Raw genomic sequence first — 48015 nt, forward strand, 5'->3', positions numbered from 1 at the left:
GCGGCGCGGCCGTTCGTCGTCACGGCGTTTCTGATCGGCTTCGGCGTGGCGCAGCTGGTGCATGGGCCGCTGGCCGATCGTTATGGGCGGCGGCGGGTGCTGATCGTCGCGCTGGTCATCTATATCATCGCCAATGGCGCGGCGGCGGTGGCGGGCAGCTTCACGCTGCTGCTGGTCGCGCGGGTCTGCGCCGGGGCGGCGATCGCGGCGACCCGGGTGGCGACGGTGGCGCTGGTCCGCGACTGCTATCACGGGCGCGCCATGGCGCAGGTCATGTCGATCGCCTTCATGGTGTTCATGATCGTGCCCATCCTGGCGCCTGCCTTTGGCGAGCTGGTGCTGCTGTTCGGCAATTGGCGGCTGATCTTCTGGACGATCGCGGGGCTCGCCACGCTGGTCCTGGCCTGGTTTTCGCTCCGGATGCCCGAGACGCTTGCGGCGGAGGCGCAACTGCCCATTTCGCTGACGCGGATCGCCAGCGGCTGGCGCGAGACGCTCGGGGACCGGCTGTCGCTCGGTTACACGCTGGCGGCGACGGCGCTGATGGCGGCGCTCTATGGGTATCTGAACTCGGTGCAGCCGATCATGGCGCAGACCTTCGGTCGCGAAAAGCTGCTGGCGCTGATCTTCGCGACGACCTCGGTCACGATGGCGGCGGCGAACCTGCTCAATTCGCGGATCGTCATGCGGCTGGGCACGCGGCTGATCAGCCACAGCTCGGTCACGATCCTGATCGTCGTGTCGGCCATCCATCTGGCCATCGCGCATTTCGGGGGTGAGTCGCTGATCGTCTTTGCGGTGCTTCAGGCGATCACCATGGCGTGTTTCGGTCTGGCGACCTCCAACTTCTCGTCCATGGCGATGGAGAATATGGGGCGGATCGCCGGGACCGCCTCGAGTGTCCAGGGCTTTACCAGCGTCACCATCGGCTCGGTGATCGGCGCAGGGATCGGCCAGGCCTATGACGGGACGACGCAGCCGCTGACTCTGGGCTTCCTGATCGCCGGATGCGCGGCCTTTGCCTTCGTCTTCGCGACCGAGCGCGGGCGGATGTTCCGTCCGGCCTGACGCTTGCCGATCAAGGCCGGGGGAACCGCCCGGCCCGCCCCCGTGTTCCCCCTCCACAGTTCAAGAGGAGGCAGTGATGGGCGGACATCAGGTTCCGAGCCAGGGACCCGGCGACGATGGCTGGGACGAAGAAGGCTATGACGAAAGCCAGCGCGCCGAAATCCTGGAGGTGACGCGCGACGGCCCGAGCGACGGCGTGCTGTTGACCGACATCGAACCCGATCTGGGCGACGACAGCGTCGAGGACGAGCCGATCGGCGAACTCGACATGGATTCCGAAGAGGTTGGGACCACCGATGCCTCGGTCGACATGGATGCCGAGGACATCGACGAAGACGATCTTCAGGAGGATTTCGAGGACGATACGGTGGCCGACGGCGATATCGACGACGCCGACGACACCGCCCTGCGACCATGACCCGGCTTCCCGTCGCGCTGGCGGCGGGCGGCATCGTGCTGGTCGGCTGTTCGACCATGCCCGATCCGCGTGCCGCCTCGACGCTGCCGCCGTTGGTCTCGACGACCTTTCAATGCGAGAATGGCAGTAGCTTCTGGGTGCGCTTCGACAATCGCGACGACAGTGCCCTGATGCGCTTCGGCGATGATCTGGAGATGCGGTTGGAGGGGCAGCGTGTCGCGTCCGGCATCCACTATAGCGGTTTCGGTCACGATCTGCGCGGCAAGGGGGGTGAGGTTGTTTTGACACGCCCTACGGGTGATTCCGTACGCTGCACGGCGCAGCGCTGAGGACAGCGGGCGGAAACCGGGCCGAAAAGTGGCGGAAATCCGCCATTGCCCCATTCCGCCCGCATTTGGTTCATCTTGGTGACAGGAACTGTGTCTCTGGCGCCACAGGTTCCGACAAGGCGATCAAAAATCTCAAATGTCGTGCAACCCATGGGCGTCTAGCCGGTTAAGCGGGCCTGGGCTGAGCGGTTCGATCCGCCGCCCCACATAGAATAAGAGAAGGGTATCTCACATGCGTAAGCTTTCCCTCGTCGCCGCTGCGGCGGCCGCGTTCGTTGCCGTGCCTGCCATGGCTCAGGACATGAACACCACCGACACGGCGGCGGCTCCGGCCCCGGCCGCAGACACCGCGACCGCTCCCGACGGCACCCGCGCCTTCGGTATCGAGCCGTACGTCGCGATCATGGGTGGTTGGGAGCAGTTCGACCGTCAGACCGTCGCCGGCATCCCCACGCAGCCCAAGGGCTACAACCTGGACGGCGCGCTGGTCGAAGGCATTGTCGGCTTCAACGTGCCGCTGGGCCCCGTGTTCGTCGGCGCCGAGGGCGCGGTCGCCAAGGGCGTGTCGGGTGACATCGACTGGCAGTATGGCGCCTATGGCCGCGCGGGCTTCCGCGCCGGTGAGAGCGGCCTGTTCTACGGCAAGGTCGGCTATCGCTGGAACAACTTCCACAACTTCGCTCCGGGCGTCTCGGGCGACCTGAAGCGCGACTATCACGCGACCGTGTACGGCGTCGGCGCCGAAGTCGGCCCGAAGGACATCGGTCTGGGCGGCCTGACCGGCAACTCGGGTCTGCGTCTGCGTATGGAAGTTTCGACCTTCGACAACGCGCACTCCTTCCGTCCGATGGCGGGCGTTGTCGCACACTTCTGATCCCTCTCGGATCCAGTTGGCGTAAAGGAACGGGGTTTGGCAGCGATGCCGGACCCCGTTTTCTTATGGGGCCACGCTTCCCATATCGGGCCTATGGTCGGACGGGTGAAGCGAAAGGCGGGGCTGGTGGCCGCCGCCGAACGGATCGAGCGGGCTGCGCCCTTGTCTTGCGCGCTGTGCGACCGGCCGCTGGGGGTGAAGGTGGAATGGCACCATCCCGTCCCCAAGAGTGAGGGCGGGCGCGAGACGGTGCCGGTCCATCCCATCTGTCACCGGACCATCCACGCGACCTTTTCCAATGCGGAACTGGCGCGGGGGTTTGCGGACTTCGCGGTGTTGCGGGCGCAGCCGGAGATGGCGCGGTTCCTGCGCTGGATTGCGGGGAAGCCGGCTGACTTTCATGCGCCGACGCGGGGTGCGCGGTAATTTAGGTTCGTGCGAAGACGCGATGGCGCGAATAAGGTTGGTTCGCGCAGAGGCGCGGAGGGCGCAGAGAAGAGGAAGCGCAGAAGGCCGATAGCCTCGGCCCCCGTTCAGCCTGAGCGCAGTCGAAGGCCACGGGATAACGTCCGCCGAGCGGCTGGCTTATTTATCCTCAGGGACATGGATAGCCTCCGGCTATGTCGATTTTGGCGTGTGCTTGCCCTTGGCCTTCGACTTCGCTCAGGCTGAACGGAGGTGGGGACTATCGTCCTCCCGCGTTTCTTCTCTCCGCGCCTCTGCGCGAACCAACCTCCTTCGCGCCCTCGCGACTTCGCGTGAACGGAAAAGGGCGGACCGAAGCCCGCCCTTTTCAAAATCACTCCGCCGCGACGCCTGCGGCCGAGAACATGTCGCCGGTCTCGCCCGGCTCCTCGTTGGCCGCCTTGGCGGTCTTGGCCTTTTGCCGCGTGTCGAACGCGTCCCAGACGTCGTTCCACTGGCCGCGCGTCGCCGCCTTGGAATATTCCGTCGCGCGCGTCTCGAAGAAGTTGGCATGCTCGACGCCGTTGAGCAGCGGGGTCAGCCAGGGCAGGGGATGCTCGTCGATCATGTAGATCGGCTTCAGGCCCAGCTGGCTCAGGCGCCAGTCGGCGATGTAGCGGATATACTTCTTGATCTCCTTGGGCTTCATCCCCTCGACCGGGCCCATTTCGAAGGCGAGGTCGATGAAATTGTCCTCCAGGCGGATCGTCGTCTGGCACACATCGGCGATGTCGTCCTTGACCGCCTTGGTCAGGCACTGGCGCTCCTGGCAGAAGGCGTGGAACATGCGGATGATGCCCTCGCAATGCAGGCTCTCGTCGCGCACCGACCAGCTGACGATCTGGCCCATGCCCTTCATCTTGTTGAAGCGCGGGAAGTTCATCAGCATCGCGAAGCTGGCGAACAGCTGCAGCCCCTCGGTGAAGCCGCCGAACATCGCCAGTGTCTTGGCGATATCCTCGTCGGTGTCGACGCCGAAGGTGCTGAGGTAATCGTGCTTGTCCTTCATCTCCTTGTACTGGAGGAAGGCGCTATACTCGGTCTCGGGCATGCCGATCGTGTCGAGCAAGTGGCTGTACGCCGCGATGTGCACCGTCTCCATGTTGGAGAAGGCGGTGAGCATCATCTTCACCTCGGTCGGCTTGAACACGCGGCCGTATTTCTCGTGGTAGCAATCCTGCACTTCCACGTCGGCCTGGGTGAAGAAGCGGAAGATCTGGGTGAGCAGGTTGCGCTCGTGATCGGTCAGCTTCTGCGCCCAGTCGCGGCAATCCTCGCCCAGCGGCACTTCTTCCGGCAGCCAGTGGACCTGCTGCTGGCGCTTCCAATATTCATAGGCCCAGGGATATTCGAAGGGCTTGTAGGTTTTGCGGGCTTCGAGAAGCGACATCTGGGGTACTCCGGCAGGTATTCGTTAGATTCGGAAAAGAGAGATAGCGGCGGACGACGTCATGCGACGCCTCCCGCGCTCGCAAAGGCCAGCGCGAAGCCAGTGAGGAACAGTCCGAGCGCGACCAGCATCATGCCGCCGATCCGCAGCGCATAGGTCGCCGGCTCACTTGGCCGGATGCGCAGCAAGCCCCGCGCCGCCGAGGGGCGGAGGAGGACGATCAGTCCTGCCGTGCCCGATGCGATGCCGAGGCCGGCCTGGATGGCGAGGGTACGGGTCATTGGTCGATCACGCGTCCACGAACGGTCTTCATCCCATCGCGCACCACGACGCGCTCGCGATAGACGACCTTGCGGCCACCCTGCGCGCCGACGCCGAGGAACACCACGCCGATGAAGAAGCCGAAATCATACCAGCCGCCATTGTTCGGCACCGCATAAACCGCGACCTCCGGGAACAGCAGCGACAGGCCCCACGCCACGGGAAAGATGAAGCCGTGCCACAGCCCGAGCAGGAAGCCCGGGGCCTGCGGGGCAACCGCGCTCGACACCTGGTGCGCGCAGGCGGCGAGCAGGGCGAGGGCGGCAAGGGCCAAGGCGGCGCGGATCTTCATGCAGCTATCCCTGCGTATGGCAGACGTCCCTTGGGCCAGCGTGCATCGTTTCGCGACCGCGTGCGTTCGGTGCGCGAACCCCAAGCAGGAGAATACCCATGGCAGATCTGAGCGCAATCAAGGAGCATATGGAAGTCATCGGCGCCGACGGCGTCCATGTCGGCACCGTCGACCATGTCGATGGCGACCGCATCAAGCTCACCAAGAAGGACTCGGGAGCCCAGATCGAAGGCGCCACCGGCAGCCATGAAGGGCACCACCACTACCTCCCGGGCGGCCTGGTCGCGGAAGTCGAGGGCGACAAGGTTCGCCTCTCGGCCAACGCCGATGTCGCGGCCGAGCTGTTCGAAGAAGAAGCCTGAAACCGGGCGGCGGGGGAAGCCTCTGCTTTCCCCGCATCGCCGGCTGCGGATAGCCGCGCGCACGATGCTGCGCGCCCGACGCCGTGATCCCACCATCGTCGACGACAGGGCGCCCGGAGCGCGAAGATCGATACGATGCGGGCGCATAATGGGCTTTCAGCGATACCTTAATCTGTGCAGGCGCCGTGTTTCGGCGCTGCCAATTCCAGGTTGCCAACCCTATCGAAATCGTCCGCGCCGCGCCACCGAAATAGCGGTCCCGGCGCAAGTTTTGGCTGTGGATAATCCGACATCTAGAGGCTGTGGCCAGCCATCTGCCCCCAGATATGGTAGAACGGTTTTGCACGCCGTGCGCCGGGGAAGGTTTGCCTCCCCCGGCGCGGCTTGTCAGGTGAAGGACCAGGAACTCGGCGTATCCGATGCCATCAGCGAGATACGGAACGCGATCACCGCGATCCAGAAGAGCACGAAGAGAAGCGCACCCCATTTCAGGGCCAGCCGCTTGCGTCTTTCCAGCTTCTGCATGTCGTTATCCTCCTTTCACCATCGCCTCGGATCAGGGCATCAGCACGTGATCGACCACGTGCACCACGCCGTTCGACTGCGGCACGTCGGCGATCGTCACCATGGACTGGCCGCCCTTGGTATCGGTGAGCACGACGTTGCTGCCCGACAGGCTGGCCTTCAGCGTCTCGCCCTGCACCGTCTTCAGCATCGCGGTGCCGCCGCCGGCCTTGATCTTGCCGATCAGCTGGGTCGCGGTGACCTTGCCCGGCACGACATGGTAGGTGAGGATGCTGGTCAGCGTCGCCTTGTTCTCGGGCTTCAGCAACGTGTCGACGGTGCCGGCGGGCAGCATGGCGAATGCGGCATTGGTCGGTGCGAACACGGTGAACGGGCCCTTGCCGTTCAGCGTGTCGACCAGACCCGCCGCCTTCACCGCCGCCACCAGCGTGGTGTGATCCGCCGACTGTGCTGCGTTTTCGACGATTGTCTTGCTGGCGACCATCTCGGCGCCGCCGACCATTTTCGATTGGGCGAAAGCCGAGACCGGCGTTGCGGCAACGAAGAGGCCGCCAAGAGCGGCAATCAGCAATTTCGAAACGGGCACGATTAATCTCCTCAACCTGGATCAGGTTTGGAGAAAACCGTGGAACCATCTTGGCGTTGCCACCCCCGTCCCTAAGGGAAGTCGGCGGAATTTTGCTAAGCTATTGATATTCAAGGAGCGTGTTCAACAGTTGGCGGTGAACCTGCCCCTTTGTGCAGGCTCAAATGCAAGACGCCCTCCCGGTCCGGCGGACAGGGAGGGCGTCAGATCGTCAGACGGGTGACCGGCTAACGGCCGCTGTCGAGATCACTGGCAGGCCAGGCACTCGTCATAGTCGGTCGACTCGCCCAGATCGAACTTGGGCTTCTCGATCGTGTTGTCGGCTTCCACCCCACCCGCGAACCCGGCGCGCTGCACCGACTTCGAGCGCAGATAGTAGAGCGACTTGATGCCCAGTTCCCAGGCGCGGAAGTGGAGCATCAGCAGGTCCCACTTTTCCACGTCCGCCGGGATGAACAGGTTGAGCGACTGCGCCTGGTCGATGAACGGCGCGCGGTCGCCCGCCAGCTCCAGGATCCAGCGCTGGTCGATCTCGAAGCTGGTCTTGTACGTGTCCTTCTCTTCCTGGGTCAGGAAGTCGAGGTGCTGGACCGAGCCGCCCTGCTCGAGGATCGAATTCCACACCGCGTCGGAATTCTTCGACTTTTCCTTGAGCAGCTTCTCCAGATATGGATTGCGCACCGAGAAGGAGCCGCTGAGCGTCTTGTGGGTGTAGATATTGGCCGGGATCGGCTCGATGCAGGCGCTGGTGCCGCCGCAGATGATCGAGATCGACGCGGTCGGCGCGATCGCCATCTTGCAGCTGAAGCGCTCCATCACGCCCATGTCGGCGGCGTCCGGGCACGGCCCGCGCTCGACGGCAAGCGCCATCGAGGCTTCGTTCACCTGTGCGCTGACATGCTTGAAGATGCGGAGATTCCAGCTCTTCGCCATCGCGCCCTCGAACGGGATGCCGCGCGCCTGGAGGAAGCTGTGGAAGCCCATCACGCCGAGGCCGACCGAGCGTTCGCGCGCCGCCGAATAGCGGGCACGGGCCATCTCGTCGGGCGCGCGCTCGATATAGTCGGTCAGCACATTGTCGAGGAAGCGCATCACGTCCTCGATGAAGCGCTTGTCCTTGTTCCACTCGTCCCAGGTCTCGAGGTTGAGCGAGGAGAGGCAGCACACCGCGGTGCGATCATTGCCGAGATGGTCGCGGCCGGTGGGCAGCGTGATCTCCGAGCACAGGTTCGAGGTCGAGACCTTGAGGCCCAGATCGCGGTGGTGCTTCGGCATGGTCGAGTTCACGTGATCCGAGAACACGATGTACGGCTCGCCGGTGGCGAGGCGGGTCTCGACCAGCTTCTGGAACAGCGCGCGCGCATCCACCGTGGAGCGCACCGAGCCGTCCTTCGGGCTCTTGAGCTGCCATTCGGAGCCGTCGCGCACCGCTTCCATGAACGCGTCGGGGATCAGCACGCCGTGGTGCAGGTTGAGCGCCTTGCGGTTGAAGTCGCCCGAGGGCTTGCGGATCTCGAGGAACTCCTCGATCTCGGGGTGCGAGATGTCGAGATAGCAGGCGGCCGAGCCGCGGCGCAGCGAGCCCTGCGAGATCGCCAGCGTCAGCGAATCCATCACGCGGACGAAGGGGATGATGCCGCTGGTCTTGCCGTTCAGGCCCACCGGCTCGCCGATACCGCGCACGCTGCCCCAATAGGTGCCGATGCCGCCGCCGCGCGAGGCGAGCCAGACATTCTCGTTCCAGGTCTGGACGATACCGTCCAGGCTGTCCGGCACCGAGTTGAGATAGCAGCTGATCGGCAGGCCGCGGCCCGTGCCGCCGTTCGACAGCACCGGGGTGGCCGGCATGAACCACAGCTTGGAGATATAGTCGTAGAGGCGCTGGGCGTGCGCCTGGTCGTCGGCATAGGCCGAGGCGACGCGGACGAACAGGTCCTGATAGCTTTCGCCGGGGAGCAGATAGCGGTCCTTCAGCGTCTCCTTGCCGAAATCGGTGAGCAGCGCGTCGCGCGCATGATCGACCTCGACCGGATAGGGCTGGGGCGCGATCGCCTTGCTGTCGAGCGCCTTGCTGGCGGGGGCGGCTTCGATGGTGGCGGTCTCGTTCACGCTGGTCTCACTATCTCTGAATTCCATACCTCGGACCCCTGTCTTCTGCGTCACGCAACAACCGAATCGGGGCACCGTAGCGATCGTAGCACCAGCCGGGTTTGCGCGAGAACAAAAAGTGTCCATCGGCCCGGCGCCCGGCACGAGTCGGCCCATGCCGCATCTGGGGATGCGAACGATGGGTTACCAGTGCTTGGGCTTGCCCCTTGGTGCGACCACTACAGATTGTGCCAATCCGAGTCCGGGCACAAGAGCCCAAATGAAGCTGGAATGCAACGGCTCATCGCCGAAATGACTCGACTCATGGCGCCGCCGACGCCGCGGAAAGCGCGCGACGCACGGACCTTCCTTGCCTCCGGAAAAGGCAAGGGAACGAACATGGAACTGCAAATAAATTTTGGGGGATGAATCACCCCCGCCACAACCGCTGGTGGCTGTGGCGGCGCAAGCTGCACCATAGGCGCTATCGCAGCGGCAGATAGAGCTCGGTCACGGCCTCGTTCTCGGGCACGTCGGGGAAGAAGGCGACCCGTCTTGCGAAGAGCGGGAAGTCGCCCGGCTCCTCGCCGCTTTCCGGCAGCCATTCGCGGTAGAGGAACAGCGCGGCGCGTTCGAGATCGTCGGCATGCCCTACCACGCGCAGCATCGCGCAGCGACTTTCCGGGATCATACCGGGTTCGATGCCATGGTCCGGGTCTGCCGCTGGGTGCTTCACCCCAGCGCATAGGTCGAGCCGATAGTCCTCGGGCGGCGTGGTGCGCGGGTCGGTGTGGAAGATGGTGTAGGTGGCGCTGGCCGGCGGGCGGTGGCCGCTGGTCTTCCGCCAGGCAATGAAGCGGCGGATCGTGTCGCCGAGATGGGCGGGGTCGCCGCGGTGGGTCAGGAACGCCATCGGGGTGGCGGGGAAATCGAGCGTCGTCACGTCGGCGCACGTGAATCGGGTCTGCATCGTCTGGCTCCTTGCTTGGGTGAGCGGCGCGAGGGCCGCGTGCCAGGGATGCCAGTCCGGCGCCGCGCGAAACTGCGACGGCGCCTGGCCGAAGCGCTGGCGGAAGACCCGGGCGAACGCCTCGGGCGCTTCATAGCCGGCGTCGAGCGCGATGCCGGTGATCGGCTCGCCCGGCCGATAGGCTAGGCGATAGGACGCCCGCTTCATCCGCACGAGCTGGACGTAGCGATGCACCGACAGGCCGAACAGCGCGCTGAACTGGCGGTGGAAATGATGCTTCGAAAACGCCGCGACGCCCGCCAGCGTCTCCAGGTCGAGATCGTCCTCGGCATGCGCGTCGACATGGTCGAGCACGCGCTGCATCCGGGCATGGTAGCGGGCGAGCGGCGTCTGCATCTTTTCCTCCGTGGCGACGCCTTCCTAGGGGCGAAGGGGCGGGCCGCCCGACCGATCTTGCCCATTGTCCATCGGGGCAGGATTGCGCTTGGTCCGGCACAGGCTAGGCTGCTCGCGAACCAGACAAAAGGGGGATGCGATGCGGGCTTGGGGTGTGGCGATGCTGGCGCTGGCCGCGGCGAGCCCGGCGGTGGCGCAGGTGCAGGTGCAGGTGGAGGAAGTGCCGGCGACGAAGATCGCCGCCGATCTCGCCTCCGGCAAGACCAGTAGCGCCGCGGTGACGACCGCCTATCTCGCGCGTATCGCGGCGATGGACGGGAAGGGCCCGACGCTCCGCTCGGTCATCGCGGTGAGCCCTGATGCACTCGCCCAGGCCCGCGCCAGCGATGCGCGGCGCAAGGCGGGCAAGGCGCTGGGCCCGCTCGACGGGATGCCGGTACTGATCAAGGACAATATCGAGACCAGGGAACTGCCGACCACTGCCGGCAGCCTGGCGCTCAAGGACAACGACACCGGCCGCGACGCCCCGGTGGTGGCGCAGCTGCGCGCGGCGGGCGCGGTGATCCTGGGCAAGACCAATCTCAGCGAATGGGCGAACATCCGCTCGGACCATTCGATGAGCGGCTGGAGCGCGATCGGCGGACTGGTGCGCAACCCCTATGCGCTCGATCGTACCTCGTGCGGCTCGTCCAGCGGATCGGGCGCGGCGGCGGCGGCGAGCTTCGCGGCGGTGGCGGTGGGGACCGAGACCGACGGCTCGGTGGTCTGTCCCTCGGTGATGAACGGGCTGGTTGGCCTCAAGCCGACGCTGGGGCTGGTGAGCCGCACCCATGTCGTGCCGATCAGCCACAGCCAGGATACGCCGGGGCCGATGGGGCGCAACGTGGCGGATGTCGCGCTGCTCTTCTCGGCGATGGTCGGCGAGGATCCCGCCGATCCGGCGACCAAGGGCGCCAACGCCTACCGGAAGGACTATGCGCAGGGCCTCGCGGCCGATGCGCTGAAGGGCATGCGGATCGGCTATTGGCGGCCCGAGATGGCGGACGATCTCGCCGCCCGCTTCGACAAGGCGCTGGACGAACTGCGTGGGGCGGGTGCGACACTGGTCGAGGTGAAGGTCCCCAAGCTCGACGGGCTGGGCGAGGCCGAGGGGCTGGTGCTCTATACCGAGCTCAAGGCGGATCTGGCGGCGTACCTCGCGACCGCCCCGGCGGCAGTGAAGGTGCGGACACTCGCCGACGTGATCGCCTTCAACCAAGCCCATGCGGGCGAGGAAATGACGTTCTTCGGCCAGGAGACCTTCCTGAAGGCGGAGGCGACCAAGGGCCTCGACGATCCCGACTACAAGGCGGCGCGCGCCAAGTCGCAGCGGCTGGCGGGGCCCGAGGGGATCGACGCGATGCTCAAGGCGGCGGGCGCCGAAGTGCTGGTGACGCCGACCTATGGCACGCCCTGGCTGAGCGATCCCGCGCATGGCGACCAGTTCGTCGGCCCCTCGGCGAGCGAACTGCCGGCGGTCTCCGGCTATCCGCACCTCACGGTGCCGATGGGGCTGGTCAACGGGCTGCCCGCCGGGCTGTCGTTCATCGGCACGGCGTACGCGGACGGGCTGCTGCTGCGCGCGGGCTATGCCTATGAGCAGGCGAGCAAGGCGCGGGTGGCGCCGCAGTACCGCGCGACGATCCCGGCGGATCTGGGGCCGCGCGGGCGGTGAGGTCCTAATTTACCCATCCTGCTTCTATACTCCCCTCCCGCTTGCGGGAGGGGCAGGGGGAGGGTGTGACGTGGAGGTTCTTTCTGCGACGGCCTCGCCTGCTAGCCTCACGCACCCTCCCCTAACCCCTCCCGCAAGCGGGAGGGGGACTTGTGGGCGGAGTGCTTACCGCTCACTCAGATAATAGCGCTCGACTTCCTTCAGGTCGCCGTCGAGCTCGTACACGATCGGCTGGCCGGTCGGGATTTCCAGGCTGACGATGTCCTCGTCCGCGATACCCGACAGGTGCTTGACCAGCGCGCGCAGCGAGTTGCCATGCGCCGCGATAAGCACGCGCTTACCGGCCTTCAGCTCCGGCGCGATGCGCTGCTCCCAATAGGGCAGCACGCGGGCGATCGTGTCCTTCAGGCTTTCGGTCTGCGGGATCGGAATGCCGGCATAGCGCGGGTCCTTGGTCAGGTCCCAGGGCGAGCCCGCCTCGGGGAGCGGCGGCGGCACGTCGAAGCTGCGGCGCCAGATCTTCACCTGTTCGTCGCCATGCTTGCCCGCGGTCTCGGCCTTGTCGAGGCCGGTCAGGCCGCCATAATGGCGCTCGTTGAGGCGCCAGTCCTTCTCTTCCGGCAGCCAGAGGCGGTCCATCGCCTCCAGCGCCAGGTGCAGCGTCTTGATCGCGCGGCTCTGGAAGCTGGTGAAGCACTGGTCGAAGTCGAGGCCCTTCTCCTTCATCAGCGTGCCGGCGGCGGTGGCTTCGCGCACGCCCTGCTCGGTCAGGTCGACGTCCCACCAACCGGTGAAGCGGTTCTCCAGGTTCCAGGCCGACTGGCCGTGGCGGATCAGGACGAGGGTGGGCATGGGCGTTCTCCTTGTAACTGCGCGTCGCCGTCCTTAGCGAAAGGGCCGACAGGGACAAGCGCAGGAGACGACACGCATGGCATTGGTTCGACAGACGCTGGTCTATGACGGCCCCGGCGGCCCGTTCGAGGGTGTGGCGGCATGGGACGATGCGGTTTTGGGCAAGCGGCCGGCGGTCTTGGTGCTGCCCAACATCCTCGGCCAGAAGGAAGAGGACAATGTGAAGGCCGATGCGCTGGCGGCGCTCGGCTACACGGCGCTGGTCGCGGACGTGTACGGGCAGGGCAAGCGCACCACGCTGAGCGATCCGGAGATGGGCCGCTACATGGCCGAGCTCAACGCCGATCGCGGCTTGCTGCGCGCGCGAATGGAAGCGTCGCTGGCGGCGCTGACCGGCCTGGAGCAGGCGGATGCCGAGCGCACCGCCGCGATCGGCTTCTGCTTCGGCGGCAAGTGCGTGCTGGACATGGCCCGCGCCGGGCTGCCGATCCTGGGCGGCGTGTCCTTCCACGGTGTCTATGACCGGCCCGACTATGCCACTGCCTCGCCGATCACCGCGAAGCTGCTGGTCTGCCATGGCTGGGAAGACCCGCTCTGCCCGCCCGAGGCAACCGTCGCGCTCGCTCAGGAGCTGACCGCGGCGGGCGCCGACTGGCAGCTTCACGCCTATGGCCATGCGGGCCATGCCTTCACCGATGTCAGCCGCAAGGGCGGCGACAACCCGAAGGTCGCCTTCGAGCCCAAGGCCGATCGCCGCAGCTGGCAGGCGATGACCATTTTCCTCGCCGAGCTGTTCGGATGAGATGAACCGCCTGCGCGACGCCTGGAACGCCATGCTGGGGCGGATCACGCCCCGCACCGTCGACGCCGCCGAGTGCGTCGTCTCGGTGTTGCTGGCGATCCTCGTCGCGCATGCGATCGGGGGCGACAATGTCGCCTGGGCGGCGTTCGCCGGCTATATGGTGATGCGCGGGCGCGCCGGCGAAACGGTGGTGCGCGGGCTGCTTCGGATCGTCGGGACGGTGACCGGCGGCGGCCTTGCCCTGCTGCTGGCGCCGCTGGTGGCGACCAACTGGCTGGGCAGCGCGCTCGCGATGCTGGTGGTCGGCACGCTGGGCCTCTACCGCGCACTCACGGCACGGCGCGCCTATGCCTGGCTGTTCTTTGGCCTCACCTTCGCGATGGTGCTGCTCGACAAGATCGACGCGCCCACGACCGCGCTCGGCCAGTTCGTCGAAACCCGGATCCTCGAAACGATAGCGGGCACGCTCGCCTGCATGGCGGTCAGCATCGTCTCGGCGCTGACCATCCGCCGCCGCTGGCCGGCCGCGCCGACGCCGCCGCCAGTGGTGGCGCTATGGCATCCCGCCGCCTTCTATCACGCCGCGCAGGCTGGCATCGCCCTCGCGTTGCTGATCGGCGTTGCGCACGCGTTCGCGCTGCCGGCGCTGGCGCAAAGCGCGGTGGGTGTGATGGCGGTGATGCTGGTGCCGGTGCACGGTCTCGGCGCGGGCGGGCTGGTGCCGGTGAGCGCGCGGCTGGCGCAGCGCTTCGTCGGCTGCCTCGCCGGCGCGGCGTTTGCTGCGCTGTACCTGTTCGGGGCGGACGGCCATGCACCCGTGCTGGTTGCCGGCACTGCGATCGGCGTGGCGATCGGGCGGATGATCGAGAACGGGCCGCACAGCTATCGCTATGTCGGCACCCAGTTCACTCTGGCAGTGCTGGTGATGCTGGTGCCCGACAGCTATGCCGATGGCGATGTGCTGCCGGGTATCGAGCGGCTGGTCGCGGTGCTGATCGGCATGGCGATTCTGGAGCCGGTGCTGCTCGCCGGCCATTGGCTGACACCGCGTTATGCGCCAGCGGATCGGGGTGAGGCGGGCCTCGACGAGGCCGGCGGCGTTTGAGTTTCGCAACCGCAGCAAAAAGGCAACGTCACGCCAGTTTTATCGAACCGCCGCCGAACTGAAACATCGCGACCCTAGCCGCCCCCCAGCTTGCAACCGCAACACCAGACCTGGGGGGTCGCCAAATGAAGTTCCACCACGCACTCCGGGCGACGGTTTCCGTCGCCGCCTTCCTCACTGCCGCTGCGGCGCTGCCCGCGCAGGCGCAGGAGACCAGCACCGTCGCCGTCGACGATCAGGGCGGCAGCGACACCGATACCGCCAGCACCATCGTCGTCACCGCCAAGACGACGCGCTCGGCGACCGCCATCTCGTCGGAAGAGATCCAGAAGATCCTGCCCGGCGTCTCCCCGCTCAAGGCGATCCAGACGCTGCCAGGCGTGCTCTACATCACCGCCGATCCCTGGGGGAACAACGAGCAGAATGCCCAGATCTTCATCCACGGCTTCAATTTTCAGCAGCTCGGCTACACGATGGACGGGATCCCCCTCGGGGATCAGAGCTACGGCAACTATAACGGCCTGTCGCCGCAGCGCGCGGTGATCTCGGAGAATGTCGGCCGCGTCGTGGTGACCACCGGCGCCGGCGATCTCGGCACCGCGTCCACCAGCAATCTCGGCGGCACGGTCGAGACCTTCTCGGCCGATCCGGCCAAGACGCTGGGCGGCATGATCAACCAGACGGTGGGGAGCTACGGCACTTCGCGCACCTATCTGCGGCTTGATAGCGGCGGCTTCGGGCCCGGCGGCGAGAACAGCGCCTATGTGTCCGGCGTCCGCCAGCGCGCCCGCGCCTGGGACTTCAACGGCATCCAGGGCGGCTGGCAGGCCAACGCCAAGTTCGTCCACGACAATGCCGCCGGCAAGCTGACCGTGTTCTTCGACTATTCGGACAAGAAGGAGCCGAACGAGGACGCGACCAGCTTCTTCCAGCCGTCGCCCGGCGGCACGGCTACCGCGGCGCAGCTCTACACGCCGCGCACCCGGCCGTTCTTCTACTCGGACCTGAAGGGCATGCGCGCCTATATGGACGCGTTCGGCAACACGCCGGCGGCGCAGGGCGGCAACTACCGCAACTATTATTCGGATGCGCAGCGCACCGACTATCTGACCTATGCCCGCTACGACGCCAAGCTGGGCGACCGGGTCACCTGGTCCAACACCGGCTATCACCATCACAATGACGGCGTCGGTGTGGTCGCGGGGCCGCTCGGCCAGTCGATTACGGTGATCCAGGCCTATCTCGACCCCAACTACGCCACCGGCACCAAGTACAAGGCCAACGCCAATGCCTCGGCGGCGCTGGTCGCGGCAACGGGCGGTTCGGGGCTGGTGACCCGCACCACCGAATATCGAATCGATCGCGAGGGCGGCATCTCGAACCTCGACCTCGATTTCGGCGCGCACGAGGTCCAGCTCGGCGCCTGGTTCGAGCATAACAGCGCCACCCAGTGGCGCCGCTGGTACGGCCTGGACGTCAACAATCCGGACTCCAGCAGCCCCTATATCCGCCCTTCCAACCCGCTGTTCACCCAGTATCAGGGCGAGGCGCGTGTAGACGTGCTCCAGCTCCATGTGCAGGACGCCTGGAAGGTCAACGAGCAGCTCCGCGTCGAGGCCGGCGTGAAGACCAGCGCGCAATGGGCGAACGGCTGGTTCCCGGTGCAGCCCAAGGCGGGTTCGCTCTCGGGCCTGACCGGCAACCTGCCGAGCGGCCGGATCAACACCAAGAACTGGTTCCTGCCTTCGGTCGGTGCGACCTACGACCTCAATGGCCATGAGCAGCTCTACTTCAACGTCCAGAAGAACCTGCACCAGTATATGGCCTATCTGGGCGGCGGCTCGCTTTCGCCCTGGTTCACCGGCAGCCAGTCGGCGTTCGACGCCTTCGCCCAGCAGGGCAAGCCGGAGACGAGCTGGACCTATGAAGGCGGCGTGCGCACGCACCGCAGCTTCGACGGGGTGCTGAGCGGGCTCGACGCGCAGGTAAACTATTACCACGTCACCTTCAGCAACCGCCTGCTGGCGATCAGCACCAACCCCGGCGGCATCGCCGGCGGCGCGATCACCGGCGGCACCTCGATCCTGGTGAACGTGGGCAGCGTGCACACCGACGGTGTCGACGCCGCCTTCACGCTGCACTTCGGGCGCGCGCTGTCGCTCTACAACGCCACCTCGTACAACAGCTCGACCTACCAGAGCGACTATAGCTCGACGGCGAACGGCATCGGCGCGGCGGTGCCGGGCTGCATCGGCGGTGGCGTGGTCAAGGGGGGTGTGGTGCCGACCTGCGGCAAGCAGGTGCCGGGCAGCCCGAAGTGGATGAACAAGTCGGTCGCGACGCTGTCGCTCGGCGCGTTCGAGGCGCAGGTAACCGGCGACTATGTCGGCCGCCGCTACGCGACCTATGCCAATGACACCAGCGTGAAGCCCTACTTCCTCACCTCGCTGCGCCTCGCCGCCAAGCTGCCGGCGGAGATGGTGCGGCTGAAGAAGGCGGAGCTGAGCCTCAACGTCACCAACCTGGCGGACGTGGGCGGCTGGTCGACCATCTCGGTGGGTTCGGCGACCAACAGCTATTCGCTGTACCCGATCGCGCCGCGGCAGTGGTTCCTGACCTTCTCGGCCGGGTTCTGATCACGATCTGTTGACGAAAAAAAAAGGCCTCGTCCGATCGGGCGAGGCCTTTTTCTATTTCGGGGCAGGGGCGCCTCAGTGGACGAAGCGCGCCACCACGTCGCGATAGGAGCGCGACACCTTCACCTGCGCGCCCGAATTGAGCACCAGGAAGCATTCGCCATTGGTGTGCGGCTTCACCTGGCGGACCAGGTCGAGATTGACGATCGTCGAGCGGTGCACCCGCTGGAAGCGGCGCGGATCGAGCCGCTTTTCCAGATCCTTCATCGTCTCGCGCAGGATCAGCGTGTTGTCGCCGGTGTAGATGCACATATAGTCGCCGGCGGCGTCGATCCGCTCGATCGTGTCGACGTCGACGCGGAAGATCTGGCCGCGATCCTTAATGTTGATCAGCTTCTCGAAGCGGCTGGAGGCAGGTTCGGTGCCGTCGCCGGTGGCGATGTCGTCCACCGCATCCGGCGCCACTTCGGCCAGCACTTCCTTCAGCTTCTCGACTTCCTCCACGCCGCGCTTCTCGGTGAGGCGCTGGCGGACGCGGTCGAGCGTGTCGGCGAGGCGCGAGGGCTCCACCGGCTTCATCAGGTAATCGACCGCCTGCGCCTCGAAGGCGCGGATCGCATGGTCGGAATAGGCGGTGACGAAGACGAACAGCGGCGGTTCGACCTCCATCAGGCCCTGGATCACCGAGAACCCGTCGAACCCCGGCATCTGGATGTCCAGGAAAACGAGGTCCGGCTTGTGCGTCTTGATCGATCGGATGGCTTCGCGGCCATTGGAGCATTTGTCGATGATTTCGACATCCTCATGCTCCTGCAGCCGGAGCTCGAGCCCCTGAATCGCCAGGGATTCGTCGTCAACGAGGATGGTACGGATGGTCATGCGGCCTCTCGGTTCGGTTCCTCAAGCTGGAACGGTATTTCGATCTCAACGCTGAAACCTTCCCCAGGTTTCGTTCGCGTCTCGAAACGATGGTCAGGCCCGAAGGCCTGCGCCAGACGTTCCCTAATATTGGCGAGCCCCACGCCGGTTGAAAGCGTCGGCCTCGGACGCGCTTCGATCAATCCCGGACCCGTATCGGACACGGCGATCTGCACCCTATCGCCGGTGAGCCGAGCCGAAACGATGATGTCGGCGCCGTCCTCCTGCGTGCTGACGGCATATTTGATCGCATTCTCGACCAGCGGCTGGAGCAGCAGCGACGGCAGCCGGCCCTTGGCGACGCGCGGGTCGAGATCGAAATGCATGCGCAGCCGTTCGTCGAAGCGCATCTTCTCGATCTCGAGATAGAGCTTCAGCGTCTCGATCTCCTGCGCCAGCGTGACGTGCGCGGTCGGCTCGTTGGCCAGCGTGTAGCGCAGGAAGGAGGAGAGGCGCGACAGCATGATGTTCGCGCGCTCGGTCTGCTTGAGCAGCACCAGCGTCGAGATCGAGTTCAGCGTGTTGAACAGGAAATGCGGGTTGAGCTGGTAGCGCAGCATCGCCAGCTGGGCGCTGGAGGCCTGGTTCTCCAGGATCTGCATCTGGTCGATCTGCTGCTCGACGATCAGGTAGAAGTTGATCCCGAAATACAGCGCCGACCAGCCCGCCAGCACGGTGAAGGTGAGGAAGCTGTAGCCGATCACGCGCGCGACGGTGATCCCGGCCTCGGCCGCCGTGAAGGAATAGGTGAAGGCCTCCAGCACCGCGTAAATCAGCGTTGCCGCGCCCAGCGTGGCGAGGGTGAGCAGCACTGCCGGGATGCGCGGCAGCCGCCGGTAGAATCCGTAGAGCGCGGAGAGCAGCAGCGTCAGGCAATAGCCGACGATCGCCTCGATGATCGCCTTGATCAGCCCCTCGACCGAAAATCCGTTCGAAATCGAAGATACCGAGCGCAGCAGCAGATAGCCGCTCCAGCCGGTCGCCTGGAGAATCCAGAAGGCCCGGCCCTTGTCTTCGAAGAAGGGACGCGAAAACAGATCGGGCTTGGAAAGGCCCAAGGTCCGGGTGTTGGTCTGCGGAAGCGAAGTCTTTGCCACGCTGCGCCTGTACCATCGCGACGGCGAGGGGGCAAAGGGCCAACAAAAGCAAACCGCCGCCCCGGTTGCCCGGGACGGCGGCTGCTGGTTCGATGCTGGTCGATCGACTTAGAAGGCGACGACGAGCGAGCCGGTGATCGAACGCGGCGTGCCGATGATCGAGTTACCGATCGAATAGCGGTTCGGCAGGCCGACGAAGCCGTTCGAGCCGCTGAGGCCGCCGACGTAGAACTCGTCGAACAGGTTGCTCACGTTCAGCTGGAAGAAGGTCTTGTTGTTGTTGACCAGCTTGCCGAGGTTGATGCGCGCATCCAGGTCCACGGTGACATAGGACGGGATCTGCGCACCATAGACCTGCTGCTGCGCGTTGCTCGGGCAAATGCCGCCGACGGTCGAGCCGGCGCAGACATAGACCGGCAGGTTCTCGTCGTTGATGAAGCGCGCGCCCGTATACTTGGCCTGCACGCCCAGATCAAACAGACCGATGGTGCCCTGCGCACGGCCGCCGAACATCCACTTGGGCGAACCGCCTTCGCGCTTGCCACGGGTCTGGAAGTAGGTGGTCGTGTAGGTCGTCGTGCCGTTCGCGGTCACGCTGATCTGGCCGGCCTCGGTATCGCGACGGATGCGCGACTTCAGGTACGAACCGAAGACGTACAGCTGCACGGCGCGGATCGGCGTGTACTGCACCGACGCGTCGAGACCGTACTTATCCACGGTGCCGAGGTTGCGGTAGATGCTGGTGTCGCTCTCGATGTCGTAGACCGAGACGGTGCGGTTCTGGAACTGGGTGTACCAGCCTGCGAGCTGCGCCTGCACCTTGCCGGTGTTGTAGCGCAGGCCGAGGTCGAACGAGTCGGTGGTTTCCGGCTTCGGCGTCGCCTGGCTGGTGCCCTTCGGATAATAGAAGGAGTTGTACAGGTTGTCCGTGCTCGGCACCGACAAGCCCTTGGCGTAGCTGGCATAGATGCTGAACGCGTTGGCGAACTTGAACGTCGCGCCGACGTTCGGCAGCGCGCGGTTGTAGTTCAGCGTGCGCGACTGCGGCGGGGCAAAGCCGACGACGCAGGCATTGGCGAGGTTGCTGCACGAGCCGGTTGCCGGACGCGTCACGCCGCCGGCGCTTGCCGTGTTCGGCGCGATATAGGTGTAGGGGTTGGCGGCCCCGTAAGCAGCGACCTGGGTCGGCGAGACGCAGGCGACGTTGCCGTTGGCGGCGACGGTGAAGCAGTTCTGCTGCAGCTCGCGGCGGAAGAACGGCGCGCGGACGCCCAGGTTCACCGTCAGCGCCTGATCGAGGAACTGGCCGCGATATTCGGCCGAGACCTGGTTCAGGATTGCCTTCGAGCGGCGATCACGCTTCTGCAGCGGCACGCCGTTGGCATCGAGCAGCGGGTTGTTCACCGGGAACACGTCGAACGGCTCGCCATTGATGTTGACGAGGCCGACTTCGCCGGTCTGGCGATGCTTGCCGTAATCGAGCGTGTAGTTGAGGCGGACGCGGTTGTTGTCGTTGATCTCGTAGGCGAGACCCGCGACTGCGCCGAAGCGACGGGTCTGGGTCTGGCTCGGCGCGATGCCGAGGATCGTGTCGAGCGTGTCGCCGTCGCCGTTCAGGTCACGGCCGACATAATAGCCGAAGCCCGAGGGCGAGGCGTTGCCGGCGTTGCCGCCCTGGTTGATCACGCCGCTGATGCGATCATTGATCGCGGTCTGCGGCAGGTTCGCGGTGCTCTCGAGCAGGCTGACCGTGCCGCCGCCATTGGCCTTGGTGTACTGGTAGCTGGCGTCGAAGGTGAAGATCAGCTTTTCGGTGAGCGTGAAGCGCGAGCCCCAGCGCACGTTGCCGGTGTTCGACGGGTTGTAGCGACGGTCGAATTCGGTACCGCAGCTGGCGCCGGCCGTCGGGGCCGCGGGTGCCGGGGCAAGGACATCGGCCACGCCCGGACGTGCCGCCGTGTTGATCTGGCACGGATAGTTGATGTTGTAGAAGCGCTCGCGGCGGGTCAGCGGATAGCGGTTCGCGCTGTTCGGGCCGGTGATGCGGGTGCCCGAGGCGACGATCGCACCGTTGGTCAGCGCATAGCTGCTGGCCGTATCGGTACGCAGCGGCACCGAGCCGAAGAAGTTGTTGCGGTTCTCGTTCCACTGGCCGGCGACCGAGACGAAGTCGCCATTGTCGCCCAGGCTCTTGTAGATGCGGGCGTTGTACTGCTGCTTCTTCAGCTTGCCGTAGTTGTTGAACGGCTGGTTTGCTTCGGTGTCCGAAGCCGAGAAGAAGGCGCGGACGCCGGTGTGGGCGATGTCGCCGGTGTCGACCATGCCGAACATGCGGAAGATCGGGCGGTGCATGTTGCCGCCGACGCCGATGTAGTCACCATAGGTGCCCGAGACCATCGCGCCGAACTGCTCGGAGGGAACGCGGGTGCGGATGTTGACGGTGCCGCCGACGGCCGAGGCGGTCGGGCTGTCGACGTCGGTGGTGCCGAGGTTGACGTTGATCGACTCGAGCGTTTCCGGATCCTGCTGCTGGTTCGAGTAGATCGCGTAGTTGCCGGTGTCGTTCAGCGGAATGCCGTCCAGCGTCTGCGAGATGCGCGAGCTGTCGAAGCCGCGGATCGTGAAGGTGCCGCCGGCGGCACCCGTCGCGTCGTTGTTCTGGAAGCTGACGCCCGGCACCATGTTGATGATGTCGTTGACGGTCTGGCCGGGGCGCTGGCGGCTGATCATGTCGCGGCCCACGGTCACGCGCGACTTGGGAACGTCCGGGATGATCACCGACTCGTTGATCGTGCGCGAACCGGTGACGACGATGTCGGCCGGCTCTTCGAAGCTGGTGGAGCCGGAGGACTGCGCAAAAGCGCTCGCCGGAAGAAGCAGCGCGGCAGCGGCCACGCCTGCATAGAGGTTCGTTCGCATCAGAGTTCCCTTTTAGAGCCTGTGGCTGCCAGTCGTGGCGCTTCGCGCGCCATCTGTCTGGCTGCCCCCTGCTTGGATTTGATTGCGGAATTGTGACAGTCAATCCTCGCGTAACGTTCCACTATGGTGCGTTGCAAAATGGCATCACTCGGAAGTGCTTACGATCGCCAGCCAATCGCTCTCGCTGATCACGCGAATCCCCAGATCCGCAGCCTTTTTCAGCTTCGATCCGGCGCCCGACCCGGCGATCACCAGGTCGGTCTTTGCCGATACCGAGCCCGAGACGCGCGCGCCCAGCCGCTCCGCCTGCGCCTTGGCCTCGTCGCGGCTGACCGCTTCCAGCGTGCCGGTGAAGACCAAGGTCTTGCCGGTTACTTCCGAGTCGCGCGATTCCACCACGAAGGGCGGGGGCGAGACCTCGCGGAGCAGATCGGCCCAGACGGCGCGGTTGTGGGGCTCGTGGAAGAAGTCCGCCAGTGCCTGGCCGACTGCGGCGCCGACATTCTCCACGCCAATTCGCTCGGCGATTGCCTTGTCGAGCCGGGTGCGGTGCTTCGCCTCGGTCTCGCCGAGCTGGAGCGGCGTGGCGTCGCGCAGCGCGATCAGTTCGTCGGCGAGCGCTTCCAGCGCGGGCAGGGTGACGTAGCGCTTGAGCAGGTCGCGCGAAGTGATCGCGCCGATATGGCGGATGCCCAGGCCGAACAGCAGCCGCGCGGCATCGGGTGCGCGCTTCGCCTCGATCGCGGCGAGCAGGCCGTCGACCGACTTCTCCTGCCAGCCTTCGCGACCGAGCAGTTGGTCGCGGTGCCGGGCGAGTCGGAAGATGTCGGCCGGTTCCGCGATCCAGACCAGGTCGAGCAGCTCGATCAGCGTCTTCTCGCCCAGCCCATCGATATCGAGCGCGCCCCGGCTGACGAAATGCTTCAAGCGCTCCAGTCGCTGCGCCGGGCAGATCAGCCCCCCGGTGCAGCGGACGTCGACTTCGCCTTCCTCGGCGACCGCTTCGGACTGGCAGATCGGGCAATGGGTGGGGAAATGCCAGTCCGCGCGGGGTTCGTCGCGGGTCAAGTTCTCGACGATCTGCGGGATCACGTCGCCGGCGCGCTGGAGCACGACGCGGTCGCCGGGGCGCACGCCGAGGCGCTCGATCTCGTCGGCGTTGTGGAGCGTCGCGTTGCTGACGACGACGCCGCCCACCGTCACCGGCTCCAGCCGGGCGACCGGCGTGAGCTTGCCGGTGCGGCCGACCTGGATGTCGATCGCCTGGAGCGTGGTCTGGGCGCGCTCGGCGGGGAATTTGTGCGCCAGGCCCCAGCGCGGGGCGCGGCCGACATAGCCGAGCCGTTCCTGCCAATCGAGCCGGTCGACCTTGTAGACCACGCCGTCGATATCGAACGGCAGGTCGGCGCGGCGCGTCTCGATCGCGCGATACTGGGCGAGGGCGTCGTCCAGTGTGGGCGCGCGGACGAACAGGTCGGAGACCGGAAAGCCCCAGGCGCGGATCCGGTCGATCGCCGCATACTGCTTGCCGGCGAGCGGTTCGCTCAGCTCGCCCCAGCCCCAGGCGAGGAAGCGCAACGGCCGCGTCGCGGTGACGGCGGCGTCCTTCTGGCGCAGCGAGCCGGCGGCGGCGTTGCGCGGATTGGCGAACTGGCGCGCTTCCTTGCCGGTCTCCTCCGCTTCGAGCAGCAGCCGCGCGTTGAGCGCCGCGAAGTCCGCCTTGGCCATATAGACTTCGCCGCGCACCTCGCAGACGGGCGGCGCGCCTTCGATGCGGTGGGGAATGTCTCGAATCGTGCGGACATTGGGGGTCACGTCCTCGCCGATCCGGCCGTCGCCGCGGGTGAGGGCCTGCACCAGCACGCCGTCCTCATAGCGCAGCGAGCAGGACAGGCCGTCGATCTTGGGCTCGGCGGTAAGTTCCACCGGCGCATCGTCGGCCAGCTTGAGGAAGCGGCGCACGCGGCCGAGAAAGTCGGCGACGTCCTCATCGGCAAAGCCGTTGTCGAGGCTGAACATCTGCCGCGCATGCACCACCTTGGCGAGCGGGCCCGAGGGCGTGGCGCCGACCTGCCGCGAGGGCGAATCGGCGCGGACGAGCTCTCGGAAGGCTGCCTCGATCTCGGCGTTGCGGCGGACCAGCGCGTCGAAGTCCGCGTCGCTGATCTCGGGCGCGTCGGCATCGTGATAGCGGCGATTATGGTACGCGATCTCGGCGGCGAGCTTCTCGAGCTCGGCGGCGGCTTCCTCTTGCGTGCGGGGCAGCGTCATGGCGTTCGCGCTAGGGGATTGGGGCGGTTGATCGCAAGGGGCTTTGCGGCCATCACCCGCGCCCATGCGTATTGCGACCATGGCCAAGGCATTTGTCGGACTCCTGCTCTGGATCGTGGTGGCCCTGTGCCTCTTCCTGACGTTGGTGCCGCCCTTCCTCGATCGCATCTATTATCGAGGAGCGGAAACCGCGCATTTCGACGGGGCGCACTTTGCCAACCCCGATGGCGACAGCGCGCCGGTGCCGGCGTCGGGCTTTGCCTTCCTCGCGAATCGCCTCGCCAACGCGACGCGGCAGCCGCCCTGGCCGGCCAGCGTGCCGGTGACACCGGCGCGGCCGCCGGCGCGGGTGGACGGGCAGGCGATGAAGGTTACCTGGATCGGCCATGCCAGCGTGCTTATCCAGACCCAGGGGCTCAATATCCTGACCGATCCGGTGTGGAGCGATGTCGCGGGGCCGTTCGGCATCGGGCCGAAGCGGGTGGCGGTGCCCGGCGTGCGGCTCGCGGATCTGCCGAAGATCGACCTGATCGTGGTCAGCCACAACCATTACGACCATCTCGACCTCGCGACGCTCAAGACAATCTGGCAGCGCGACCGGCCGGCGATCGTCACCGGACTCGGCAACGACAGCGTGATCGGGCAGGCGGGCGTGCCGGCACGCGGACTCGACTGGGGGCAGCGGCTCACGCTCAGGCCCGGCATCGACGTGGTCGTCACGCGCAACCATCACTGGAGCAGCCGCTGGTTCGCCGATCGCAACCGTGCGCTCTGGTCGAGCTTCGTGGTGACGCTGCCGGGCGGCAACCTGTTCTTCGCCGGCGATACCGGCTGGGGCGACGGCAAATGGCCCGCCGAAGCCGCGGCACTGGGTCCGGTGCGCTTCGCCGCGATTCCGATCGGCGCCTTCCGGTTCGCCCCCGGCCAGATGGCCGCGGATGCGCATATTGGTCCGCGTGATGCGATCCGGGCCTGGAACGGGCTTGGCCGCCCCTGGGCGCTGCCGATCCATTGGGGCACCTTCCGCCTCTCCTGGGAAGCCTATCGCACCCCGCCGGACCTGCTTGCGGCGATGCTGCGCTGTGGCGGGACCGGCGCCGATCGCTTTGTCGATCACGCTATCGGCCGCAGCTTCGACGTCCTCGCGATCGGCACCCCGCCGCCTGCGCCGAACGACCAGGGCATCGCGGCGTGCGGTGCCGAGGGACGCTTCGACCGTTTCCGCTGAGGTTGAGGTGCTTCCCAACCGTTCCTAAGAAGGCGTAAGGGGCGGGGACGGATGCAGCACGATAGCGGCGCGGGGCGCCATCTTGAAACGAACGGTGGGCAGATCGCCAGGGCGCTGGCGACGGGCAGCGGCCTCGGCGGACTGCTCATCCTCATGCTGCTGATCGCGGCGGGGCAGCGTGCGCCGCTGGCACTACTGACGGGGTGGGCGATCGGCACGCTGTTCGCTGGCTTGGCGCTCGCGGCGGTCGGCGGGCCGATCTGGCTGCTGCTGCATGCGATCGGGCTGCGGAAGGGCCGCTATGCCGCTGCAGTGACGGGACTGCTCGGGCTGGGCCTGTTCGTCGGCGCGCAGAGCGGCGGCAGCATGTTCAGCCTGGCGCCGATCGATACGCGCAGCTGGCTGCTCGGGCTGGCGTTCAAGCTCGCGCAAGCTGCGGCAATTACGCTCTTCGCCGGTGGTATCGGTCTGGCGATGTGGCGGATCGCGTACCGGCCAAGTTCCTGACCGATAGGCCGCTTTTCAGACGGCGCCCCGCACCCCATATTCCGGCCATGGCGATCCAGATCCGGACCAACCTTGCCGAGCCCGAAACCGGGCAGGCTTTCATCCCCCACCGCCCCCAGCGCCCGGAAAAGGCGGAGGGCGGCAAGCGCTTCAAGCTCGTATCCGAATATCAGCCCTCGGGGGACCAGCGTTTCGCGATTCCGGAACTGGTCGAGCAGGCGCGGGCCGGCGAGCGCGACCAGGTGCTGCTCGGCGTCACCGGATCGGGCAAGACCTACACCATGGCCAAGGTCATCGAGGAACTGCAGCGCCCCGCGCTGATCCTCGCGCCGAACAAGATCCTCGCCGCGCAGCTCTATGGCGAGTTCAAGAACTTCTTCCCCGAAAACGCGGTCGAATATTTCGTCAGCTATTACGACTATTATCAGCCCGAGGCCTATGTGCCGCGGTCGGATACGTATATCGAGAAGGAAAGCTCGATCAACGAGGCGATCGACCGGATGCGCCATGCCGCGACCCGCTCGCTGCTCGAACGCGACGACGTGATCATCGTCGCTTCGGTCTCGTGCCTCTACGGTATCGGCTCGGTCGAGACCTATTCGGCGATGATCTTCGACCTGAAGAAGGGTCAGGTGGTCGATCAGCGCGAGATCATCCGCAAGCTGGTAGCACTCCAGTACAAGCGCAACGATGCCGCCTTCGGGCGCGGCGCGTTTCGCGTGCGCGGCGACAATCTCGAGCTGTTCCCCTCGCACTATGAGGATACCGCCTGGCGGATCAGCTTCTTCGGCGACGAGATCGAGGAGATCGTCGAGTTCGATCCGCTGACCGGCAAGAAGGTGGCGAGCCTCGACTATGTCCGCGTCTATGCCAACAGCCACTATGTGACGCCCGGGCCGACGCTGAAGCAGGCGATGGAGGCGATCCGCCACGAGCTGACCGAGCGGCTCAAGGAACTGGAGGCCGAGGGCAAGCTGCTGGAACTGCAGCGGCTGGAGCAGCGCACCAATTTCGATCTGGAGATGATCGCAGCGACCGGCAGCTGCGCGGGGATCGAGAATTACAGCCGCTTCCTAACCGGCCGCCTGCCCGGCGAGCCGCCGCCCACCTTGTTCGAATATCTGCCGGAAAACGCGCTGCTCTTCGTCGACGAAAGCCACCAGACGATCGGCCAGATCAACGGCATGTCGCGGGGCGACCACAAGCGAAAGCTCACGCTCGCCGAGTACGGCTTCCGCCTGCCGAGCGCGATCGACAACCGGCCGCTACGCTTCAATGAATGGGACGCGATGCGGCCCCAGACCACCTATGTCTCGGCCACCCCCGGCGACTGGGAGATGGAGCGCACCGGCGGCGTGTTCGTCGAGCAGGTGATCCGTCCCACCGGGCTGATCGACCCGCCGGTGGAGATCCGCCCCGTAGAGGAGCAGGTGCAGGACCTGATCCAGGAGTGCAAGGCGACCGCCGCCAAGGGCTATCGCACGCTGGTGACCACGCTCACCAAGCGGATGGCCGAGGACCTGACCGAGTACATGCACGAGGCGGGCGTCAAGGTTCGCTACATGCACTCGGATACCGAGACGCTGGAGCGCATCGAGCTGATCCGCGACCTGCGCATGGGCGTGTACGACGTGCTGATCGGCATCAACCTGCTGCGCGAGGGGCTCGACATCCCCGAATGCGGGCTGGTCGCGATCCTCGATGCGGACAAGGAAGGGTTCCTGCGTTCCGAGACCTCGCTGATCCAGACGATCGGCCGCGCCGCGCGCAACGTGGAAGGTCGCGTGATCCTCTATGCCGATCGCATGACCGGCAGCATGGAACGCGCGCTGGCCGAGACCGGCCGCCGCCGCGAGAAGCAGATGGCGTACAATCTCGAACACGGGATCACGCCGGAGACGGTCAAGAAGAATATCGGCGACATCATCGCCCATGTCGCCTCGAAGGATGGCGTGACGGTGGAAATCGATGCCGATCGTCCGCACATGGTCGGCCACAATCTGCGCGGCTATATCGAGGAGCTCGAGAAGAAGATGCGCGACGCTGCCGCGAACCTGGAGTTCGAGGAAGCCGGCCGCCTGCGCGACGAGATCCGCGCGCTGGAGGCGGAGGAACTCGGCCTGCCCGAGAGCGAGCGCAAGGCACCGGTGATGGGACGGTCGAACGAAGGCAAGCCGGGCACGCGGAAGACTCGGTTCGGGAAGCAGACCAAGACGAAGTTCGGCGGGCCGCGGAGGGGGTAGGTCGGGCGGTCGTCTCGATCTTCCAGTCCGTCGTGCAGCGCGGTTCGTGCAGTTGAGCCGCGGCCCGCTCGCGTCCATAAGCCCGGCCATGCGTTTGCTTTCCCTGTTCGCCGGCGTCGGCCTCATCGCGCTCGCCGGTTGCGTGCCTGCTCCCTCCACGCCGCCGCCCGCACCTGCCCCCCGACCGGTGCCGGCACCTGTGCCTGCGCCGCCGCCGCCCGCGGCCAAGCCGACGATCGGCGCGGACTGGCGTGACTGGCCGCTCACGCCGGGCGATTGGCGCTATCGGGCCGGCAGTGCGACCTACGGCGTTGCCGGCGGCGCCCCGCTCGCCACCCTGCGTTGCGATCTGGCGGCGCGGCGCGTGACGCTGTCGCGCACCGGCACCGCGCCGACGACGCTCACGGTCCGCACCACCAGCGCGGTGCGCGCCATCCCCGCCACGCCCGATTCCGCCGCACCCGGCATGCTCGCCATGGCCTTCGCCGCGAACGACAGCTTCCTCGATGCGCTGGGCTTCAGCCGCGGACGGTTCGTGATCGAGGGCGGGGGGCTGCCGGTGCTGGTGATTCCGGCCTGGCCGGAGATCCTGCGGGTGGTGGAGGACTGCCGCACATAAGGCGACGCAGCGTACCGCTTCGGCCCAGACTTCCAGAATCGCACCGATAAAATTCTTTTACAAGACTTGTTCTGCGACTCACGGTCATCCTACATGTCAAGTGTGTCGAGAGGCACAGGCTCTTCAACAAGCGAAAGGAGGTGATCCGATGTCTCATGGTTCAGCAGTGAGGTCGGTTCAGTTCGTTCGGGAGACGCGCCGCTGATCCTGCCGCGTGGATGGAAGCCCTCCATCCATATTGCCGCCGGGAGGTATCCTCCTCCAATCAACGCCGGCAGTTGCAGGTAATGCGGTCCGCATGGTCTCCCGGGCTGGAGCTCTCCGGCCGCTGACCATGTCGGGGGTCGCCGGGTACCTTGGACAAGGGCCCGGCGGCCTCTTTCATTTTCAGGGCTATTCTTTCGCAGCTCGTGCCATGTTGAATGGTTATCGGAAGATGACGCTTCCGATATGGACTTGCCCCAACTAGGCAGACCCCGAGTCGGCAGGGCACATCCGCACGCTCCAGGGAATTTGGCAGCGGAGCGCCCGATGCAGCAGGCAGAGCAGGGACATGCGGACGCGGCGCTTGGCGCCTGTATGCGCATGATGCTGGAGGCATTGCCTTCGCCGGTGCTGCTGATCGACCGTACCGATCGTATCGTCGAAGTGAATCAGGCGTTTTGCGACCTTGCCGGCAAGGATCGCGCCTATTGGCTTGCTTCGCCTGTCGAGGCGTATCTGTCCCCCGATCAGATTGCACGCTTCACCGCCGAGCACGCGCAGGTCTTCGCCACCGGCGAGGATCTCGAAACCGAAGAAGTGATCGACGGGCATGACGGAACGCGCCGCAACGTCGTCACCCGCCGTCGCCGTATCTTCGCTGGCGACACGCCGCTGGTGCTGACCATTCTTACCGACATTACCGCGCTGCGCACGGCGGAGGCGCACATCCGCCACCTCGCCTATCACGACACGCTGACCGGCCTGCCCAACCGTGCCGCGCTCAACGAGCAGTTGGCGGTCGCGCTGGCCAATCAGGCACCGGCGCTGCTGCTGATCGACCTCTACCAGTTCAAGGACATCAACGACGCTTTCGGGGATGGTGTCGGCGATGCCCTGCTTCGCGCTTTCGCCTACCGGCTCGCGGGCGTTGCCCGCGGGTCGGACCGGCTAGCGCGGACCGGCGGAGACACGTTCGCGGTACTGGTCGATGATTGCCGCGACGCTGCCGCGGCGGAAGCAGCCTGTCAGCGCCTGCTCGCGCAGCTCGATTCACCGATCGTCGGCCCTTCCGGCGCGGTGACGCTGGGCGTGTCGATCGGCTGCGCCTGGGCAGAGCCTGGCCTGTGTGCCGACGAGCTGCATCGTCGCGCCGAGTTCGCGTTGTACGAAGCAAAGCGCCAGCCGGCCAACGCCTTCTGCTTCTACGATGCGGCGCTGGCCGACGAACGGCATGCCCGCCGCAAGCTCGAGGCGGACCTGCGTGCCGCGCTTGCCGCAGGAGACCAACTCGACGTCCATTACCAGCCGGTGATCGACGCCTGCGGCCACCGCGTCGTCGGGGTCGAGGCGCTGGTGCGGTGGCAGCACCCGCAGCAGGGCATGATCCCCCCGCTGCGCTTCATCCCGATCGCCGAAGCGAGCGGGCTGATCGTGCCGCTCGGCGAATGGGTGCTTGATCGCGCGGTCGCGACGATGGCGGGCTTTCCGCAGCTATCGCTTGCCGTGAACCTGTCGCCGATCCAGCTACGCAGTCCGGGGATCGACGCCCAAATCCTTGCGATCCTCGCGCGGCACGGCATGGACCCGCGGCAATTGCAGCTCGAAGTTACCGAAAGCACGATGCTGGCGATGGATGCGGGCGTGGAGCTGGCGCTGGCGCGGCTGCGCGAGGCAGGGGTCCAGCTGGTGCTCGACGATTTCGGCACCGGTTATTCCAGCCTCTCGCACCTCCACAAGCTGGCGGTGGACCGGGTGAAGATCGACCAGAGCTTTGTCCGCGATCTCGCGCGTTCGAAGGATGCGCGGGCGATCATCCAGGCCGTGCTGGGCATCGGCCAGTCGCTTGGAATCGGGGTGACGGCGGAAGGGGTGGAGGACGAGCTGCAGCAGAGTTTCCTGCGCTCCTTCGGCTGCAACGAATATCAAGGCTATCTGTTCTCGCGCCCCTTGCCGGCCGCCGATGCGGTTACCTTTCTCGAAGCGCATATGGAGCGCGCGGCCGCCTGAACCGTGCTAGCGCAGCACGACGCGTCCGGCGGCGCCCCGCGGTACTAGGCGCGGCGCGAGGCTGGGGTTGCCGGGATAGCGGCGTCCGTCGAAGCGCAGCCGCACATCATATCCGCCCCGGATGCCGCCACCGGCGACATGTGCGGCAAGGTCGTGCCATCCCCTGGTCTTGCTTGCCAGTACGCGGATCGGCAGTCGGGTGACCGGCATCCTGTTCATCACGCGCCACCCGCGGCCCCGGCGGGCGAGGACGTACAGCGTGCAGCCGCCGCTGCCGCACTGCCCCGCCGCCTGCGCATAGGCCAGCACCTCCGGCGTGCCGTCGGTGTTCAGGTCGGTCGCGACAGCGCGATAGCGATCGAGATGGAGTGTACCGGCGAGGAAGGCCTCGGCGGAAGCGGGAACCGGCGCGGCGATCGAGAGCAGGGCAGCGAGCAGCATCGGGACGAACTCCGGCGTGATGCCGCGATCCTATCTGTCACGCTCTCGGGAACAAGCGCCTAGGTTTCCGCCGCCAGCCCCTTCAGCTTGTACAGAACGTCCAGTGCCTCGCGGGGGCTGAGCGCGTCGATGTCGAGCGCAACCAGTTCGTGGCGCAGCGCGTCGACCTTTTCTTCCTCGGCCTGCGCGGCGGCCGCGAAGAGCGGCAGGTCGTCGAGGCCTGCCGCGAGGCCGCCGGTCTTGGCGCGGCCGGCCTCGAGCTTGTCGAGCACCGCCTTGGCGCGCTTGACGGTGGCGGGCGACATTCCCGCGAGCCGGGCGACGGCGATGCCGTAGCTACGGTCCGCCGGGCCCTCGGCCAGTTCGTGGAGCAGCACCAGTTCCCCCTTCCATTCGCGGGCGCGGACATGGTGGAGGGTCAGGGCGTCGCAGCGCTCGGCCAGCCGGGTCAGCTCGTGATAATGGGTGGCGAACAGGCAGCGGCAGCGATTTTCCTCGTGGATCGCCTCCACCACCGCCCAGGCGATGGCGAGCCCGTCATAGGTGGAGGTGCCGCGGCCGACCTCGTCGAGAATCACGAAGCTGCGCGGGGTGGCCTGCGCCAGGATCGCGGCGGTCTCGACCATCTCGACCATGAAGGTCGAGCGGCCGCGCGCCAGATTGTCCGAGGCGCCGACGCGGCTGAACAGCCGGTCGACCAGCCCCAGCGTCGCGCGCGTTGCGGGCACGTAGCTGCCGGCCTGCGCGAGTACCGCGATCAGCGCATTCTGGCGCAGGAAGGTCGACTTGCCGCCCATGTTCGGGCCGGTGACCAGCCACAGGCGGGAATCTTCGGACAGCTTGCAGTCATTCGCCACGAAGCGGCCGCCGGCGCGGGCGACGGCGGCTTCCACCACCGGATGGCGCCCGCCCTCAATGTCGAAGCAGCTATGCTCGACGAGCTCGGGACGTGCCCAGCCGCCTTCGGCCGCGCGTTCGGCCAAGCCCGCGGCGACGTCGATCCGGGCGAGCGCGTCGGCGGTGGCGGCGATTGGTTCGCGGCGGGCGAGCGCCTGGCCGGTCAGGTCCTCGAGATGCGCGGACTCGGCGGCGAGCGCGTGCGCTCCGGCCTGGGTGACCTTGACCGCGACGTCGTGCAGCTCGGGGGCGTTGAAGCGGACGACGCCGGCCAGCGTCTGGCGATGGGTGAAGCCGCTGTCGGGCTTCATCAGCGCGTCTGCCGAGCGGGCGGGGACTTCGATATGGTAGCCGAGCACGCCGTTGTGGCGGATCTTGAGCGCGGTGATGCCGGTGCGGCTGCGATATTCGGCTTCCAGCAGGGCGATGGCGCGGCGCCCGCCGGCGCCCGCGTCGCGCAGGTCGTCGAGCGCGGCGTCATAGCCCTCGGCGATATAGCCGCCATGCGCGGCATCCACCGGCGGCTCGGGGACGAGCGCGCGGCTGAGCAGGTCGATCAGCGCGCCGTGGCCGCGCAGCTGGGGCGCGAGCTCGCGGAGCAGGGCAGGGGCGTCGGCGAGACGGTCGAGCTTTTCGCCCAGCCGCCAGGCGCCGTCTAGGCCGTCGCGGAGCTGGCCGAGATCGCGGGGGGAGCCGCGGCCAGCGGCAAGGCGGCCGAGCGCGCGGCCGATATCGGGCAGCGCGCGCAGCGTGGCGCGGATGCTGTCGCGCAGGCCCGCATCGTCGTGGAACAGCGTGACGAGATCGAGCCGCGCATCGATCGCGGAGCGGTCCATCAGCGGTGCGGCGATGTCGGCACCGAGCAGGCGTGCGCCGGCGCCGGTCACCGTACGGTCGGCCGCATCGAGCAGGCTGCCCTTGCGGGCACCCGCGGCGCTGACCGTGAGTTCCAGGCTCTCGCGCGTCGCGGCGTCGATCGCCATCGCCGCCTCGGCGCGGCTGACGCGCGGCGGGCGCAGGAACGGGAGCGAACCCTTGGCGGTGTGCTCCAGATAGGCGACCAACCCGCCCGCCGCGGCCAGCCCGGCGCGGGAGAATTGCCCGAAGCCGTCGAGCGTCGCCACGCCGAACAGCCGCTTGAGTCGCGCCTCGCCGCCGGCGCTGTCGAAATCGAGTTTGGGGCGCAGCGCCGTCGCCAGTTCAGCGAACTCGGTCGCGTCGCAGGCGATCGTCTCGGCCGGGTTGAGCCGGGCGAGTTCGGCGCCGAGCCGCGCGGCGTCGGTCTCGATCAGCTCGAAGCGGCCGGTGGAGATGTCGGCACAGGCGATCGCGACGCCGCCGCCTGCCTCGCCCACCGCCACGCACCAGTTGGCGGAGCGGCTGTCGAGCAGCGCCTCCTCGGTCAGCGTGCCTGCCGTCACCACGCGGATGATCGCGCGGGAGACCAGCGCCTTGGAGCCGGCGCGCTTCTTGGCTTCCTCGGGGGTCTCGGTCTGGTTGGCGATGGCAACGCGGTGGCCGGCTTTGATCAGCCGGGCGAGATAGGCCTCCATCGCGTGGACGGGCACGCCGCACATCGGGATCTTGTCGCCCTCATGCTCGCCGCGCGAGGTGAGCGCGATGTCGAGCACGGAGCTCGCCGTCTTCGCGTCCTCGAAGAACAGCTCGAAGAAGTCGCCCATCCGGTAGAAGAGCAGGCAATCCCCCGCCTCTTCCTTGAGCGCGAGATACTGGGCCATCATCGGAGTAGGGGCGGCAGAGGACATCGCGCTTCGCTACCGGAAGCACGGGGGGCGGCACAAGCCGCGGCCATGGGGTGACGCTGGTGGAATCTGGGGATAAGGCGCGGGGCCATGACCTTCTTTTCCGCGCAGACGGGCAAGGCAGCGGTGCTGCGATGGCACTGGATCCTGCTGCTGTCGTTGCTGTCGATCCTGCCCTTCCTTTTCGTGCGCGTGCCGCCGCTGGTCGATGTGCCCGGGCATATCGGGCGGTTCGCGGTGCAGTTGGCGCCGGCGGAGAACATCCTGCACCGCTATTTCGTCTTCACCTGGCGGCCGACGCTCAACCTGGGCGCGGACCTGATCGTCCAGGCGCTGCACCCGCTGCTGGGGCCGGTGGCGGCGATGTGGCTGGTCTGCGCGGCGGTGCCGGCGCTGACCGTGCTGGGGCTGCTGGCGGTCACCCGGCGGCTGAACCCGGGCGGCGCGGCGGCGCTGCCCTTCGCCCTGCTGTTCGTCTACAACGATTCCTTCCTGTGGGGCTTCGTTAATTATGCGCTGAGCGCAGCGCTGTCGCTGTGCGGCTGGGCGCTGTGGATGGCACTGGAGCGACGCAAGGCCGTGCGGGCGCTTGTCTTCGCGCTGTTCGCCCCCGCGCTGTTCCTGGGGCATGGTGAAGGCGGTGCGCTGCTGCTTCTATGGGTCTCGGCCTGGGAGGCGGAGCGGATCGGCCGCTGGTGGCAGCCGCGCGGCCTGGTGACGCTGGCGGGGCGGCTCTGCCCGTTCCTGTTCGTCGCGGTGCCGGTGATTCTGTCCGCCGGCGGGGAAAAGGGCGGCAAGACCGTCTGGGACTTCCCCGGCAAGATCGACGCGCTGTTCAACATGCTGCGCGACCAGAACATGGTGTTCGATCTGGCGAGCCTGGGCGCCGCCTTTGCGGTGCTCCTCTATGGCCGGCTGCGCGGTGCGCGGCTGGCGCGCGGGGGGTGGCTGGCGGTGTGGGTGAGCTTCGCCTTGTTCCTGGCGGCGCCCTACCAGCTTTCCGGCACCGCCAATGTCGATGCGCGGCTGATCGCGCATGCCATGATGCTGGCGCTGGCGCTGCAGGACTGGAGCCACGTGCAGCGTCTCCCGCGCGCCTGGGCCGCGGGGGTGGGGGCTCTGCTGCTGGTGCTGCGCTTCGGCGTCACCACGGCGAGCTTCGTCGGCTATGGCCAGCGCTATCAGCGCGAGCTGCAGGCGCTCGATCATGTCGCGCGGGGCAGCCGGGTGCTGAACCTGACGTTCACGGATTGCGGGCTGCGCGGCTGGCGCAATCCGCGAACGACCCATCTGGCCAATCTCGTAACCCTGGAGCGCGATGCCTGGGTGAACGCGCACTGGGCGGTGAAGTCGGTCCATCTGCTGGAATCGCGCTACGCTCCGACGGGATATGCGACGGATCCTTCGCAGCTCGTGTCGCCGTCCGACTGCGTCGGACCGACCGGTGCAGGCAGATATCGCCACACGATCGCCCAGCTCCTGCCGACGCTGCCGCTCGACCAGGTCGACTATCTCTGGCTGATCGGCGTGCAACTGCCGCCAGGCGTCCACGACCCGCGGCTCGTGCCGATCTGGCGCTCCAGCGACAGTGCGCTGTACGCAATTCGTCATATTAAAGCGACGTAGGGGAAAGCACGGAAAACCACTTCTGTGGTTTGCAATCGCTGCTGTTGGCTGCTTTAGGGACGCAAACAGTCCGAGAAAATTAGGAGCCGAGCGGATGGCCGAAGAGAGCAACGTCCAGTTTTCCGATCGCGAGGCACTTCGCTATCACGCTGAAGGCCGTCCGGGTAAGATCGAGATCGTCGCCTCCAAGCCGATGGCGACTCAGCGCGATCTGGCGCTGGCCTACTCCCCCGGCGTTGCCGTGCCGGTGCTGGCGATCGCGGAGAACCCGGCTACCGCCTATGACTACACGGCGAAGGGCAATCTCGTTGCCGTGATCTCGAATGGTACCGCTATCCTGGGTCTCGGCAATCTCGGTGCGCTCGCGTCCAAGCCGGTGATGGAAGGCAAGGCGGTGCTGTTCAAGCGCTTCGCCGATGTCGACTCGATCGACCTCGAGTTGAAGACCGAGGATGTCGATCGCTTCATCGACGCGGTCGAGCTGATGGAGCCGAGCTTCGGCGGCATCAACCTGGAGGACATCAAGTCCCCCGAATGCTTCGTGATCGAGCAGACCCTGCGCGAGCGCATGAACATCCCGGTGTTCCATGACGACCAGCACGGCACCGCGATCATCGCCGCCGCCGGTATCATCAACGCGCTGTACCTCACCGGCCGCGACCTGAAGACGACCAAGATCGTCGTCAACGGCGCCGGCGCCGCCGCGATCGCCTGCACCGAGCTGATCAAGGCAATGGGCCTGCCGCAGGACAATCTGCTGATGTGCGACCGCACCGGCGTGATCTACCAGGGTCGCGAAGGCGTGAATCAGTGGCAGTCGGCGCACGCCGCCAAGACCGATCGCCGCACGCTGGCCGAGGCGCTCGAAGGCGCCGACGTGTTCCTCGGTCTCTCCGCCGCCAACGCGCTGCCGGCCGAACTGCTGGAGAAGATGGCGCCGAAGCCGATCATCTTCGCGATGGCCAACCCGGACCCCGAGATCACCCCGCCCGAGGCCAAGCGGGTACGGCCGGACGTGATCATCGCCACCGGCCGTTCGGACTATCCGAACCAGGTCAACAACGTGCTCTGCTTCCCGTTCATCTTCCGCGGCGCGCTCGACGTGCGCGCGACCGGCATCAACGATGCGATGAAGGTCGCCGCCGCCCGCGCGCTGGCCGAACTCGCCCGCCAGCAGGTGCCCGAGGAAGTCGCGACCGCCTATGGCACCTCGCACAGCTTCGGCCCGGACTACATCATCCCGACCCCGTTCGATCCGCGCCTGATCGAGATCATTCCGGCGGCGGTGGCGCAGGCCGCGATGGATTCGGGCGTCGCGACCCGGCCGATCATCGACATGACCGCCTATCGCCAGCAGCTGCGCGCGCGGATGAACCCGACCACGTCGGTGCTCAGCATGGCGTATGAAGGGGCTCGCGCGCAGCCGAAGCGGGTCATCTTCGCCGAGGGCGAGGAAGAAGTGGTGCTGCGCGCCGCGATCGCCTTCCAGGAAGGTGGCTATGGCACGCCGGTGCTGGTCGGCCGCGAATCGGTGCACGATCAGCTCCGCGCACTCGGCGCCAACCCCGATCATTTCGAGCTGCACAACAGCGTCAACTCGCCCCTGGTCGAGGAGATGGTGGAGACGTTGTACAAGCGTCTCCAGCGCCGCGGCTATCTCCGCCGCGATTGCGAGCGGATGGTCAACCGCGACCGCAACATCTTCGGCTCGCTGCTGCTCCGCCTCGGCCATGCCGATGCGATGATCACCGGCGTCACCCGCACCTATGCCGAGACCATGCGCCAGGTGCGCCGCGTGATCGATCCGGTCGACGGCCGCACGCCCTTCGGCATCCATGTGCTGGTCGGCCAGTCGCACACCGTGTTCATCGCCGACACCACGGTCAGCGAGCGCCCGAGCGCCGAGGAACTGGCCGACATCGCCGAGCGCACCGTTCAGGTCGCCAAGCGGATGGGCCATGAGCCGCGCGTCGCGCTGCTCAGCTACTCCACCTTCGGCAACCCCGAGGGCAAGTGGATCGACAATATCCGCGACGCGGTGAAGGTGCTCGACGCGCGCGGCGTGACTTTCGAATATGAAGGCGACATGGCGCCCGACGTGGCTTTGAACCCCAAGCTGCTCGCCAACTATCCCTTCGCGCGCCTTTCCGGCCCGGCCAACATCCTGATCATGCCCGGCCTGCAGTCAGCGAACATCTCGGCCAAGCTGCTGCGCGAGCTGGGCGGCGATTCGACCATCGGCCCGATGCTGATCGGCATGGAAAAGTCGGTGCAGATCGCGCCGATGACCTCCACCGCCAGCGAGTTGGTGACGCTGGCGGTGCTGGCCGCGGGCGACATCGCCCGCTGAGGTTCAGGCGAGCATCGGCGGGTCAGCCGTCGATGCTCGCGCCCAGGGACGCGTTGACCAGTCCGCCGTCGACCGTCACGGTTTCCCCGACCAGATAATCCCCGGCCCGGCTGGCCAGATAGATCGCCGCACCGGCCATGTCCTCCGCGACCCCGATGCGCTTGGCAGGGATCGCCTGCGCCACCGTACCGCCATGGTCGCGCGCGGCCTTGTTCATGTCGCTGGGGAAGGCGCCGGGAGCGATCGAGGTGACGTGAATCCGGTCGCGCACCAGCCGCGCCGCCATCCGCCGGGTGAGGTGGATCAGCGCCGCCTTGGATGCCTGGTAGCTGTAGGTCTCCCAGGCATTGAGGCGTTGGCCGTCGATCGAGGTGATGTTGATGACCTTGGCCGGGCGCTCCGCGCTGCCGCCCGCCTTGAGCAGGTCGTGCAATGCCTGCGTCAGGAAGAAGGGCGACTTGACGTTCAGGTCCATGACCTTGTCCCAGCCCTTTTCCGGGAAGCTCTCGAACGGCTCGCCCCAGGCTGCCCCGGCATTGTTGACCAGGATGTCGAGCTGCTGCTCGCGTGCGGCTAGATCGGCGGCGAGGGCGCGGCAGCCCTCAACCGTGGAGACATCATGCGGCAGCGGAATGGCGTTCGGCCCCAGCGCGGCGGCGGTCGCTTCGCAGGCGTCGGCCCGCCGCGACGACACATAGACCTTGGCGCCCGAGGCAACGAATCCCTCGGCGATCATCCGCCCGATCCCGCGTGAGCCCCCGGTGACCAGCGCCACCCGGCCGTCGAGGCGAAACAGCGAAGCTACGTCCATGCCAAACTCCCTCTCCCCATCGGGGAGAGGACCGGGGAGAGGGGCAGTCTCTTCCTCCGGCCCTGTGGTTCGTGTGTCCGACTGCCCCTCTCCCAACCCTCTCCCCCGAAGGGGAGAGGGCCTTGATTATCCGCCGCGCTTGAGTGTTTCGCGGGCGATGATCAGCTGCTGGATCTGGCTGGTGCCCTCGTAGATCCGGAACAGCCGCACGTCGCGGTACAGCCGCTCGATCCCGTAATCGGCGATGTAGCCGGCGCCGCCGAAGATCTGCACCGCGCGATCGGCCACTCGGCCGACCATCTCGCTGGCGAAATATTTGGCGGCCGCAGCCTCCATCGTCGTGTTCGCGCCTGCGTCCTTTGACGCCGCCGTTTCCAGCACCAGTGCGCGGGCAGCGAGCGCCTCGGTCTTCGAATCCGCCAGCATCGCCTGGATCAGCTGGTGCTCGGCGATCGGCTTGCCGAATTGCTTGCGCTCGCTGGCATAGGCGACGCAGTCGGCGATCAGCCGCTCCGCGACGCCGACGCACACCGCCGCGATGTGCAGCCTTCCGCGATCCAGCACCTGCATGGCGATGCGGAAGCCTTCGCCCTCTTCGCCGAGCCGGTTTTCCACCGGCACCGGCACATCGTCGAAGAGCACATCGGCGACGCGCGCGCCCTTTTGCCCCATCTTCTTCTCGGGCTCGCCGATCGAAACGCCGGGCAGGTCGCGCGGCACCAGAAAGGCCGAGACACCCCGCCCGCCCGGTTCCTCGCCGGTGCGTGCCATCACGGTGAACAGCTGTGCCTTGTCGGCATTGGTGATGTAACGCTTGGTGCCGCTCAGCCGGTACACGTCGCCGTCGCGCACCGCGCGGGTTTTCACCGATCCGGAGTCCGAGCCGACATCGGGCTCGGTCAGCGCGAAGCTGGTGATGATGTCGCCCCGCGCGATCTTGGGCAGCCACTGTGCCTTCTGCTCAGGCGTACCGGCAATCACCAGCCCTTGGCTGCCGATGCCGACATTGGTGCCGAAGGCCGAGCGAAAGGCCGGCGTGGTGCGCCCCAGCTCGATCGCCACGCGCGCTTCCTCCGCCATGGTCAGGCCCAGCCCGCCATGTTCCTCGGCGATCGACAGACCGAACAGGCCGAGCGCCTTCATCTCTTCGACGATCGCGTCCGGAATCGCATCGGCGGCTTCCACCTGCGCCTCCAGCGGGCGGAGCCGTTCGACGACGAAGCGACGGACCGTGTCGATCAGCGCGTCGAACAGCTCGGGTTCGAGGGCCATGGCCATCCTCTCGGTTCTAATTATCGGCAGGTATAACGGCTGGGTGGCGTCCTGCAACCCATACCCGATCTTCCAAAGTGTTTCGTTTGCGGCAGGTGCGCGGCGTCTGTATCGGGGTGGCTGATGGAGAATGGATTGATGGCTGGTCGCAACGCCGAAACCCCGCCCGTACCGCCGAGCCGGCGCGTGGCGACGCCGACGATGCTCGCCTATGGCTTCGGCGCCGCGGCGTACGGCGTGAAGGACTTCTGCTTCGTCACCTTCCTGCTGCTGTTCTACAACCAGGTGGTGGGGCTGCCCGCCGCGCAGGTCGGCTTCGTGATCATGTGCGCGCTGCTGTTCGACGCGTTCGTCGATCCGGCGATCGGCATGCTCTCGGACCGGACGCGGAGCCGCTGGGGGCGGCGCCATCCCTGGATGTACGCGGCCTGGCTGCCGATCGCCGTGGGGTGGCTGTTCCTGTGGAACCCACCCGCGTGGAGCCAGAATGCGCTGCTCGGCTGGCTGTTCGTCTCCGCTGTGGTGGTGCGCACCGCCGTCTCCGCCTTCGAGGTGCCGTCGCAGGCGCTGAGCCCGGAGCTCTCCTCCGACTATGAGGAGCGGACGCGGATCATGGCCTATCGCTTTCTGTTCGGCTGGGGTGGGGGCATGGCGATGCTGATGCTCTCCTATGGCTGGTTCCTTGCCGAGCGGAGCGGCCAGCCGCACGGCCAGTTCGACCGCGCCGGCTATCCGGGCTTCGCCATCGGCGGAGCGGCGCTGATGGTGGTCGCGATCCTCGGCTCGGCCTTGGGCACGCACCGCGAGATCAAGAACCTGCCGCCGGTGGAGATCGAGCCCCAGCCGCTGCGCCAGAGCATCGCCGAGCTGTTCGCCACGCTGCGCAACCCGGCCTTCCTGGTACTGATGACCGCGGCGCTCGCTTATTTCGTGGCACAGGGCATCAGCTTCTCGATGTCCAACTATCTCTACGCCCATGTCTGGCATTTCGGGAACCTCGCCTTCCAGCTGCTCGGCGCGACGTTGTTCCTCGGCGTCGTCCTCGCCTTCCTGATCGCACCGCGCATGGCCCGCTGGCTGGGCAAGCCGACCGCCGCGACCATCGCGCTGGTCGGCGCGGTGCTGCTGCTCGCCGCGCCCTATGTCCTCCGCCTCGTCGGGCTGTTCCCGGCGCCCGGCGATCCGCTGCTGTTGCCGGTGCTGTTCACCATCTTCACCGTCAACGCGACCTTCGCGGTCTCCTCCACCATGCTCGGCGCCTCGATGCTGGCGGACGTGGTCGAACACAGCGAGGTCGAGACCGGGCGGCGATCCGAGGGCGTGTTCTTTGCCGGCTTCTTCTTCGTTCAGAAATGCTCGAGCGGGCTCGGCATCTTCGCCACCGGCCTGATCCTCAGCCTCTCCGGCTTCCCGGACGGCGCCAAGCCGGGGACGGTGCCTGAGGCGGTGATCGACCGGTTCACCCTCATCTTCTGCGCCGTCTACCTCCTGCTCGGCGGCATCGCGGCGTTCTTCTATCGCCGCTTCCCCTTCGGCAAGGCGGAGCATGCCGCCCGGCTGGCGCAGCTCGGCGCGCGGGCCGACTGAACACGGGAAATGCCCGCCGGGCACGCGACCCGGCGGGCATCCTTTCCTCCCCAGGAAAGACGTCAGGCCACGCGGCCCAAACGGTGGTAGAGGTTGGAGAACTTCACCGATTCCGGCTTGTCCTTCACTGCCTGCAGATGGGCCCCGACGGCCTCGCGGAGCAGGCGGAAATCCTCGGTGGAAAAGACGGCGCGGCTGCGCTGCGGTTCGTTCGACATGACATACTCTCCTGGTTACGCGGCTTCACTGGTGAACTGGGCGGCTTCGGTGCTCTCGGCGAGCGCGGTGGTGGAGCTGGCGCCCCCCGCCACCGTCTGGGCGATCGCATCGAAATAGCCGGTGCCGACCTCGCGCTGGTGGCGCGTCGCGGTATAGCCATCGGCCTCCGCCGCGAATTCGGCCTGCTGCAGCTCCGAATAGGCCGCCATGCCGCGATCCCGATAGCCGCGCGCCAGTTCGTACATGCCGTAGTTGAGGCTGTGGAAGCCGGCGAGGGTGACGAACTGGAACTTGTACCCCATCGCCCCGATCTCGCGCTGGAAGCGGGCGATATCGTCCTTGTCCAGGTTCTTCTCCCAGTTGAAGCTGGGCGAGCAATTATAGGCCAGCATCTTGTTCGGATGCGCCTTCTTGATCGCCTCGGCGAAGCGGCGGGCGTCGTCGAGATTGGGCTTCGAGGTTTCCCACCACAGCAGGTCGGCATGCGGCGCGAACGCCAGCCCCCGCTGGATGCAATGGTCGACGCCCGTTCCTTCCTTCAGCCGGAAGAACCCCTCCGGGGTCCGCTCGCCGGTGAGGAACGGGTGGTCGCGTTCGTCCACATCCGAGGTGATCAGCCGCGCCGACTCCGCATCGGTGCGGGCGCAGATCACCGTGGGGACGCCGCACACATCCGCCGCCAGCCGCGCCGCATCCAAGTTGCGGATATGCGCCTGGGTGGGGATCAGCACCTTGCCGCCGAGATGGCCGCACTTCTTCTCGCTGGCGAGCTGGTCCTCGTAATGCACGCCTGCTGCACCCGCGGCGATATAGGACTTCATGATCTCGAAGCAGTTGAGCGGCCCGCCGAACCCGGCCTCGGCATCGGCGACGATCGGCGCGAACCAGTCGCGGGTCGCGCCGCCTTCCATATGCTCGATCTGGTCGGCGCGCTGGAGCGTCGCGTTGATCCGCCGCGCCAGCTCGGGCCCGGCATTGGCCGGGTAGAGCGACTGATCGGGGTACATCTGCCCGGCGGTGTTGGCATCGGCCGCGACCTGCCAGCCCGACAGATAGATCGCCTTCAATCCCGCGCGGACCATCTGCATCGCCTGGTTGCCTGACAGCGCGCCGAGCGCATGGACATAGTCCTCGGTGCGCAGCAGCTCCCACAGCTTGAGCGCGCCGCGGCGGGCCAGCGTATGCTCCACCGGCAGCGAGCCGCGCAGCCTGGCGACATCGGCGGCGGTGTAGGGGCGCTGGATGCCCTCGAACCGCCCGGCGGGGGCGGGGACGAGATCCTCGAAACCAAGTGACTGGGGCATTGTGAATTCCTTGACTGACTGGCTGAACCTTGTGTGGGTAAGTTTAGAAAGTTCAGGCATTCGGGGAATTCAACTTCGTCTTCGCACGGGGTGTAGGTGTGTGGTGGGTTGCGGGGCCTCTTCGTTGTGGTGTAAAGTATTTACAGACAGGTTGTTGTTCTGGGGCAAGAACGTATCAAGAACTTTTAGTGTGGGAAAGCCGGCGTGGGTTGGTGCTGACCTACGAGCCGTCATCCCGGCGGAAGCCGGGATCCATTGTCGCTCCGGCGCGGCAGGAGGGGGGACGGACAGGCGACTGGATCCCGGCTTTCGCCGGGATGACGGTGGAGGGCGCGTTCCCCTCCCGCTTGCGGGAGGGGCTAGGGGAGGGGATGGCGGGCTCGCGTGGGACGCCGTTCCAGCAGGTGTTGCCACGTCAGCCCCTCCCCCCGCCCCTCCCGCAAGCGGGAGGGGGGATAAGCGGAGGAAGGAGCAGGAGCATCCATGGCCGAACGCAAACTCTTCGCCGGGCACGCCATCCGGCGCCTCCGCTTCCAGCTCGGCGTCACCCAGGCGGCGATGGCGGAGGCGCTGGAGATTTCGGCCAGCTATCTCAACCTGGTCGAGCGCAACCAGCGGCCGATCTCCGCCGCGCTGATGCTCAAGCTGGCCGAGACCTATGACTTCGATCCCCGCCGCCTCGCCGCGGCCGAGCCCGGCGGCGGGGCCGAGGCGCTGCGGCGGCGGCTGGCGGACCCGCTGTTCGCCGACCTCGCCATAGATCGCCACCAGCTCGAGGAATGGCTGGCCGGCGCGCCCGACGGCGCCGAGGCCTTTGCTCGCGCCTATGACCGGATGGGCGGCGGCGGCGCCATGCCCGGCGCGAACGCCGCGCAGGATCCCGGCCCCCAGGTCCGCCGCGCGATCGAGCGCTGGCGCAACCATTTCGCCGATCTCGACGCCGCCGGCGAGGCGCTCGCCGACGAGCTGCGCATGGCCGGCGACTCCTATGGCGCGATGGCCGAGCGGCTGCGGGTGAAACACCAGCTCGCCGTGCGCATCCTGCCCGCCGAGGTGATGGTCGATACGCTCAAGCGGCTCGACCTCCATGCGCGGCAGCTGCAGCTCTCCGAGGCGCTCGATCCCAGCGCGCGCGCCTTTGCGCTGGCCGAGCAGCTGGCGGTGGAGGCGCGCGACGAGATCGAGGCGCTGGTCCGCGGCGCCGCGCTCGACCGGGTGGCCGCGCGGCTGTTCCGCCGCCACCTCACCGCCTATTTCGCCGCCGCGGTGACGATGCCCTATGCCCGCTTCCTGCGCGCGTGCGAGGCGAGCGGCTATGACCTGGAGCTGCTCCAGCGGCGCTTCGGCGCGAGCGCGGCGCAGGTGGCGCACCGGCTGACGACGCTGCAGCGGGTGGGCGCGCGGGGGCTGAGCTTCTTCCTGATGCGGTTCGATCGCGCGGGGCAGGTCTCGAAACGCTATGCCGGCGCCAGCGGATCGGCGCTGGTGGAGGCGGCGGTGCCGTGCCCCTTGTGGAACGCCTATGACGCCTTCGCGCGGACCGACGAGACAGCGGTGCAGCTGGTCGAGCTGGAGGACGGCGCGCGCGCCTTCACCATCGCGCGCTGCGTGCATCCGCACGGGGGAGCGCCCGGCGGCGTGCGCCCGCGCTTCGTGATCGCGCTGGGCCTGCCGGCGGCGGAGGCGGGGACGCTGGCGGCGGCGCGCGGCGTGGACCTGGCCGGCCGCGCCGCGCCGATCGGGCTGGGGTGCCGGGCGTGTACGCGCGTCGCGTGTCCGCAGCGCTCGGCGGCGCCTGCGGGGCGGGCGGCGGCGGGGAGCGAGCGGGAGCGCGGGGTTACGGCGTTTGGGTTTGCGGGGGATTGAGGCTTGAGGTGCCCGGTTGCGCGGCTAGTCTGCAGGGACGGGGGAGACGCGCATGGGGAAGATTGTCAGTATCGCGATGGCCGTGCTGTGCGGCGTGATCGTGCCCGGCGGCTTTCATGTCGGACCGCTCGACCGGCTGCCGCCGGAAGCGTATCTCGATCCGGTCGATCAGGAGATCGCCAGAACCGGTGTGGGGAAGCCCGGTCGGCCTTTTCCGTGCGCACGCGAGGTGAAGTTTAGCGACACCACGGTGGTGGAGAGTGGATCCACCGATAGGTGCGTTCGCATGGAGCAATCCCGTTTATGGCGCGGGCTTTGGCGCAACGAATTTGAAGGGCAGCGCTTCTGCCCAGAACCTGTCGCTGGCTGTTCGGATGCGGCGCAGGGCGAGCGGATTTGGTTCACGCAAGGTGCATTCATCGGTGAGGAGGGGGCCGTGTACGAGGTGACCTTCATCGGACGACGCACCCAGTATCGCGGCACCTATGGTCATCTTGGCATGTCCGATCATGAGGTGATCGTCGACCGCCCCCTGTCGATCCGGTTGGTGGAGGGGCCGCCGAGCCCGTAGCGTCCCTGGGGGCGGGCATGTGAGGCTGGGCCAGTTGACCCCAACGTGGGTTTGGGAGGCTCTACTCAGAACACCGTAACCACTTTCGCTGTAGAGAATTGGTGATTACGTTGTTCCCCGTCGCGATGGGCGGCGAGCTGGCAGCAGAAGGGAGGCAGCCGTGGAACCGGTAGAATATGTCTTCCGCATCGATGCGTTCACGCCGGAAACCATGCCCATGGCCCGGCTTGCGGAGTATCTGGGGGCGCTGGCGAAGCTGCTCGGGCATGCCGAGCACACGCACTTCGTGCGGCTAGAGGCTGGCAGCGCCAAGCTGGTGCATCAGGTCGATGCTGTTGATGCGCCCAAGGTCGAAACCCGCCTGAACGGCGTGCGCGTCGGCAATGCGCCTAAGGATGCGCTTCAGGCGCAGAAGGCCTTGGAAGAACTGCTGGTGAACGACAACGCTGTGGCGACCCTCACGCGGGCCGTCGACGGCGAGCTTGTTGTTCCGTTCGTCGGGCGTGATCGGCCGAAGCAGATTGTGCTTCCGGCCTTTCGGGAAAGCACGACCCTACAGGGGCAGATCGTGCGGATCGGCGGCAAGGACGAAACCGCCCATGCAGCTTTGCAGGATGGCGACACCTATCACGCCCACATTCACATGAAGCGGGCCTTGGCACGGCAGTTGGCGCCTTACCTCTATGGTCCTCCGGTCCGGCTGTATGGCAACGGCAAGTTCGAGCGGCAGGCAAACCGCGTCTGGGCGATGCTCGAATTCCGCGTGGATCGTTTTGAGGTGCTGGAGGATCGCTCGCTTGGCGAAGCACTCGCCGCGATCCGGAGTGTGGCGGGTAACGCGTTGATGGAGCCCGACGCGTATCGCGAGGTCACAAGGTTGCGAGCCGAAGGACATGACGATCAGTGATCGTCGTGATGGACAGCTCGGCGTTGACGTTGCTCGTCAATCCCAATGCCAGTCCGCCTGACGATCCTGCCACCGGCGCACCGTTGACGCATGCGCGCGAGCGGATTGAGCATCTGATCGAGAGCCTCGCGGACAGCAACACAATCATCGTGCCCACGCCCGTTCTCGCCGAAGTGCTGGTGCGCGCCGGTCCTGCCCTCCAGGCGGTGGTCGAGCAAATGGAGCGCTTCCCGCGCTTTCAGATCCGGCCGTTCGACAAGCTTGCCGCCGTCGAGACGGCGGTGATGACGATCGACGCCATTCGGGCCGGCGACAAGAAAGGCGGATCGGCGGCGCCGTGGCAGAAGGTGAAGATCGACCGGCAGATCATCGCCATCGCCCGCACGAACAATGCCGAGCGCATCTACTCCGACGACCAGGGGCTCGCGGCATTTGCGCGAGCCCAGGATATCGAGGTGGTGAGCAGCTGGGAACTCCCGCTGCCGGTGATTCAGACCGAGCTTTTCGACCGCGATGAGTGAAGCGGTGGAGGCCTACCCCTCCACCCCCAACTGCCAAAGCACGAACGCCATCTCGTCGGCATACTCCCGCAAACTCTCCCACCGCCCGGACTTGCCGCCATGGCCGGCGCCCATATTGGTCTTGAGCAGCAGGATATTGTCGTCGGTCTTGGTCGCGCGCAGGCGGGCGGCCCATTTGGCGGGCTCCCAATAGGTCACGCGCGGGTCGTTGAGGCCGCCCGAGATCAGCATCGGCGGGTACGCCTGTGCCCGCACATTGTCGTACGGGCTGTAGCTGCGGATCAGCTCGAACGCGGCCTTGTCCTCGATCGGGTTGCCCCATTCGGGCCACTCGCCGGGGGTGAGCGGCAGGCTCTCGTCGAGCATGGTGTTGAGCACGTCGACGAACGGCACGTCGGCGACGATGCCGGCAAACAGCTCCGGCGCGAGGTTGGCCACCGCCCCCATCAGCATGCCGCCGGCGCTGCCGCCATGCGCCACAATGCGGCCGGGCCCGGTGTAGCGCGCCTCGATCAGGGCGCGGGCGCAGGCGACGAAGTCCGTGAAGGTGTTGGGCTTCTTCTCGCGCTTGCCGTCGAGATACCAATTCCAGCCCTTCTCGGTGCCTCCCCGGACATGGGCGATGGCGTAGACGAAACCACGGTCGACGAGGCTTAGGAGATTGGTGCGGAAGG

Annotated in this window: 41 protein-coding genes; 22 read left to right on the forward strand and 19 right to left on the reverse strand. The window is 66.8% G+C overall.

Annotated features, from left to right (window positions below):
* The 5 genes from QZ670_RS05485 to QZ670_RS05505 all read left to right on the forward strand — a co-directional run.
* The coding region (locus QZ670_RS05485; protein ID WP_294252775.1) for a multidrug effflux MFS transporter at positions 1-1068 on the forward strand (1068 nt) is incomplete at its 5' end.
* A 76-nt stretch (positions 1069-1144) separates the two neighbouring features.
* A complete protein-coding gene (locus QZ670_RS05490) occupies positions 1145-1486 on the forward strand; it encodes a DNA primase (RefSeq protein WP_294252776.1) in 342 nt (113 codons plus the stop codon).
* Entirely contained in the window at positions 1483-1815 is a 333-nt protein-coding gene (locus QZ670_RS05495) for an MliC family protein (protein ID WP_294252777.1), read from the forward strand. The genes QZ670_RS05490 and QZ670_RS05495 overlap by 4 nt, the downstream gene beginning before the upstream one ends.
* 232 nt (positions 1816-2047) lie before the next feature.
* Complete coding sequence (locus QZ670_RS05500) at positions 2048-2689, forward strand: hypothetical protein (RefSeq protein ID WP_058745323.1); 642 nt, start codon at positions 2048-2050, stop codon at positions 2687-2689.
* A 93-nt stretch (positions 2690-2782) separates the two neighbouring features.
* Entirely contained in the window at positions 2783-3115 is a 333-nt protein-coding gene (locus tag QZ670_RS05505; protein WP_294252778.1) for an HNH endonuclease, read from the forward strand.
* 373 nt (positions 3116-3488) lie between these two features.
* Here QZ670_RS05505 and QZ670_RS05510 read toward each other — a convergent pair whose 3' ends face one another.
* The 3 genes from QZ670_RS05510 to QZ670_RS05520 are packed head-to-tail and all read right to left on the reverse strand — an operon-like array spanning position 3489 to position 5157.
* The gene (locus QZ670_RS05510; protein WP_294252779.1) at positions 3489-4544 is read right to left on the reverse strand and encodes a ribonucleotide-diphosphate reductase subunit beta; all 1056 of its coding nucleotides are present in this window, start codon (positions 4542-4544) and stop codon (positions 3489-3491) included.
* A gap of 59 nt (positions 4545-4603) precedes the next feature.
* On the reverse strand, positions 4604-4825 hold the full coding sequence (locus QZ670_RS05515; protein ID WP_294252780.1) for a hypothetical protein: 222 nt from the start codon (positions 4823-4825) through the stop codon (positions 4604-4606).
* Positions 4822-5157: a hypothetical protein gene (locus QZ670_RS05520; RefSeq protein WP_294252781.1), complete on the reverse strand. Its 336-nt coding sequence runs from the start codon at positions 5155-5157 to the stop codon at positions 4822-4824. The genes QZ670_RS05515 and QZ670_RS05520 overlap by 4 nt, the downstream gene beginning before the upstream one ends.
* 98 nt (positions 5158-5255) lie before the next feature.
* Between QZ670_RS05520 and QZ670_RS05525 the strand changes: the two genes are divergently transcribed.
* Positions 5256-5519, forward strand: coding sequence for a DUF2171 domain-containing protein (locus QZ670_RS05525; RefSeq protein ID WP_294252782.1), 264 nt, complete (start codon positions 5256-5258; stop codon positions 5517-5519).
* Positions 5520-5906: 387 nt separating this feature from the next.
* On the opposite strand, the gene QZ670_RS05530 is transcribed toward QZ670_RS05525, so the two are convergent.
* The 4 genes from QZ670_RS05530 to QZ670_RS05545 all read right to left on the reverse strand — a co-directional run bounded on the left by QZ670_RS05530 (position 5907) and on the right by QZ670_RS05545 (position 10084).
* Positions 5907-6044: a hypothetical protein gene (locus QZ670_RS05530; protein WP_294252783.1), complete on the reverse strand. Its 138-nt coding sequence runs from the start codon at positions 6042-6044 to the stop codon at positions 5907-5909.
* Between the two features lie 31 nt (positions 6045-6075).
* Entirely contained in the window at positions 6076-6612 is a 537-nt protein-coding gene (locus QZ670_RS05535; protein WP_294252815.1) for a fasciclin domain-containing protein, read from the reverse strand.
* A gap of 264 nt (positions 6613-6876) precedes the next feature.
* Positions 6877-8766 carry a ribonucleoside-diphosphate reductase subunit alpha gene (locus tag QZ670_RS05540; protein WP_294252784.1) on the reverse strand — a complete coding sequence of 630 codons (1890 nt, stop codon included), beginning with the start codon at positions 8764-8766 and terminating at the stop codon, positions 6877-6879.
* 436 nt (positions 8767-9202) lie between these two features.
* Positions 9203-10084: an AraC family transcriptional regulator gene (locus QZ670_RS05545; protein WP_294252785.1), complete on the reverse strand. Its 882-nt coding sequence runs from the start codon at positions 10082-10084 to the stop codon at positions 9203-9205.
* Positions 10085-10223: 139 nt separating this feature from the next.
* Between QZ670_RS05545 and QZ670_RS05550 the strand changes: the two genes are divergently transcribed.
* Positions 10224-11798, forward strand: a complete 1575-nt coding sequence (locus tag QZ670_RS05550; protein ID WP_294252786.1) for an amidase — start codon at positions 10224-10226, stop codon at positions 11796-11798.
* Between the two features lie 165 nt (positions 11799-11963).
* Here the strand turns inward: QZ670_RS05550 and gpmA are convergent, their stop codons facing one another.
* Positions 11964-12650, reverse strand: a complete 687-nt coding sequence (gene gpmA, locus QZ670_RS05555; protein WP_294252787.1) for a 2,3-diphosphoglycerate-dependent phosphoglycerate mutase — start codon at positions 12648-12650, stop codon at positions 11964-11966.
* Between the two features lie 76 nt (positions 12651-12726).
* On the opposite strand from gpmA, the gene QZ670_RS05560 reads away from it, so the two are divergent.
* The 3 genes from QZ670_RS05560 (at position 12727) to QZ670_RS05570 (ending at position 17193) form a co-directional block, all read left to right on the forward strand.
* Positions 12727-13452 carry a dienelactone hydrolase family protein gene (locus QZ670_RS05560; RefSeq protein WP_294252788.1) on the forward strand — a complete coding sequence of 242 codons (726 nt, stop codon included), beginning with the start codon at positions 12727-12729 and terminating at the stop codon, positions 13450-13452.
* Position 13453: 1 nt separating this feature from the next.
* On the forward strand, positions 13454-14557 hold the full coding sequence (locus QZ670_RS05565; protein WP_294252789.1) for an FUSC family protein: 1104 nt from the start codon (positions 13454-13456) through the stop codon (positions 14555-14557).
* Positions 14558-14682: 125 nt separating this feature from the next.
* Entirely contained in the window at positions 14683-17193 is a 2511-nt protein-coding gene (locus tag QZ670_RS05570) for a TonB-dependent receptor plug domain-containing protein (RefSeq protein ID WP_294252790.1), read from the forward strand.
* 75 nt (positions 17194-17268) lie between these two features.
* Here the strand turns inward: QZ670_RS05570 and QZ670_RS05575 are convergent, their stop codons facing one another.
* The 4 genes from QZ670_RS05575 to ligA all read right to left on the reverse strand — a co-directional run bounded on the left by QZ670_RS05575 (position 17269) and on the right by ligA (position 24398).
* Positions 17269-18072 carry a response regulator gene (locus QZ670_RS05575; protein ID WP_125976632.1) on the reverse strand — a complete coding sequence of 268 codons (804 nt, stop codon included), beginning with the start codon at positions 18070-18072 and terminating at the stop codon, positions 17269-17271.
* Complete coding sequence (locus QZ670_RS05580; RefSeq protein WP_294252791.1) at positions 18069-19208, reverse strand: histidine kinase; 1140 nt, start codon at positions 19206-19208, stop codon at positions 18069-18071. The genes QZ670_RS05575 and QZ670_RS05580 overlap by 4 nt, the downstream gene beginning before the upstream one ends.
* A gap of 108 nt (positions 19209-19316) precedes the next feature.
* Entirely contained in the window at positions 19317-22127 is a 2811-nt protein-coding gene (locus QZ670_RS05585; protein WP_294252792.1) for a TonB-dependent receptor, read from the reverse strand.
* A 144-nt stretch (positions 22128-22271) separates the two neighbouring features.
* Entirely contained in the window at positions 22272-24398 is a 2127-nt protein-coding gene (gene ligA / locus QZ670_RS05590; RefSeq protein WP_294252793.1) for an NAD-dependent DNA ligase LigA, read from the reverse strand.
* Between the two features lie 64 nt (positions 24399-24462).
* Between ligA and QZ670_RS05595 the strand changes: the two genes are divergently transcribed.
* The 5 genes from QZ670_RS05595 to QZ670_RS05615 all read left to right on the forward strand — a co-directional run bounded on the left by QZ670_RS05595 (position 24463) and on the right by QZ670_RS05615 (position 31206).
* Positions 24463-25626 carry an MBL fold metallo-hydrolase gene (locus QZ670_RS05595; protein ID WP_294252794.1) on the forward strand — a complete coding sequence of 388 codons (1164 nt, stop codon included), beginning with the start codon at positions 24463-24465 and terminating at the stop codon, positions 25624-25626.
* A 51-nt stretch (positions 25627-25677) separates the two neighbouring features.
* A complete protein-coding gene (locus tag QZ670_RS05600; RefSeq protein WP_294252795.1) occupies positions 25678-26133 on the forward strand; it encodes a hypothetical protein in 456 nt (151 codons plus the stop codon).
* A gap of 47 nt (positions 26134-26180) precedes the next feature.
* Positions 26181-28376, forward strand: a complete 2196-nt coding sequence (uvrB, locus tag QZ670_RS05605) for an excinuclease ABC subunit UvrB (protein WP_294252796.1) — start codon at positions 26181-26183, stop codon at positions 28374-28376.
* Positions 28377-28464: 88 nt separating this feature from the next.
* Entirely contained in the window at positions 28465-28995 is a 531-nt protein-coding gene (locus QZ670_RS05610; protein ID WP_294252797.1) for a hypothetical protein, read from the forward strand.
* Positions 28996-29574: 579 nt separating this feature from the next.
* Entirely contained in the window at positions 29575-31206 is a 1632-nt protein-coding gene (locus QZ670_RS05615; RefSeq protein ID WP_294252798.1) for an EAL domain-containing protein, read from the forward strand.
* Between the two features lie 6 nt (positions 31207-31212).
* Here QZ670_RS05615 and QZ670_RS05620 read toward each other — a convergent pair whose 3' ends face one another.
* Both QZ670_RS05620 and mutS read right to left on the reverse strand, forming a co-directional pair.
* Positions 31213-31647, reverse strand: a complete 435-nt coding sequence (locus QZ670_RS05620) for a hypothetical protein (protein WP_294252799.1) — start codon at positions 31645-31647, stop codon at positions 31213-31215.
* Between the two features lie 59 nt (positions 31648-31706).
* Positions 31707-34286 (reverse strand): DNA mismatch repair protein MutS, encoded by a 2580-nt coding sequence (gene mutS, locus QZ670_RS05625; protein WP_294252817.1) that lies wholly within the window; start codon positions 34284-34286, stop codon positions 31707-31709.
* Positions 34287-34397: 111 nt separating this feature from the next.
* Between mutS and QZ670_RS05630 the strand changes: the two genes are divergently transcribed.
* Together QZ670_RS05630 and QZ670_RS05635 are read left to right on the forward strand one after the other, a co-directional pair.
* Complete coding sequence (locus tag QZ670_RS05630; RefSeq protein ID WP_294252800.1) at positions 34398-35933, forward strand: hypothetical protein; 1536 nt, start codon at positions 34398-34400, stop codon at positions 35931-35933.
* Positions 35934-36027: 94 nt separating this feature from the next.
* Positions 36028-38283 (forward strand): NADP-dependent malic enzyme, encoded by a 2256-nt coding sequence (locus tag QZ670_RS05635; RefSeq protein WP_294252801.1) that lies wholly within the window; start codon positions 36028-36030, stop codon positions 38281-38283.
* 22 nt (positions 38284-38305) lie between these two features.
* Here QZ670_RS05635 and QZ670_RS05640 read toward each other — a convergent pair whose 3' ends face one another.
* Complete coding sequence (locus QZ670_RS05640; RefSeq protein WP_294252802.1) at positions 38306-39094, reverse strand: SDR family oxidoreductase; 789 nt, start codon at positions 39092-39094, stop codon at positions 38306-38308.
* 126 nt (positions 39095-39220) lie between these two features.
* Positions 39221-40366, reverse strand: a complete 1146-nt coding sequence (locus QZ670_RS05645) for an acyl-CoA dehydrogenase family protein (RefSeq protein ID WP_294252803.1) — start codon at positions 40364-40366, stop codon at positions 39221-39223.
* Between the two features lie 138 nt (positions 40367-40504).
* Between QZ670_RS05645 and QZ670_RS05650 the strand changes: the two genes are divergently transcribed.
* The gene (locus QZ670_RS05650) at positions 40505-41953 is read left to right on the forward strand and encodes an MFS transporter (RefSeq protein ID WP_294252804.1); all 1449 of its coding nucleotides are present in this window, start codon (positions 40505-40507) and stop codon (positions 41951-41953) included.
* A gap of 62 nt (positions 41954-42015) precedes the next feature.
* Here QZ670_RS05650 and QZ670_RS05655 read toward each other — a convergent pair whose 3' ends face one another.
* Positions 42016-42171: a hypothetical protein gene (locus QZ670_RS05655; RefSeq protein ID WP_019367690.1), complete on the reverse strand. Its 156-nt coding sequence runs from the start codon at positions 42169-42171 to the stop codon at positions 42016-42018.
* Positions 42172-42186: 15 nt separating this feature from the next.
* Entirely contained in the window at positions 42187-43476 is a 1290-nt protein-coding gene (aceA, locus tag QZ670_RS05660) for an isocitrate lyase (protein ID WP_294252805.1), read from the reverse strand.
* 483 nt (positions 43477-43959) lie between these two features.
* Between aceA and QZ670_RS05665 the strand changes: the two genes are divergently transcribed.
* The 4 genes from QZ670_RS05665 to QZ670_RS05680 all read left to right on the forward strand — a co-directional run bounded on the left by QZ670_RS05665 (position 43960) and on the right by QZ670_RS05680 (position 47341).
* Positions 43960-45342: a short-chain fatty acyl-CoA regulator family protein gene (locus QZ670_RS05665; protein WP_294252806.1), complete on the forward strand. Its 1383-nt coding sequence runs from the start codon at positions 43960-43962 to the stop codon at positions 45340-45342.
* Positions 45343-45394: 52 nt separating this feature from the next.
* Positions 45395-45913: a hypothetical protein gene (locus QZ670_RS05670; RefSeq protein WP_294252807.1), complete on the forward strand. Its 519-nt coding sequence runs from the start codon at positions 45395-45397 to the stop codon at positions 45911-45913.
* A gap of 160 nt (positions 45914-46073) precedes the next feature.
* Positions 46074-46820 carry a hypothetical protein gene (locus tag QZ670_RS05675; RefSeq protein WP_294252809.1) on the forward strand — a complete coding sequence of 249 codons (747 nt, stop codon included), beginning with the start codon at positions 46074-46076 and terminating at the stop codon, positions 46818-46820.
* Positions 46817-47341, forward strand: coding sequence for a hypothetical protein (locus tag QZ670_RS05680; RefSeq protein WP_294252811.1), 525 nt, complete (start codon positions 46817-46819; stop codon positions 47339-47341). The genes QZ670_RS05675 and QZ670_RS05680 overlap by 4 nt, the downstream gene beginning before the upstream one ends.
* A 12-nt stretch (positions 47342-47353) precedes the next feature.
* On the opposite strand, the gene QZ670_RS05685 is transcribed toward QZ670_RS05680, so the two are convergent.
* Positions 47354-48015: prolyl oligopeptidase family serine peptidase (locus QZ670_RS05685; RefSeq protein ID WP_294252813.1), on the reverse strand; the 662-nt coding region annotated here is incomplete at its 5' end.

The sequence above is a fragment of the uncultured Sphingomonas sp. genome, from assembly GCF_913774285.1.
Lineage (GTDB): Bacteria > Pseudomonadota > Alphaproteobacteria > Sphingomonadales > Sphingomonadaceae > Sphingomonas.

Bases quoted from the DNA above. Each gene is read 5' to 3' on its own strand.
- QZ670_RS05665 (WP_294252806.1), top strand. From the start codon at position 43,960: ATGGCCGAACGCAAACTCTTCGCCGGGCACGCCATCCGGCGCCTCCGC.
- aceA (WP_294252805.1), bottom strand. From the start codon at position 43,476: ATGCCCCAGTCACTTGGTTTCGAGGATCTCGTCCCCGCCCCCGCCGGG.
- QZ670_RS05670 (WP_294252807.1), top strand. From the start codon at position 45,395: ATGGGGAAGATTGTCAGTATCGCGATGGCCGTGCTGTGCGGCGTGATC.
- QZ670_RS05525 (WP_294252782.1), top strand. From the start codon at position 5,256: ATGGCAGATCTGAGCGCAATCAAGGAGCATATGGAAGTCATCGGCGCC.
- QZ670_RS05560 (WP_294252788.1), top strand. From the start codon at position 12,727: ATGGCATTGGTTCGACAGACGCTGGTCTATGACGGCCCCGGCGGCCCG.
- QZ670_RS05495 (WP_294252777.1), top strand. From the start codon at position 1,483: ATGACCCGGCTTCCCGTCGCGCTGGCGGCGGGCGGCATCGTGCTGGTC.
- QZ670_RS05565 (WP_294252789.1), top strand. From the start codon at position 13,454: ATGAACCGCCTGCGCGACGCCTGGAACGCCATGCTGGGGCGGATCACG.
- QZ670_RS05510 (WP_294252779.1), bottom strand. From the start codon at position 4,544: ATGTCGCTTCTCGAAGCCCGCAAAACCTACAAGCCCTTCGAATATCCC.
- QZ670_RS05545 (WP_294252785.1), bottom strand. From the start codon at position 10,084: ATGCAGACGCCGCTCGCCCGCTACCATGCCCGGATGCAGCGCGTGCTC.
- QZ670_RS05540 (WP_294252784.1), bottom strand. From the start codon at position 8,766: ATGGAATTCAGAGATAGTGAGACCAGCGTGAACGAGACCGCCACCATC.
- QZ670_RS05600 (WP_294252795.1), top strand. From the start codon at position 25,678: ATGCAGCACGATAGCGGCGCGGGGCGCCATCTTGAAACGAACGGTGGG.
- QZ670_RS05655 (WP_019367690.1), bottom strand. From the start codon at position 42,171: ATGTCGAACGAACCGCAGCGCAGCCGCGCCGTCTTTTCCACCGAGGAT.
- QZ670_RS05615 (WP_294252798.1), top strand. From the start codon at position 29,575: ATGCGCATGATGCTGGAGGCATTGCCTTCGCCGGTGCTGCTGATCGAC.
- uvrB (WP_294252796.1), top strand. From the start codon at position 26,181: ATGGCGATCCAGATCCGGACCAACCTTGCCGAGCCCGAAACCGGGCAG.
- QZ670_RS05630 (WP_294252800.1), top strand. From the start codon at position 34,398: ATGACCTTCTTTTCCGCGCAGACGGGCAAGGCAGCGGTGCTGCGATGG.
- QZ670_RS05520 (WP_294252781.1), bottom strand. From the start codon at position 5,157: ATGAAGATCCGCGCCGCCTTGGCCCTTGCCGCCCTCGCCCTGCTCGCC.
- QZ670_RS05640 (WP_294252802.1), bottom strand. From the start codon at position 39,094: ATGGACGTAGCTTCGCTGTTTCGCCTCGACGGCCGGGTGGCGCTGGTC.
- QZ670_RS05635 (WP_294252801.1), top strand. From the start codon at position 36,028: ATGGCCGAAGAGAGCAACGTCCAGTTTTCCGATCGCGAGGCACTTCGC.
- QZ670_RS05595 (WP_294252794.1), top strand. From the start codon at position 24,463: ATGCGTATTGCGACCATGGCCAAGGCATTTGTCGGACTCCTGCTCTGG.
- QZ670_RS05550 (WP_294252786.1), top strand. From the start codon at position 10,224: ATGCGGGCTTGGGGTGTGGCGATGCTGGCGCTGGCCGCGGCGAGCCCG.
- QZ670_RS05570 (WP_294252790.1), top strand. From the start codon at position 14,683: ATGAAGTTCCACCACGCACTCCGGGCGACGGTTTCCGTCGCCGCCTTC.
- QZ670_RS05610 (WP_294252797.1), top strand. From the start codon at position 28,465: ATGCGTTTGCTTTCCCTGTTCGCCGGCGTCGGCCTCATCGCGCTCGCC.
- QZ670_RS05645 (WP_294252803.1), bottom strand. From the start codon at position 40,366: ATGGCCCTCGAACCCGAGCTGTTCGACGCGCTGATCGACACGGTCCGT.
- QZ670_RS05620 (WP_294252799.1), bottom strand. From the start codon at position 31,647: ATGCTGCTCGCTGCCCTGCTCTCGATCGCCGCGCCGGTTCCCGCTTCC.
- ligA (WP_294252793.1), bottom strand. From the start codon at position 24,398: ATGACGCTGCCCCGCACGCAAGAGGAAGCCGCCGCCGAGCTCGAGAAG.
- QZ670_RS05515 (WP_294252780.1), bottom strand. From the start codon at position 4,825: ATGACCCGTACCCTCGCCATCCAGGCCGGCCTCGGCATCGCATCGGGC.
- QZ670_RS05505 (WP_294252778.1), top strand. From the start codon at position 2,783: ATGGTCGGACGGGTGAAGCGAAAGGCGGGGCTGGTGGCCGCCGCCGAA.
- mutS (WP_294252817.1), bottom strand. From the start codon at position 34,286: ATGATGGCCCAGTATCTCGCGCTCAAGGAAGAGGCGGGGGATTGCCTG.
- QZ670_RS05490 (WP_294252776.1), top strand. From the start codon at position 1,145: ATGGGCGGACATCAGGTTCCGAGCCAGGGACCCGGCGACGATGGCTGG.
- QZ670_RS05650 (WP_294252804.1), top strand. From the start codon at position 40,505: ATGGCTGGTCGCAACGCCGAAACCCCGCCCGTACCGCCGAGCCGGCGC.
- QZ670_RS05530 (WP_294252783.1), bottom strand. From the start codon at position 6,044: ATGCAGAAGCTGGAAAGACGCAAGCGGCTGGCCCTGAAATGGGGTGCG.
- QZ670_RS05500 (WP_058745323.1), top strand. From the start codon at position 2,048: ATGCGTAAGCTTTCCCTCGTCGCCGCTGCGGCGGCCGCGTTCGTTGCC.
- gpmA (WP_294252787.1), bottom strand. From the start codon at position 12,650: ATGCCCACCCTCGTCCTGATCCGCCACGGCCAGTCGGCCTGGAACCTG.
- QZ670_RS05575 (WP_125976632.1), bottom strand. From the start codon at position 18,072: ATGACCATCCGTACCATCCTCGTTGACGACGAATCCCTGGCGATTCAG.
- QZ670_RS05585 (WP_294252792.1), bottom strand. From the start codon at position 22,127: ATGCGAACGAACCTCTATGCAGGCGTGGCCGCTGCCGCGCTGCTTCTT.